At 62.7% G+C, this 54,523-nt stretch carries 57 protein-coding genes (1 of these 57 only partly in view); 29 read left to right on the top strand and 28 right to left on the bottom strand.

The genetic code is table 11. The annotated features are described in order from the left end of the window. The 3 genes in view from pspG to pspA are tightly spaced (at most 47 nt apart) and all read right to left on the bottom strand, a layout consistent with a single transcriptional unit that may run on beyond the window. Nucleotides 1–148, bottom strand: partial view of an envelope stress response protein PspG gene (pspG, locus tag ACPW74_RS22640; protein ID WP_010672797.1) — the 5' portion only. The gene continues 71 nt to the left of window position 1, outside the view; the window shows 148 of its 219 coding nt (coding positions 1–148); it begins with the start codon at nt 146–148; the stop codon falls past the left edge of the window. A gap of 47 nt (nt 149–195) precedes the next feature. Continuing rightward, nucleotides 196–402: a PspC domain-containing protein gene (locus ACPW74_RS22635; RefSeq protein ID WP_010672796.1), complete on the bottom strand. Its 207-nt coding sequence runs from the start codon at nt 400–402 to the stop codon at nt 196–198. 2 nt (nt 403–404) lie between these two features. After that, a complete protein-coding gene (gene pspA / locus ACPW74_RS22630) occupies nt 405–1,067 on the bottom strand; it encodes a phage shock protein PspA (RefSeq protein WP_010672795.1) in 663 nt (220 codons plus the stop codon). Between the two features lie 236 nt (nt 1,068–1,303). Between pspA and ACPW74_RS22625 the strand changes: the two genes are divergently transcribed. Beyond that, on the top strand, nt 1,304–2,266 hold the full coding sequence (locus ACPW74_RS22625; RefSeq protein ID WP_041215707.1) for an IS1595 family transposase: 963 nt from the start codon (nt 1,304–1,306) through the stop codon (nt 2,264–2,266). A gap of 48 nt (nt 2,267–2,314) precedes the next feature. Here ACPW74_RS22625 and ACPW74_RS22620 read toward each other — a convergent pair whose 3' ends face one another. Further along, on the bottom strand, nt 2,315–3,043 hold the full coding sequence (locus ACPW74_RS22620; protein ID WP_039039739.1) for a 1-acylglycerol-3-phosphate O-acyltransferase: 729 nt from the start codon (nt 3,041–3,043) through the stop codon (nt 2,315–2,317). 163 nt (nt 3,044–3,206) lie between these two features. Here ACPW74_RS22620 and ACPW74_RS22615 point away from each other — a divergent pair, with 163 nt between their 5' ends. Genes ACPW74_RS22615 through ACPW74_RS22595 form a run of 5 tightly spaced genes read left to right on the top strand, consistent with a single transcriptional unit; the run spans nt 3,207 to nt 7,127 of the window. Continuing rightward, a complete protein-coding gene (locus ACPW74_RS22615; protein ID WP_039039817.1) occupies nt 3,207–3,587 on the top strand; it encodes a hypothetical protein in 381 nt (126 codons plus the stop codon). Between the two features lie 54 nt (nt 3,588–3,641). Beyond that, nucleotides 3,642–5,684 (top strand): protein-disulfide reductase DsbD family protein, encoded by a 2,043-nt coding sequence (locus ACPW74_RS22610; protein WP_279981050.1) that lies wholly within the window; start codon nt 3,642–3,644, stop codon nt 5,682–5,684. Nucleotides 5,685–5,694: 10 nt separating this feature from the next. Further along, the gene (locus ACPW74_RS22605) at nt 5,695–6,435 is read left to right on the top strand and encodes a DsbA family protein (protein WP_266139958.1); all 741 of its coding nucleotides are present in this window, start codon (nt 5,695–5,697) and stop codon (nt 6,433–6,435) included. 11 nt (nt 6,436–6,446) lie between these two features. After that, a complete protein-coding gene (locus tag ACPW74_RS22600) occupies nt 6,447–6,599 on the top strand; it encodes a copper-sensitivity protein C (protein ID WP_045523120.1) in 153 nt (50 codons plus the stop codon). 3 nt (nt 6,600–6,602) lie between these two features. Further along, nucleotides 6,603–7,127 (top strand): protein disulfide oxidoreductase, encoded by a 525-nt coding sequence (locus ACPW74_RS22595; RefSeq protein ID WP_042014965.1) that lies wholly within the window; start codon nt 6,603–6,605, stop codon nt 7,125–7,127. Nucleotides 7,128–7,203: 76 nt separating this feature from the next. Here ACPW74_RS22595 and ACPW74_RS22590 read toward each other — a convergent pair whose 3' ends face one another. Beyond that, nucleotides 7,204–7,614 carry an EF-hand domain-containing protein gene (locus ACPW74_RS22590; protein WP_042014966.1) on the bottom strand — a complete coding sequence of 137 codons (411 nt, stop codon included), beginning with the start codon at nt 7,612–7,614 and terminating at the stop codon, nt 7,204–7,206. Between the two features lie 267 nt (nt 7,615–7,881). On the opposite strand from ACPW74_RS22590, the gene atcJ reads away from it, so the two are divergent. Genes atcJ through atcC form a run of 4 tightly spaced genes read left to right on the top strand, consistent with a single transcriptional unit; the run spans nt 7,882 to nt 10,426 of the window. After that, complete coding sequence (atcJ, locus tag ACPW74_RS22585) at nt 7,882–8,166, top strand: cold adaptation protein ActJcold adaptation protein ActJ (RefSeq protein WP_024943298.1); 285 nt, start codon at nt 7,882–7,884, stop codon at nt 8,164–8,166. 23 nt (nt 8,167–8,189) lie between these two features. Further along, a complete protein-coding gene (gene atcA / locus ACPW74_RS22580) occupies nt 8,190–8,732 on the top strand; it encodes a cold adaptation protein AtcA (protein ID WP_128272295.1) in 543 nt (180 codons plus the stop codon). A 12-nt stretch (nt 8,733–8,744) separates the two neighbouring features. Beyond that, a complete protein-coding gene (gene atcB, locus ACPW74_RS22575) occupies nt 8,745–9,512 on the top strand; it encodes a cold adaptation protein AtcB (protein WP_010672787.1) in 768 nt (255 codons plus the stop codon). Between the two features lie 11 nt (nt 9,513–9,523). Continuing rightward, nucleotides 9,524–10,426 carry a cold adaptation protein AtcC gene (gene atcC, locus ACPW74_RS22570; protein ID WP_201972133.1) on the top strand — a complete coding sequence of 301 codons (903 nt, stop codon included), beginning with the start codon at nt 9,524–9,526 and terminating at the stop codon, nt 10,424–10,426. Between the two features lie 101 nt (nt 10,427–10,527). Here atcC and ACPW74_RS22565 read toward each other — a convergent pair whose 3' ends face one another. Further along, nucleotides 10,528–10,851 (bottom strand): hypothetical protein, encoded by a 324-nt coding sequence (locus ACPW74_RS22565; RefSeq protein WP_045523112.1) that lies wholly within the window; start codon nt 10,849–10,851, stop codon nt 10,528–10,530. A gap of 247 nt (nt 10,852–11,098) precedes the next feature. On the opposite strand from ACPW74_RS22565, the gene ACPW74_RS22560 reads away from it, so the two are divergent. From ACPW74_RS22560 to ACPW74_RS22550, 3 genes are all read left to right on the top strand, one after another. Further along, complete coding sequence (locus tag ACPW74_RS22560; protein ID WP_039039818.1) at nt 11,099–11,350, top strand: hypothetical protein; 252 nt, start codon at nt 11,099–11,101, stop codon at nt 11,348–11,350. A gap of 148 nt (nt 11,351–11,498) precedes the next feature. Continuing rightward, complete coding sequence (locus ACPW74_RS22555; RefSeq protein ID WP_425858480.1) at nt 11,499–11,873, top strand: hypothetical protein; 375 nt, start codon at nt 11,499–11,501, stop codon at nt 11,871–11,873. Between the two features lie 63 nt (nt 11,874–11,936). Next, nucleotides 11,937–12,790, top strand: a protein-coding gene (locus ACPW74_RS22550; protein WP_425858479.1) for an IS5 family transposase whose coding sequence is annotated in 2 segments (ribosomal slippage) — nt 11,937–12,279 and nt 12,279–12,790 — 855 coding nt in all. Because the reading frame shifts where the segments join, the coding sequence is not laid out codon by codon here. Between the two features lie 131 nt (nt 12,791–12,921). Here ACPW74_RS22550 and ACPW74_RS22545 read toward each other — a convergent pair. The 13 genes from ACPW74_RS22545 to nudF all read right to left on the bottom strand — a co-directional run bounded on the left by ACPW74_RS22545 (nt 12,922) and on the right by nudF (nt 25,610). Then, nucleotides 12,922–13,134: a hypothetical protein gene (locus ACPW74_RS22545; protein WP_408823486.1), complete on the bottom strand. Its 213-nt coding sequence runs from the start codon at nt 13,132–13,134 to the stop codon at nt 12,922–12,924. Between the two features lie 230 nt (nt 13,135–13,364). Further along, nucleotides 13,365–14,003, bottom strand: coding sequence for a hypothetical protein (locus ACPW74_RS22540; protein ID WP_425858478.1), 639 nt, complete (start codon nt 14,001–14,003; stop codon nt 13,365–13,367). Nucleotides 14,004–14,065: 62 nt separating this feature from the next. Continuing rightward, complete coding sequence (parC, locus tag ACPW74_RS22535) at nt 14,066–16,360, bottom strand: DNA topoisomerase IV subunit A (protein WP_425858477.1); 2,295 nt, start codon at nt 16,358–16,360, stop codon at nt 14,066–14,068. Nucleotides 16,361–16,610: 250 nt separating this feature from the next. Further along, nucleotides 16,611–18,521 carry a DNA topoisomerase IV subunit B gene (gene parE / locus ACPW74_RS22530; protein ID WP_042877707.1) on the bottom strand — a complete coding sequence of 637 codons (1,911 nt, stop codon included), beginning with the start codon at nt 18,519–18,521 and terminating at the stop codon, nt 16,611–16,613. A 113-nt stretch (nt 18,522–18,634) separates the two neighbouring features. Further along, entirely contained in the window at nt 18,635–20,638 is a 2,004-nt protein-coding gene (locus tag ACPW74_RS22525) for an FUSC family protein (RefSeq protein WP_425858476.1), read from the bottom strand. A gap of 1 nt (nt 20,639) precedes the next feature. Continuing rightward, nucleotides 20,640–21,506, bottom strand: coding sequence for an efflux RND transporter periplasmic adaptor subunit (locus tag ACPW74_RS22520; RefSeq protein ID WP_010672778.1), 867 nt, complete (start codon nt 21,504–21,506; stop codon nt 20,640–20,642). Further along, the gene (locus ACPW74_RS22515; RefSeq protein ID WP_039039819.1) at nt 21,499–21,741 is read right to left on the bottom strand and encodes a DUF1656 domain-containing protein; all 243 of its coding nucleotides are present in this window, start codon (nt 21,739–21,741) and stop codon (nt 21,499–21,501) included. Before ACPW74_RS22515 ends, ACPW74_RS22520 begins: the two co-directional genes overlap by 8 nt. A 171-nt stretch (nt 21,742–21,912) precedes the next feature. Beyond that, nucleotides 21,913–22,317: a GFA family protein gene (locus ACPW74_RS22510; protein WP_039039754.1), complete on the bottom strand. Its 405-nt coding sequence runs from the start codon at nt 22,315–22,317 to the stop codon at nt 21,913–21,915. A gap of 36 nt (nt 22,318–22,353) precedes the next feature. After that, complete coding sequence (locus ACPW74_RS22505) at nt 22,354–22,977, bottom strand: NUDIX hydrolase (RefSeq protein WP_425858475.1); 624 nt, start codon at nt 22,975–22,977, stop codon at nt 22,354–22,356. Nucleotides 22,978–22,979: 2 nt separating this feature from the next. Beyond that, nucleotides 22,980–23,567, bottom strand: a complete 588-nt coding sequence (locus ACPW74_RS22500) for a YqiA/YcfP family alpha/beta fold hydrolase (RefSeq protein ID WP_425858474.1) — start codon at nt 23,565–23,567, stop codon at nt 22,980–22,982. Between the two features lie 9 nt (nt 23,568–23,576). Continuing rightward, nucleotides 23,577–24,395: a 3',5'-cyclic-AMP phosphodiesterase gene (gene cpdA, locus ACPW74_RS22495; RefSeq protein ID WP_041214382.1), complete on the bottom strand. Its 819-nt coding sequence runs from the start codon at nt 24,393–24,395 to the stop codon at nt 23,577–23,579. Nucleotides 24,396–24,422: 27 nt separating this feature from the next. Continuing rightward, nucleotides 24,423–24,869, bottom strand: coding sequence for a DUF1249 domain-containing protein (locus ACPW74_RS22490; RefSeq protein WP_039039758.1), 447 nt, complete (start codon nt 24,867–24,869; stop codon nt 24,423–24,425). 99 nt (nt 24,870–24,968) lie between these two features. Beyond that, nucleotides 24,969–25,610 (bottom strand): ADP-ribose diphosphatase, encoded by a 642-nt coding sequence (gene nudF, locus ACPW74_RS22485; RefSeq protein WP_010672772.1) that lies wholly within the window; start codon nt 25,608–25,610, stop codon nt 24,969–24,971. Nucleotides 25,611–25,916: 306 nt separating this feature from the next. On the opposite strand from nudF, the gene tolC reads away from it, so the two are divergent. Beyond that, on the top strand, nt 25,917–27,242 hold the full coding sequence (gene tolC, locus ACPW74_RS22480) for an outer membrane channel protein TolC (RefSeq protein ID WP_029313618.1): 1,326 nt from the start codon (nt 25,917–25,919) through the stop codon (nt 27,240–27,242). 154 nt (nt 27,243–27,396) lie between these two features. Here tolC and hldE read toward each other — a convergent pair whose 3' ends face one another. Continuing rightward, nucleotides 27,397–28,824, bottom strand: a complete 1,428-nt coding sequence (hldE, locus tag ACPW74_RS22475; RefSeq protein ID WP_039039759.1) for a bifunctional D-glycero-beta-D-manno-heptose-7-phosphate kinase/D-glycero-beta-D-manno-heptose 1-phosphate adenylyltransferase HldE — start codon at nt 28,822–28,824, stop codon at nt 27,397–27,399. Nucleotides 28,825–29,072: 248 nt separating this feature from the next. Between hldE and lpxL the strand changes: the two genes are divergently transcribed. Then, on the top strand, nt 29,073–29,996 hold the full coding sequence (lpxL, locus tag ACPW74_RS22470; protein ID WP_103243797.1) for an LpxL/LpxP family Kdo(2)-lipid IV(A) lauroyl/palmitoleoyl acyltransferase: 924 nt from the start codon (nt 29,073–29,075) through the stop codon (nt 29,994–29,996). A gap of 114 nt (nt 29,997–30,110) precedes the next feature. Here the strand turns inward: lpxL and ACPW74_RS22465 are convergent, their stop codons facing one another. The 3 genes from ACPW74_RS22465 to ACPW74_RS22455 form a co-directional block, all read right to left on the bottom strand. Next, nucleotides 30,111–32,090, bottom strand: coding sequence for a bifunctional 2',3'-cyclic-nucleotide 2'-phosphodiesterase/3'-nucleotidase (locus tag ACPW74_RS22465; RefSeq protein WP_041214379.1), 1,980 nt, complete (start codon nt 32,088–32,090; stop codon nt 30,111–30,113). A gap of 127 nt (nt 32,091–32,217) precedes the next feature. Continuing rightward, on the bottom strand, nt 32,218–32,838 hold the full coding sequence (lysE, locus tag ACPW74_RS22460) for an L-lysine exporter (protein ID WP_227263259.1): 621 nt from the start codon (nt 32,836–32,838) through the stop codon (nt 32,218–32,220). A gap of 262 nt (nt 32,839–33,100) precedes the next feature. Continuing rightward, complete coding sequence (locus tag ACPW74_RS22455; protein ID WP_010672766.1) at nt 33,101–33,883, bottom strand: LuxR family transcriptional regulator; 783 nt, start codon at nt 33,881–33,883, stop codon at nt 33,101–33,103. A gap of 64 nt (nt 33,884–33,947) precedes the next feature. Between ACPW74_RS22455 and ACPW74_RS22450 the strand changes: the two genes are divergently transcribed. The 8 genes from ACPW74_RS22450 to ACPW74_RS22415 all read left to right on the top strand — a co-directional run bounded on the left by ACPW74_RS22450 (nt 33,948) and on the right by ACPW74_RS22415 (nt 44,396). Then, nucleotides 33,948–34,577, top strand: a complete 630-nt coding sequence (locus tag ACPW74_RS22450) for an acyl-homoserine-lactone synthase (RefSeq protein ID WP_180898670.1) — start codon at nt 33,948–33,950, stop codon at nt 34,575–34,577. Between the two features lie 233 nt (nt 34,578–34,810). Beyond that, on the top strand, nt 34,811–35,710 hold the full coding sequence (locus ACPW74_RS22445; RefSeq protein WP_113069053.1) for a LysR family transcriptional regulator ArgP: 900 nt from the start codon (nt 34,811–34,813) through the stop codon (nt 35,708–35,710). An 86-nt stretch (nt 35,711–35,796) separates the two neighbouring features. Beyond that, complete coding sequence (locus ACPW74_RS22440) at nt 35,797–37,818, top strand: exoribonuclease II (protein WP_113069054.1); 2,022 nt, start codon at nt 35,797–35,799, stop codon at nt 37,816–37,818. A gap of 644 nt (nt 37,819–38,462) precedes the next feature. Continuing rightward, nucleotides 38,463–40,391, top strand: coding sequence for a PTS mannitol transporter subunit IICBA (locus ACPW74_RS22435; RefSeq protein ID WP_279981044.1), 1,929 nt, complete (start codon nt 38,463–38,465; stop codon nt 40,389–40,391). Nucleotides 40,392–40,428: 37 nt separating this feature from the next. Continuing rightward, nucleotides 40,429–41,574 (top strand): mannitol-1-phosphate 5-dehydrogenase, encoded by a 1,146-nt coding sequence (locus tag ACPW74_RS22430; protein WP_010672760.1) that lies wholly within the window; start codon nt 40,429–40,431, stop codon nt 41,572–41,574. A 97-nt stretch (nt 41,575–41,671) separates the two neighbouring features. After that, a complete protein-coding gene (locus tag ACPW74_RS22425; protein ID WP_010672759.1) occupies nt 41,672–42,193 on the top strand; it encodes an MltR family transcriptional regulator in 522 nt (173 codons plus the stop codon). A gap of 94 nt (nt 42,194–42,287) precedes the next feature. After that, nucleotides 42,288–44,078: a cation:proton antiporter gene (locus ACPW74_RS22420; RefSeq protein WP_042015426.1), complete on the top strand. Its 1,791-nt coding sequence runs from the start codon at nt 42,288–42,290 to the stop codon at nt 44,076–44,078. Between the two features lie 69 nt (nt 44,079–44,147). Then, the gene (locus tag ACPW74_RS22415; protein ID WP_010672757.1) at nt 44,148–44,396 is read left to right on the top strand and encodes a hypothetical protein; all 249 of its coding nucleotides are present in this window, start codon (nt 44,148–44,150) and stop codon (nt 44,394–44,396) included. Nucleotides 44,397–44,432: 36 nt separating this feature from the next. On the opposite strand, the gene ACPW74_RS22410 is transcribed toward ACPW74_RS22415, so the two are convergent. Together ACPW74_RS22410 and zntB are read right to left on the bottom strand one after the other, a co-directional pair. Next, nucleotides 44,433–44,951: a mechanosensitive ion channel domain-containing protein gene (locus tag ACPW74_RS22410; RefSeq protein WP_052815684.1), complete on the bottom strand. Its 519-nt coding sequence runs from the start codon at nt 44,949–44,951 to the stop codon at nt 44,433–44,435. 9 nt (nt 44,952–44,960) lie between these two features. Further along, the gene (gene zntB, locus ACPW74_RS22405) at nt 44,961–45,926 is read right to left on the bottom strand and encodes a zinc transporter ZntB (RefSeq protein ID WP_174213885.1); all 966 of its coding nucleotides are present in this window, start codon (nt 45,924–45,926) and stop codon (nt 44,961–44,963) included. A gap of 131 nt (nt 45,927–46,057) precedes the next feature. Between zntB and ACPW74_RS22400 the strand changes: the two genes are divergently transcribed. From ACPW74_RS22400 to ACPW74_RS22390, 3 genes are all read left to right on the top strand, one after another. Continuing rightward, on the top strand, nt 46,058–46,510 hold the full coding sequence (locus ACPW74_RS22400) for a YaiI/YqxD family protein (protein ID WP_039039769.1): 453 nt from the start codon (nt 46,058–46,060) through the stop codon (nt 46,508–46,510). A gap of 121 nt (nt 46,511–46,631) precedes the next feature. Then, nucleotides 46,632–46,901 carry a PepSY domain-containing protein gene (locus ACPW74_RS22395; protein ID WP_010672753.1) on the top strand — a complete coding sequence of 90 codons (270 nt, stop codon included), beginning with the start codon at nt 46,632–46,634 and terminating at the stop codon, nt 46,899–46,901. A 48-nt stretch (nt 46,902–46,949) separates the two neighbouring features. Continuing rightward, the gene (locus tag ACPW74_RS22390) at nt 46,950–47,507 is read left to right on the top strand and encodes a cytochrome b/b6 domain-containing protein (protein ID WP_041212284.1); all 558 of its coding nucleotides are present in this window, start codon (nt 46,950–46,952) and stop codon (nt 47,505–47,507) included. Nucleotides 47,508–47,612: 105 nt separating this feature from the next. Here the strand turns inward: ACPW74_RS22390 and ACPW74_RS22385 are convergent, their stop codons facing one another. Then, a complete protein-coding gene (locus tag ACPW74_RS22385) occupies nt 47,613–48,818 on the bottom strand; it encodes a NupC/NupG family nucleoside CNT transporter (RefSeq protein ID WP_279981043.1) in 1,206 nt (401 codons plus the stop codon). Nucleotides 48,819–48,847: 29 nt separating this feature from the next. After that, a complete protein-coding gene (locus ACPW74_RS22380; RefSeq protein ID WP_041205622.1) occupies nt 48,848–49,990 on the bottom strand; it encodes an IS4 family transposase in 1,143 nt (380 codons plus the stop codon). Nucleotides 49,991–50,615: 625 nt separating this feature from the next. On the opposite strand from ACPW74_RS22380, the gene dbpA reads away from it, so the two are divergent. After that, nucleotides 50,616–51,995, top strand: coding sequence for an ATP-dependent RNA helicase DbpA (gene dbpA, locus ACPW74_RS22375; protein ID WP_039039771.1), 1,380 nt, complete (start codon nt 50,616–50,618; stop codon nt 51,993–51,995). Nucleotides 51,996–52,080: 85 nt separating this feature from the next. Further along, complete coding sequence (locus ACPW74_RS22370) at nt 52,081–52,371, top strand: YkgJ family cysteine cluster protein (protein ID WP_039039772.1); 291 nt, start codon at nt 52,081–52,083, stop codon at nt 52,369–52,371. 9 nt (nt 52,372–52,380) lie between these two features. On the opposite strand, the gene ACPW74_RS22365 is transcribed toward ACPW74_RS22370, so the two are convergent. Then, the gene (locus ACPW74_RS22365; RefSeq protein WP_234921969.1) at nt 52,381–52,773 is read right to left on the bottom strand and encodes a hypothetical protein; all 393 of its coding nucleotides are present in this window, start codon (nt 52,771–52,773) and stop codon (nt 52,381–52,383) included. 285 nt (nt 52,774–53,058) lie between these two features. Here ACPW74_RS22365 and ACPW74_RS22360 point away from each other — a divergent pair, with 285 nt between their 5' ends. After that, entirely contained in the window at nt 53,059–54,453 is a 1,395-nt protein-coding gene (locus ACPW74_RS22360; protein ID WP_279981042.1) for a PepSY-associated TM helix domain-containing protein, read from the top strand. Nucleotides 54,454–54,523: the final 70 nt, after the last annotated feature.

Raw genomic sequence — 54,523 nt, 5'->3', positions numbered from 1 at the left:
AGGGCGCCAGCTTGATGATGAGGGCAAACATGCCGGCCAGGGCGCCAAACAGCACGAAGACCCCGCTCACCAGCAGCATGGCCAGCACGGTGAATCCGGTCAGCGCCATGCCGATCAGCACCAGGATCAAGACGATAAATTCCAGCATGTTGTGCTCCTCACGGGCTTGCACTTGCCGACGGGGCGATCCGGAGATCACCCCAGCCAGCGTTGAAGTTCACGGCGGGGAGGCATGACGAGCACCCCCACCAGATAGAGCGCCAGGGCCAGCGGTGGCATCAGGATCAGGGCGAGCAGGGCCACCACCCGCACCGTCACTCTGGACACCCCCAGCCCTCTGGCAAGACCGGCGCAGACGCCGGTCAGCTTGCGATGGGCGAGATCCTTGGGCCAGGGTGTCATGGTTATGCCTCCACCTTCTGACCTTTGAGCCGGGCCAGCTCCCGCTCAATCTCGTCGTTCAGCTCCAGCTCGCGGAACTGGGCCTCGAGGGACGGATTCTGCCCCAGGGTCGCCGCCTCCAGCTGGGCCTCCAGCTGATCGACCCGGTTCTGGAAGCCGTCGAAGCGGGCCACCAGCTCGTGCATGCGCTGGTTGTCCACCTGGGCACGGGCGCGGATGCGGCTGTGGGCGGTCTGCTCGCGCAGGGTCAGCATCTTCTGCTTCTCCCGCGCCTCGGTCAGCTTGGCCGCCAGTCGCTCGCTGTCGGCGGTGAGCTGGGCCAGCACCTCGGCCACCCGCGCCTTGTCCTCTTCCAGCCGCTCGCACTGCTTCATCTCCGCCAGCTTCTCGGTGAGGGCGGCACGGGCCAGATCTTCGCGGCCCTTCTGGATGGCGAGTTCGGCCTTGGCTGCCCACTCCTGGATCTGGTTGCGCAGCGCCTGCTGATGGCGCTCCAGCTGTTTCTGTTCGGCGATGACGCGGGCGGCCTGGGTTCTCATCTCGACCTGGACCTGCTCCATCTCCTCGATCATCAGGCGCAGCATCTTCTCCGGCTCTTCGCTCTTGTCGAGCAGGCTGTGCAGGTTGGCATTGATCACGTCGGTCAGGCGGCTGAATACGCTCATGGTCTGGCTCCTTGTTGATGGGGTGTCACTCTCTTCCCATGACATTACAAGAGCCGTGCCAGAATATTTTTTCCTTTATTTACAATAAGATGAAAGTTGACGATGGATGTTCATTGGATACGGTTTGGTGAAAAAAACCAACAAGATGGTGATTTTCACCAATAAAAAAGGCGCTGTCCCAATTATGTGTTGGAAGGCTAATCTGGAAGTAGGTCATCACCGCAAGGACCTTCATCATGGATACGCCAGCCTTCCAACACCTGTTGTCCCTCTTTCCATTACTTACTCTGCGTCAGCGCCGTGTCGCTCAGCATGAGCTCGCCGCTCCACACCCGATTACGTCCCTCCATGCCCAGTTACCCACATGCTGCGGCTGTCCCCACTGCCAGGCGGATGCCACCCAGCTGGCCCCCTGGGGCTGGAGCCGTGGGCTGCGTCGTTACCGTTGTAAGCAGTGTCGGCGAACCAGCTCCCTCCTCACCAAGACGCCTTTGGCCAGATTACGTAAGGCTGAGCATTGGGAGGACTACGCCCAGGCTCTCATCGACGGGCTTACTGTCCGCCAGGCCGCCGTCCGCTGCGGTGTTTGCAAGAACACCGCCTTCTTGTGGCGTCACCGCTTCCTGAAGGCGATGGCAAACCACCAGGCAACACGGGAAGAAGGCATTGTGGAAGTGGATGAAACCTTCTTCCTCGAATCGTTCAAGGGGCAGCGAGGGTTGCCTCGTCCGGCAAGACATCGTGGCGGGAAAGGGCGTACCCGGGGGACCGGGCGGGATTACATCCCGGTGATGGTGGTGCAGGACAGGGCGGGCCATCAAGCCGACTTTCAGCTGGAAAGACTGGATGCGCAGACGGTGAAAGCGGTGTTGCAGCCACTCATCGCGCCCGATGCAGTGCTCTGCAGTGATGGTGCAGGGGTGTATGCCAGTTTCAGCCAAGCGCGGGGCATAACACATCAGGTGGTGTACAACCGTCGAGGTGAGCGAGTCATTGGGGCATACCACATCCAGCATGTGAACGGATATCACCGGCGGTTGAAGGAGTGGATGGAACGATTCCATGGAGTCGCAACCCACTACCTGAGGAATTATCTGGGCTGGCGCAGGATGCTGGAACGTTACGGCAGGGAGGTAAATACCAAGATGTGTTTGCATGAGGCGCTAGGGCACCCGATGCAACACGTAATTGGGACATAGCCATAAAAAAAGGGAGCCAGCGGCTCCCTCTCTTCTCTGCAACCGGGCTCAGGCCGCCGGCCGATGGCCAAGCTTGCCATCCAGCTCCGCCAGCTTGGCTTCCATCTTCTCCCGGCAGGTGTCGGAGAGCTCGCGGATGCCGGCGGCGCCGTGCTCCTTGCTGCACACCGGGGCCATCACTTCCAGCAGCACCTCGCCGTTGTCCCAGCGGTTGAGATCGACCTGACCGAAGTAGCTGGAGCAGACGATGGGCACCACGGGCACCTCAGCCTGGACGGCTGTGTGGAAGGCCCCCGCCTTGAACGGCAGCAGACCACGCCCCTGGGAGCGGGTCCCCTCCGGGAACATCCAGATGGAGGTGCCGCGATGCTTGATGCGATCCACCACCTGGCCGATGGTGCCGATGGCGCGGGAGCGGTTGGAGCGGTCGATCAGCACGTTGCCGGAGAGCCAGAAGATGAGACCGAAGAAGGGGAGCCACAACAGGCTCTTCTTGCCCACCGCCACCACGCCGGGCTGCACGGCGCCGGTCACGGTGAAGATGTCGTAGTTGCTCTGGTGATTGCAGACGTAGACCGCAGGTCCCACCGATTTGACCTCGTCGGCCACCGTCACCCGGACCTTGAGGCCGATCAGCGGGCAGACCGCATGATACATGCGGGCGAAGACATAGACGTTGTTCGGGTGGCGCGGGCGCACCAGACAAAGCAACAGGCCGAACAGGAACCAGAAGACGAGCAGCAGTGCCAGCAGCAGCACACGGGCAAGTTTGAGCATCGAACACCTCGGAATTTGACTCGGCGCAGTATACTGGTCCCCCTTTTAGCGAACAAGCGTTCGCCAGACAGAACCGACCAGCCCCGGACGTCACCGGCCACCCCGGCTTGCCCCACCCGCCATTGCCCGCTAGGATGTGGCCATCTTGATGAACGGGGCGAGCATGATTTTGCAACAACGCGCGGCGACACGACTCCTGCTGCTGGTCTGCCTGCTGGTGCTTAATTGCGCGGCCCAGCCGCTGGCCCGCCTCGCCCTGCTCGATCACGCCGTGAGTTGCCAGACCCTGCCCCAGTTCGCCTCAGCCGACGACCAGGCCGACAAGGGCACGCCCGCCAGTGTGCAGCCCAACAGCTGCCAGCTCAACGGCAAGTGGCTGAGCGCCGCCAGTCTGCTGTGCGTGGAGCAACTCTTCTTCGCCATCGCCTTCGTGATTGCCCTGCTGGTGCCCCTGTCACGGCGCGCGCCGGCACTGCCTCCCCCCATCAATGTCTCGCCGCCGGAGCGGCGACTGCACCTTACCCTCTGCGTCTGGCGGGAATGAGTTCAGCCGCGCTTTTTCAGCCTGCTGTCACTCATTTTTTTGCGAGACCCACACATGTCGAATCTCTTCAAGGCGGCCCTGCTACTGGGCAGCCTGCTGTGGCAATCCAGCGGATTGGCCAGCGATACGGGGTGGCTCACCCGCCCCCAGAACAGTCACGCCAAGGTCAGGCTGCAAGCCGACCGCAGCGTCCCGGATCAGACCCGCATCCTGCTCGATGTCCAGCTGACGTCAGGCTGGAAGACCTACTGGCACAGCCCGGGTGAAGGGGGCATAGCGCCCCAGATTCTGTGGGATGAGCCGGTCGGCGACTTCCAGTGGCACTGGCCCACGCCGCGTCCCTTCGAGGTGGCCGGGCTCAGCACCCAGGGCTATCAGGAGCAGGTACGCTTCCCCCTGAGCCTGGGCTACCCGGCCGGGCAGCCGCTCAAGGGCACCTTGCGCCTCTCCACCTGCAGCAATGTCTGCATCCTGACCGACTACCCCTTCACCCTGGCGGTGGATGGGCAGGCGCCGGCCGGTTTCGACTTCGCCTGGGCCCGGGCCATGAGCACCCTGCCACAGACGCTGCCCGCCGACACCCGGGTCGAGCTCGGCTACCAGCACAACCAGCTGCAACTGCGGGCCGAGCGGGTCGAGGGCTGGCAGGCGCCTGCGCTCTTCATCGATGCGCTGGAGGGGGCCGAGTTCGGCAAGCCCACGCTCGAGGTAAGCGGCACCACCCTGATTGCCCGGGTGCCGGTCAGCGACGGCTGGCAGGGGGATGCCCCTGACTTGCGTGGCCAATCCCTCGGCCTGCTGCTCACCAGCGGCGAGCAGGCCTGGCAGACCCGCGCCACCATCGCCGATCCCCTCGCCCTGCCGGCCCCGGGGCAGCCACTCCTCTGGCTGCTGGGGGCAGCGCTGCTCGGCGGTCTCATCCTCAACCTGATGCCCTGCGTGCTGCCGGTGCTGGCCCTGAAACTCGGCACCGTGCTGCAGCAGCAGGAGCGCGAACAAGGAGGCGTGCGCAAGCAGTTCCTCGCCGCCAGCGCCGGGATCATTGCCTCATTCTGGGTGCTGGCGGCCATGAGCAGCCTGCTGCGCGCCACACAAGGGGCGGTCGGCTGGGGGATCCAGTTCCAGAGCGCCGGTTTCATCGGCTTCATGGTGCTGGTCACCCTGCTGTTTTGCGCCAACCTGCTGGGCTTGTTCGAGATAAGGTTGCCCAGCAATCTCAGCACTCGCCTCGCCACCCGCGGCGGCGAGGGGCTCGGCGGTCACTTCCTGCAGGGGAGTTTCGCCACCCTGCTCGCGACCCCCTGCTCAGCCCCCTTCCTCGGCACCGCAGTGGCCTTTGCCCTGGCGGCGCCGCTCGGCCAGCTCTGGCTCATCTTCACGGCCCTCGGCCTTGGCATGAGCCTGCCCTGGCTGCTGGTGGCGGCCCTGCCGCGCCTTGCCCTCTGGCTGCCCAAACCGGGGCGCTGGATGGGGCGACTGCGCATCCTGCTCGGGCTGATGATGCTGGGCTCCAGCCTCTGGCTGGCGAGCCTGCTTGGCAACCATCTGGGCACCACGGCCACCGGCTGGCTGATGGCCGCCATGGTGCTGGCGCTGCTGATGGGCATCCTCTGGCGTTATGGTCTGCGCGGTTTCACCCTGGCCCTCTCTCTCTCGGCACTCATCGGCGGCGCCCTGCTGCTGGGGGGCGCCCTCACGGTGAAAGGGAGTGGCAGCGTCGATCGCATCGCCTGGCAGCCGCTCTCCGAACAGGCCATCGCCGACGCCCTGGCCCAGAACAAGCGGGTCTTCGTGGATGTCACCGCCGACTGGTGCGTCACCTGCAAGGCCAACAAATACAACGTGCTGCTGCGTGACGAGGTGCAGCGCGCCCTGTCGGCCCCGGGCGTGGTGGCCCTTCGCGGCGATTGGAGCCGGCCGAGCGATGCTATCTCCGTCTTCCTGCGCCAGCGCGGCGCCGCCGCCGTTCCCTTCAACCAGATCTACGGGCCCGGCCTGCCGGAAGGGGAGATCCTCTCTCCCCTGCTGGACAAGGCCGACTTGCTCGACAGCTTGCACAAGGCCGGCCTCGTTCAGGCCGATGCCACCCATTTCTAAGGAGAATGCCATGAGACTGCGAACCCTGACCCTCTGCACCGCCCTGGTAGCCGCCACCCTGGGCACCCCCACGCTGCACGCCGCCCCCTTCACCCCGGAGCAGGAGGCCCGCATCAAGGAGCTCATTCGCGAGACCCTGATCGCCAACCCCGGGATCCTCGACGAGGCAGCCGAATCCTGGGAGAAGCAGAACGCCGCGACCCAGCAAGCCCAGATGGGTGACTTCATCAAGGGCAACCAGGATGTGCTGTTCAACAGCCCCACCAGCCCGCGCCTCGGTGCCAAGCATCCCAAGCTGACCCTGGTGCTGTTCACCGACTACAACTGCCCCTACTGCAAGCAGTTCGACCCGGCGGTCGCCAAGCTGCTCGCGGCCTATCCGGACGATCTGGGGCTGGTGATCAAGTTGCTGCCGTTCAAGGGGCAGACCTCCGCCAAGGCGGCCCAGTACAGCCTGACCCTGTGGCAACAGGATCCTGCCCGCTTCCTCTCCCTGCACGACAAGCTCATGAGCAAGCAGGGGATGCTGACCGAGACGGACATCAACAAGGCGCTGGCCGCCACCGACAACCTGACCCTCAAGCCCGCAGGCAAGGCCACCGAAGAGCTGCGCAACAGCCTTCGCATTGGCACCCTCCTTGGCGTGCAGGGCACCCCGGCGATGCTGATCGGCAACCAGCTGGTGCCGGGCGCCGTGCCCTATGACGAGCTGGAGCAGCTGGTCAAAGCCGAGCTGGCCAAGCGAGCATGAGGAGGCCATTGATGGAGCTGCGGCCACACCGACTGCGCATCGGCACCCTGCTCGGCGTGCAAGGCACCCCGGCGACCCTTATCGGCAACCAGCTGGTGCCGGGTGCCATTCCCTATGACGAGCTGGAGCAGCTGGTCAAAGCCGAGCTGGCCAAGCGGAGCTAAGCCATGGCCGAGGATGCAGGCATAAAGGCCCCCCGCTGGCGCCGCTGGGGCAAGGAGGCGCTCTGGCTGCTGCTGATGGCGCTCGTCATCACCACCCTGGTGGATCTGTGGCGCAGCCCCACCCTGCCGGCGGGTGCCATGGAGGCCCCCTTCACCCTGCAGGACGGCACCACCACCACTCTGGCCGAGCAGAGCCGCGGCAAGCCCCTGCTGGTCTACTACTGGGCCAGCTGGTGCGGGGTGTGCCGCTTCACCACTCCCACGGTGGAGCAGCTCTGGCAGGAGGGTGAAAATGTGCTGACGGTGGCCCTGCGCTCCGGCAGCGATGAGCCGTTGCGCGCCGGGATGGCGAAGAAGGGGCTGACCTTCCCCACCCACAACGACGAGTCCGGGGATCTGGCCGCCCGCTGGCAGGTGGGGGTGACGCCAACCTTCCTCGTCATCAAGGATGGGGCTCTGGTGAGCAGCACCACCGGCTGGAGCAGCGCCTGGGGGCTCAGGTTGCGGCTGCTCTGGGCAAGCTGGTAGCCCCCTTCATGCCAGAGATGCAAAGAGCCCGGTATCGCTACCGGGCTCTTTTTCATCAGAGGGCTGACAACCCGTCCTATTGGGCGGCCTCCATCGCCCGCTTCTCCAGATTGGCCTTGATGTCGAGACGCTCAGACTCCCCGATCACTCCGTCACCGTTCTTGTCCAGGCGAGTGAAGAGCGCCTCCTGCCGCGCCATGAACTGGGCCCTGGTGGTCTCCCGCGACGGCTTGAGCTGGCTCATCCGCTCCGGGACCGGCTTGCCAGCCTGTTGCATTACGCCAGCCAGCTTTGCCAGGTTGGCCTCTTTCTCGGCAACCGACAGCACGCCGTCACCGTTTTTGTCCTGCAGGGCGAAGCGCTGGGCGGCGCGCTCCATGAACTGGGCCCTGGTGACATCCCCCATCAGCGGCGAGGCGGGCAATATGTCGCTTGCAGAGGCGGCACTGCCTGCCAGCGCGAGCACGAAAAACGCGGACTTGACCATGGCGATGACTCCTTGTGACGGCAGAATCCGGATGGTTCGGACAAGAGGGGGCCGGGCAACGCCGGGGCCTGCCGCCCCCCTCTGCCAGTGTAGCCCCGCCGCCATCTCGCACCGCCCGCTCTTTTCGTACAGAAAGACCGCACTTTCATGGCAGAGGCGCCGGCTTTCCGTTAAAATCTCCGGTTTTTGCCGAGCCTGGTTTGCCGACGTTCCGCCACCAGGCCGACACAGGATGAATTCCACCATGCCAGTGAGGCAGGATCCGTCATGAACAACTACTTCCGGGTGCTGGGCGTCAAGTCCAACGCCAGTGAAAACGACATCAAGAAAGCCTATCGACGGCTGTCGAACCAGTACCACCCCGACAAGCTGCACGGGGCGAGCGAAGAAGAGAAAGAGCAGGCAGCCGCCCGGCTGCACCAGGTAAAGCAGGCTTATGAAGTGCTGTCCGATCCGAAACAGCGGGCCGCCTTTATCAAGGATTTCAACAACGTCATCGTGACCGATCCCGCTGCTGCCATGCAGGAGATGTGGGACCAGTTCTACCCCTGAGCCACCAGGCAAGAAGAGCGACTATGCAAAAAAAATGGGACCAGGCACGGCTCAAGGCCCTGCAAAGCGATGCCAGCGAGAACATCGAATCCTACCGGGATCAGGATGACCCCAAGGGGCTCGAGCAGTTCACCGACCAGATGAAGGCCCTGCTGCTGGCCGACATGAGCATGCTGGAGTTTATGCCCGAATACCTGCCGCTCGCCCTCTATGGCCGGGTGCAGTTCCCGCCCAAGGCCAAGTCGCAGTGGAACAAGTGGCTCGCCAGCGGCGAGCAGCCCTCCTGGGACGAGTTCAAGGTGAGCGTCGGCTTCAGCAACGCCGTCCTGCCGCTGGTCAAGGCGGTGCGGGCACAGAGCGAAGATCAGCTGATGGAAGCCTGCGCCGTGCTGTTCCTGCTGGACAACCCGCTGCCACGCGGCAGCCACCGCGCTGATGACGATTACGAGCTGCGGGACGAAGAAGAGGAAGACGGGGAAGATGCCGACGCCGACTACCACGGCGGCAGTGACCGCTATGGTGATGACGACGGCGATCAGGATATGTACGACGAAGTCCGTTTCTAATTGGGGCAAGGCATGAGCAACAGTCTGATAGAAATTACCGCCATCGAGATCAAAGAGCTGGCCGTCATCGAGCCGAAGCAGGCCAGCGAGAAGTTCGAGCTGATCGCCAAGACCATGTCTGACGACCAGCTGGCAGAAGTGATTGAAAACATTGATATCGTTACCCTGACCCAGATCAACGGCCAGCACGACATCTCCTTCCCCTCCATCATCTCCGAGCTGATGACCCCGGAGCGGATCCGCGACATCGTCTGCCAGCAGCCCCTCTACTGGGAAGAGGCGATCAAGAACAACGCCGACGAGCTGCAACAGCACACCTTCGACTTCCTCAACTACTTGATCCGCACCCAGGAGAGCGAAGCCAAGCAGCGGGAGATCCTCGAGTGCGTGGCCGAAGATCCGGCCGGTCTCTTCTACCTCGCCATCCCCTTTATCGAGTTCTATCGCGGCGATCGCTATGAAGAGGACGAGGGCTATCGCGACGTGCTGCACGCCGAAGAGGAAGATCTCGAAGAGTCCCTGCGCTACAGCGAGCGCCAGCAGGCCGAAGACAGCCACGACTACGCGCTGGACGACCCGCGCAGCCTCTTGATGCTCATTCGCGAGCTGGCCCCCGAGGTGGAAAAATCCATCAAGTCGCTGCTGCGCAACGAACACTCCACCTGGGACGGCATCATCAACAAGTTTGCCGCCGAGCTGGTGATGCAGGCCAAAGAGAAGAACAAGGTCGAGGAAGACGAGTACGGTGACGTCGACGACATGTTCAGCTTTCTGGATTAAGGAGCCCATTCATGCAGTTAGTCATTCGCGATGCCAACCAGGGCCCCTTTCTGACCCAGGTGCTGCGCTTTGGCCGCGACAACGAACTCTTGAGTCAGCAGCAGCTGGCCGCCATCAAAGGCAAGGCGGTGCTGATGAGCCTCAAATTCGCCGACAAGTACTACAACAAGTACAAGATGCACCTGCTGGAGCAGGCCGCCCACGACGTCATCGGCGTGGTGAGCCTCGGCCTGCAGGAGCTATCCCAACGGGACCCGGCCAAGGCCCTGGCCCTGTTGCAGGCGCCGGAAGGCCCCATCAAGCCGTTCCAGAAGGGCTGGTCCATGCTCATCACCGTCAGCCCCAAGCAGGCTGGCAACAGCCTCTACGGTGACGTGGATGCCCGCCTGCTGGACAAGATCTCCAGCCCCCCCGATGTGGAGGAGTGGCAAGGGTGGCAGGAGTACGAGAAGGCGCTGACCGAGCACAACAAGAGCCGCCTGATGGAGCTCATCGACCAGCACTTCTTCGCCTGCGAGAGCGACCACCCCACCATGGAGGACAAGCTGGCCGAAGCGCTGCTCTACCGCATCCTCTGCGGCAAGGGCAGTGGCGCCGCCCCGCTCAAGGTGAAGCAGGATCTCAAGCGCAAACTGGCGCGGGAGATTGAGCTCGACGAGGGCTGGTACGACACTGACTACCTCGCTGCCCAGCTTGCCCTGATGCTGAGCGCGCTGCCCGCCGACATGGCCGCCGCCCTGCGTCAGGAGCTGAGCCCGGGCTTTGTGCCGAACCTGCTGCATACCCTGGGGTTTGTGCGTCAGTACCAGCAGTTGCAAAAAGAGGACGCCTCGCCGGAGAAGCTCGACAACATGGAGATGCGCGCCGGGATCCGCCACCCCCTGCTCGGCTGGCCCCTCTACCACGACTTCTAAGGGGCCATGCACCCTTGCAGGACGGCACTTGCCTCTCCTCCCACAACGCCCGGCTTGCCGGGCGTTGTCATCTTTGCAGCTCGCAGATGGCGGCGCCGACCCTATCGGGCAATGGTCCACATGGCGCTCTGCATCCCGGTCTCCCGAAAATCGATCACCACGGGATAGTCGTTGCCACAGCCCGTCACCGTCCAGCGCTCCTGCCAGTGGCGACTGCCCGGCTCCCCCTCGGGAAGTTGCAACACCACGGGCACGAAGCGCTCCGGCGCGTCACACCCCTTGGTGGCCACCCAGGATGCGACCCCCACCATGGCATCCCGGATCAACTGCTGATTGGCCAGGGTACCTTCCTGCACGGGTTCACTCGGGCTGGCCTCGGCCTGGCACACCAGGGGAAAAAGCAACAGCAGGGCACAGGGTCTCATCACACCTCCAGAGGGGTCAGTCAAAAAGTGATTCGTTCGGAGCTTTCATCATGACCCGAAACGGCGCCAGACAGAAGAGGCTACCAGGGGGGAAGCAGGCGCAGGATCCGGGGTGCGGTGGCGTGCACGCAAGTCGGACTACCTCCTAAGCGTCATTGGCCCACATTTTGTCAGGGATATAATGACTCCCCCATACAAGCCGCCGGGGAGCCAGACCGTGAGCAGAAAGCCGGACCGCATGACCGCCATGCAGCAGATCATCGACGCCGTGAAGGCGGAATTTCCGCTCTATCAACCGGATACCTTCAAATGCGGGCCGGACAACACCTGCATCGGCTGCCCCAAGAAGCTGATGGAGCTGGTGGATACGGACCTCTGCTACTGGCAATATCAGATCGATCGCGGCATCCCGCCCAGCTTCGACGAGCTCAACCGCTTCGGCAAGATGTGCAAAAATATCCGCCGGGCCCTGGTGCGCAATGGCCGCATTCCCGCCTGACGAGAAGCAATATGCTGCCTTCATCGGTTTTTTATGATGGTTTTATCCACCAGAATGAATCACCACCTTATTTAATGGCTAGGCACACCTTGTTCACCGCCTATCGTGCTGATGGCCGACGCAGGTTCATTGCCCCAAGGAGCACAATATGACTCAGGAAAGCATCCAGACCCGCTACACGCTGGATCCCGCCCTTGCCAGCGCCACCGAGCTGGAGCAAGCCATCGCCCAGGCCATCGAGGCCAACAAGCAGGACTTCTTCCCCCTGCTGGAGCGGCTGGTGGATGTGGGTGACAGCCGGGTCAAGCTCAGCCAGAAGGATCCCCTGCGGGTGCTGGGGGTGGAACTCGACGAGGCTCGCACCGGCGGCACTGCTCGCCTCGGCTACGAATCCAACTTTTCCGAGAGCTGCCGCCTTATCGACGAATACGACCAGCACCAGACCAGCGTGGCCTTCACCCTCGACGGGGATGCGCTTGTCTTCGACTTTGAGCAGCCCATCGCCTGGAACTTCGACAACTAGGCTGTGTTCTTAAAGTGATGAAGATATAATCTCACATCTTCTCAACAGCTTAAGATCCATTCCGTGTCCCGCCGTTATCAGCTGACTGATGCACAATGGGGGCTTATCGAGCCCCAGTTTCCTTCTCGAAGCCTGATCGGGCGCCCTACCCGTGAACCGCGCCAAGTGCTCGATGGCATTCTCTGGATACTCCACACCGGAGCTCCTTGGCGAGACCTTCCAGAACGTTTCGGACCATGGAATTCGGTCTACAACACCTTCCGGCGTTGGCAGGATACAGGCCGGATTGATGCCATTCTGGAAGCGCTGCAACTCAAGCTCAATGAAGAAGGGCTCATCGATTTCGACCTGTGGTGCCTGGACGGCTCCAATGTCAGAGCATCCAAAGATGCTGCCGGAGCGCGTAAAAAAACACTCCGGTGAATCAAGCACTTGGTCGCTCTCGTGGTGGTTTTGGCAGCAAAATTCACTTGGTCACTGATGGTAATGGTTTACCGCTGGGGTTCTGCCTTTCGCCGGGGCAATCAGCGGAAATCAGATATGCGACAAGTGCGTTGGCCATGGCGAGGATACCAACGTCATCAGGTCGCTACCGAACACGGCCAGCGCATCTTGCCGCAGACAAGGCCTATAGCAGCAAAGCCTTTCGAGCCGAGCTACGGCGGAGAAGGATAAAAGCGGTCATTCCGCAACGCAGCGACCAGCAACGGCGCCATAAGGGGCGTCCATTGGTACTGGACAAGGTGCATTACCGCAGGCGCAATGTCGTGGAGCGGTGCTTCGGTTGGTTGAAGAAGTTTCGCCGGTTTTCAACGAGATATGAAAAGCTAGCCAAGAGTTTTGCAGCCTTTATCAAACTGGCTTTCTGCCTTCGCTACTTGCGCGAGTTATGTGTGGACAGAAAACCAGCATTTTGAGAACACAGCCTAGGGCCCTCGCCCAGCGCCCTGCCCATCACAAGAAAGGAGCCTTGCCGGCTCCTTTTTCACTGATTCACCGCATCGCGCGGCTCCTCCCGCCCTCTGCGTCACCTCTCAGGTGAAGTAGTTCAGGTGAGATAGTAACGCCACGACCGGACCGGCTCGGCGAAACCGATCCGGATGCAGAAGGGCGCCAGATCGTGATTGGCCTGCTCCAGGCTGAGGGGCTGGTGAGTATCTTCCTGGCACCACTGCACGAACTCGTCGCTGTTGAAGCTGTAGTGATCCCCGTGAAAGACTCCGTGGGCCTCGATCAGCCCGATGGCTTTGTCGATCTCCATGATTGGCCTCCTGGCTTTGTACACTCCCCTTCAAGCTTAGCGAGCGGGGACGAGTAGGGTCGATTAGCGAAGCGTAATCGTCCGTGCCATTGGCCCAGTGGCGTTTGGAAAACGGGAAGAGAGGAGGGGTTACAGCAGGACAGAGGCAACCGATTTTCGCTAATGTCTAATTCCTTTACGAGAATAAAACACAACTAAAATCAAACCAACAGACCCATTACCCATCAATGTTAACTCACCTTCAATACTTCCTTACCATATGCGGTTTCACACTGTACATATTCTAAAAGCTCATATAATCCCCTAGGCTCATTTCTTATTACCTTCAAGGCATTGTTCGTGGTTTCTCGTGGTGAAACATTCGTCTTAAATAGCTCGCCATAGATTTCATTCTGTAAACATGAAACTAGATCTCTAGAAAAACAGGCTATCTCCCTAGAAACCCACTCTAGTTTGCCAAGGTAATTACTTAGCTCAAGGTAAGGCTGCTCTCTTGATAATTCGTAAAGCCTTGCTTGTATCATGTAGCGAGTAGTACGAAATAACAATGGATTTAAAATTTCGTGACATTCCAATTCGTTACAAAATAATAAAGTTTCATGCTCCAGTTTCACTGCAACATCCATTCTCAGTGCAACATCAACTGTTTTTTCATCCACATCATTAATACGCCAGATGAGAGCCTTTAATGACAATTCATCACAAACAATATTTAATGTACTAGATACTGCAAGCAATTTTTCAAAGATTTTTATTTGATGTTCCTTTTTGAAGTTTTCCTTTCTCTCTCGTTGCGCTTGGTATATCGGCACAAACAAAGCAATTATAGCTACAATAATGGGGGAGAAATCCTTAATGAAATCGTACATATATCCACCAAAGTACATTTTGATTTAAATAGAAAGGGCGCTTTCGCGCCCTTCTATATTAATTACCCTTCCTGATTTTCCCCGGCTACCGGCTCGGCGCCGGCGACGGGTTCAATCTCGATGCGATCGACTCGCTGCAAGCCGCGGGGCAGCTTGGCGCCACGGCGGCCGCGCTCGCCGCGGTAGTAGTCAAGGTCAGATGGCTTGAGGGTGAGCTTGCGCTTGCCGGCAAACAGGGTCACCGACTGGCCCTGGGGGATGACGGCGGCCATCACCACAAACTCCTCCCGCGCCTTCACGCGCGCAGAGGGGATGCTGATGAGCTTGTTGCCCTTGCCCTTGCCGAGTACCGGCAGGGTATTGAGCGGGAACAGCAGCATGCGCCCTTCGTTGGAGATGGCCATGCAGAGATCGGTGTCCGGCGCGCCTATCTTCTGGGGCGCCATGACGATGCCCCCTTCCGGCACTGTGAGCAGCGCCTTGCCGTTCTTGTTCTTGCCAATCAGGTCGTCGTATTTGCAGACGAAGCCGTAGCCGGCGTCAGAACAGATGAGATACGGCTCGCCCTCGTTACCCATCACCAGATGGCGCACCTCTTCCCCGGCCCCCAGCGCGAAGCGGCCGGTGAGCGGCTCGCCCTGACTGCGGGCGGAGGGCAGAGTGTGGGCCTCCAGGGAGTAGGTTCTCCCCAGGGTGGAGAGGAACACCGCCTGCTGGTTGCTGCGGCCATGGGCGTGGGCCAGATAACCGTCCCCCGCCTTGTAGGAGAGGCCCTCCACATCCACGTCGTGGCCCTTGGCGGCGCGCACCCAGCCCTTGTCAGAGAGGATCACGGTGACCGGCTCGCTCGGGGTGAGCTCCTTCTCGGTCAGCGCCACGGCGGTGGCACGTTCCACCAGCGGGGTACGGCGATCGTCGCCGTACTTCTCGGCATCCGCCTGGATCTCTTTTTTCAGCAGGGTGCTGAGACGGCGCTCGGAACCCAGGATCAGTTCCAGCTTGTCGCGCTCTTCCGCCAATTCATTCTGCTCGGCGCGCAGCTTGAACTCTTCGAGCTTGGCCAAGTGGCGCAGTTTCAGCTCGAGGATCGCTTCGGCCTGGGTCTCGCTGATGTTGAAACGCTCCATCATCACCCGGCCCGGCTCCTCCTCGGTACGGATGATCTCGATCACCTCGTCGATATTGAGGTAGGCAATGAGCAAACCTTCGAGGATGTGCAGGCGAGCCAGCACCTTGTCGAGGCGATACTGCAGGCGGCGGCGCACCGTCTCGCGACGGAAGCTCAGCCACTCGGTGAGGATGGTCTTGAGGTCTTTCACCTGGGGCCGGTTGTCCAGACCCAGGATGTTGAGGTTGACCCGGTAGTTCTTCTCCAGATCCGTGGTGGCGAACAGGTGGGCCATCAGCCCCTCCACGTCCACCCGGTTGGAGCGCGGCACTATCACCAGACGGGTCGGGTTTTCGTGGTCCGACTCATCGCGCAGATCGGTGACCATGGGCAGCTTCTTGGCCACCATCTGGGCGGCAATCTGCTCCATGATCTTGGCGCCTGAGGCCTGATGGGGCAGCGCCGTGATGACGATGTCGCCATCTTCTTCGCTCCAGACCGCCCGCTGCTTGATGGAGCCCTTGCCGGTCTCGTAGATTTTGCGGATGTCGTCGCGGGGCGTGATGATCTCGGCGTTGGTCGGATAGTCCGGCCCCTGCACATGGGCCATCAGGGCATCCAGGCCGGCATTGGGGTTGTCCAAGAGCTCCACGCAGGCGTGGGCCACTTCCCGCGCGTTGTGGGGCGGGATATCGGTCGCCATCCCCACTGCGATGCCGGTCACCCCGTTGAGCAGGATGTGCGGCAGGCGGGCGGGCAGCACCACCGGCTCCTTCATGGTGCCGTCGAAGTTCGGCGTCCACTCCACCGTGCCCTGGCCGAGCTCGGAGAGCAGCAGTTCGGAGAAGCGCGACAGCCGCGCCTCGGTATATCGCATGGCGGCGAAGGATTTGGGATCGTCCGGCGCCCCCCAGTTGCCCTGACCATCCACCAGCGGGTAGCGGTAGGAGAAGGGCTGGGCCATCAGCACCATGGCTTCATAACAGGCGATGTCGCCATGGGGGTGGTACTTACCCAGCACGTCACCCACGGTACGGGCTGACTTCTTGTGCTTGGACAGCGCCGACAGACCCAGCTCGCTCATGGCGTAGATGATGCGCCGCTGCACGGGCTTGAGGCCGTCGCCGATATGCGGCAGGGCCCGATCCATGATGACGTACATGGAGTAGTTCAAGTAAGCCTGTTCGGTAAAGGTGCGCATTGGCTGGCGCTCTACCCCGTCCAGACTGAGCTCGATAGCATCACTCATGTGATTTTCTCTTTCGGTTCGGGAGCTGGTTGGCGCTCTACTTCATCCAACAGACTGAGCTCGATAGCATCACTCATAAGGTTGTTCTCTTGCTATGGCGCGCCCTCAGAGGGCACGCCGGAAATGCGGGTCGGCAGGGGGCCGACGGTGAATCACAAGACCCCCTCCCAACCTCCCCCTCCATGAGGGGGAGGAGAGGCTTGGCCCCCTCCCCTTGCGAAGGGGAGGGCCGGGGTACTTGCGACTCGCTTTAGATGATGGCGAGGTTGCCCTTCTCTTCCAGCCATTCGCGGCGATCACCGGCGCGCTTCTTGGCCAGCAGCATGTCCATCAGTTGCAGGGTCTCGTCCCCATCTTCCCCTTCTGCCCCTCCTTCCGCGCCCATGGTGAGCTGCACCAGGCGGCGGGTGTTGGGATCCATGGTGGTTTCCCGCAACTGCTTGGGGTTCATCTCACCCAGCCCCTTGAATCGGGTCACCATCACCTTGCCCTTCTTCTTCTCGGCCTCGACCCGTTGCAGCACGCCGTTCTTCTCGTCCTCGTCGAGGGCGTAGAAGACCTCCTTGCCGATGTCGATACGATAGAGGGGCGGCATGGCCACATAGACATGGCCCTTTTCCACCAGCGTGCGGAAGTGCTTCACAAAGAGGGCGCAGAGCAGGGTGGCGATGTGCAGACCGTCCGAGTCCGCATCCGCGAGGATGCACACCTTGCCGTAGCGCAGGCCACTGAGGTCGTCGGAATCCGGGTCGAGCCCGATCGCCACCGAGATGTCGTGTACTTCTTGCGAGGCGAGCACCTGACCGGCCTCCACCTCCCAGGTGTTCAGGATCTTGCCGCGCAGCGGCATGATGGCCTGAAACTCGCGATCCCGCGCCTGCTTGGCACTGCCGCCCGCGGAGTCACCCTCCACCAGGAAGAGCTCCCCCTGCATGGGATCGGCGCAGCCGCAGTCGGTGAGCTTGCCGGGCAGGGCCGGGCCCTGGGTTATCTTCTTGCGCACCACCGTCTTGGCGGCGCGCATCCGGCGCTGGGCGCTGGAGATGCAGAGCTCCGCCAGCTGTTCGGCCAGCTCGGTGTTGCTGTTCAAGTAAAGGCTGAAGGCATCCTTCACCACGCCCGACACGAAGGCCGAGCTCTGGCGGGACGACAGACGCTCCTTGGTCTGGCCGGCAAACTGCGGGTCCTGCATCTTGATGGAGAGGATGTAGGCGCAGCGATCCCAGATGTCTTCCGGGGTGAGCTTGACCCCGCGGGGCAAGAGGTTGCGGAACTCGCAGAACTCGCGCATGGCGTCGAGCAACCCCTGGCGCAGGCCGTTGACATGGGTGCCACCGAGCGCGGTGGGAATGAGGTTCACATAGGATTCGGCGAGGCATTCGCCCCCTTCCGGCAACCAGCACAGGGCCCAGTCCACCGCCGACTGCTCGGAGCTGAAAGAGCCGACGAAGGGCTGCTCCGGCAGGCAGGTGAACTGCTTGACCGCATCGATGAGGTAATCCTTGAGGCCGTCTTCGTAGCACCACTCCAACTTGATGCCGGTGTTCTTGTCGAGGAACTTGATGGTGAGGCCCGGGCAGAGCACGGCTTTCGCTTTGAGCAGGTGCTCGAGCTTGGAGACCGAGAAGCGCGGCGAATCGAAGTAGCGCGCCTCTGGCCAGAAGCGCACCCGGGTGCCGGTGTTGCGGCGTCCGCAGGTGCCGGTGATGGTCAGCTCCTGCACTTTCTCGCCACGCTCGAAGGCGATGTCATAGACCTGGCCGTCGCGGCGCACCGTCACCTCTACCCGATCGGAGAGGGCGTTCACCACGGAGATCCCCACCCCGTGCAAGCCGCCGGAGAACTGATAGTTCTTGTTGGAGAACTTGCCCCCCGCGTGCAGCTTGCAGAGGATCAGCTCCACGCCGGAGACCCCTTCCTCCGGGTGGATGTCCACCGGCATGCCGCGACCGTCGTCGATCACCTCGAGGGACTGATCCTCGTGCAGGATCACCTCCAGATTGCGGGCGTGACCCGCCAGCGCCTCGTCGACGCTGTTGTCGATGACCTCCTGGCCGAGGTGATTGGGCCGGGTGGTGTCGGTGTACATGCCGGGGCGGCGACGCACCGGTTCAAGGCCATTGAGGACCTCAATGGCATCCGCATTGTATTGAGTGGACATGGAGGGCCTTGCGAATTGACGTTTGGGGGGAATCTTACTCGCTGGGAGGGCCCGGGACAAATGGGGCGCTCGTAAAGGGTGATCCAGAGGGGCTCCGGCCTCCCCGCCCGGGATCAGGCGGGTTCCCCGGGCAGGGCCTGCACAAGCTGGGAGAGGGAGCAGTGGAGTCGCCACACCAGCCCCGCCAGTGCCCGGGCCGCCGGGTCTGCATGTTCTCCCAGCCCCAGGCTGATGCGGTCCAGCTCCGCCAGGGTGCGCCCCAGGGTCTCGTGCTGCACGCCCCCTTCGGTCAGAATGCCTTTCAGGCAGCGCAGACAGCCGTCCCGCACCAGATAGAGGGCCGGATCCCGGCTGCGCCAGAGCCTGAGCTGCCAGACGATGTGGCTGCAATTGAGCAGCACCACGCCCCAGCGCAGCACCCAGAGCCGGGCCCCCTGATCCTGACTCTGGCTGAGCTGGCTCACCGCGTGATAGACCCGGGATTCAAACTCCCCCTCGCTCTGATGCGGGGCCGGGGCCAGCTGGTCCACGAAATCCCGCCGCAGACGATGCATCAGGCGGCGGCTCTTGCGCCGATCCGAGCTGGGCCTCAGGAGCTGGAACGCCAGCCCTGCGCTCATCACCCCCAATGCCTGCGCGAGGCTGCTGTTGACGAAGGCGAGGTAGTCGTAGCTCGGCGGATTGGTGATGGCGAGGAAGGAGCCGAGCAGCACGATGAGCTGGCCCCAGAGCGCCGCCCCCTGGGGGCGCTGCAATTTCAGCAGTTGCAGGGTGATGAGGGCGGGGAACAGCAGGGCACAGAAGATCCAGAAGTCGTCGATGCGGATCATCAGCCCGAACTTGACCCCGAAGCAGATAAAGCTGAGCAGCACGATGGCCTTGAGCATGGTCTGGGCCCCCTTGGCCGGGGCCGGGGTGGCGGAATAGAGCACGCAGCAGATGGAGAGCAGGGTCAGGGCCGCGGCGCCCGCATCCCACTGGGTGTGGATCCAGAAGGTGCAACCCAGCATCACGCAGAGGAAGGTACGCCCCCCGTTGTAGGCCGCCTCCAGGCCGTCGGTGTGGCTGGTCAGAGAGCTGTGGCGCGGCGGCGCCGGCCACTCCTGGCCATCGTGGCGGGCCAGCCTTTCCAGCCAGCGCTGACACTCCAGGTAGCTCCAGCAGAAGTGGCGCAGCCGCAGCCAGAAGGCCTGACAGCGATAATCATCCCCCGAGCGGGCCACGAAGGGCGCCATCAGGCGGGCAATGCGCAGCTTGTCGCAGCCCCCCTGTCCCAGCTCCCGCAGCACGGCGGCCAGCATGGGGGCCGGGTCGACGGCGTCCTCTGGCCAGTGTTGCAGCATGCGGCGCAGCCCCGAGATGAGGCTGACCATCCTCAGCTGGCGATGGAGCAGATAGTTCAGCAACTGGTTGTGGCGAAGCAGGCGGTGGTGGCTCCAGACTGCCTGGATGCGCAGCACGTTCAGGGTGAGGATCTGACCGATCACCCCCTCGTGGGCGGTGCGCACATCGGCGCCCGTCTCCCCGAGCCAGAGCAGTTGGGCATGTTCCAGCAGCCGGGTCTGGCTCTTGCCAAGGGAGTCCAGCAGGGTCTCGCCATCGGAGAAACTCGGCAGGATCATCATCATCAGGCCGCCGCAGAGGATGCCGACGATCACCTCGCTCACCCGGGCCTGGGCGATGTCGAAGATATGTTGCGGGTCGGTCAGGTTGACGCAGGAGAAGGCGATGATGGCGGCGGTATAGCCCGCCAGGGCGAAACCGTAGGAGACGTTGTTCTGATGGTGGTTGGAGATGTAGGTGCAACCCCCCAGCCAGAGGGCGATAAGCAGGCTGAAGAGCCAGGGATCACCGATGCCAAGGCCGGTGATCATCACCGCCGCCATGGCGCCGATGAGGCTGCCCACCACCCGCCCCAGGCTCTTGCTGATGACGCCCCCCACGGTGGGAAAGCTCACCACGGCGGCGGAGGTCATGGCCCAGTAGGGAGAGTCGAGTTGCAGCACGAACGCCAACCAGAGCGACAGGCACATGGCCAGGGCATTGCGCAGGGCATAACGCCACTGGCCGCCGTTGGCCTTGCCCCAGGGGGTCTGGCGCCAGAGCGAGGGGATCACCCTAGTCCCCTATGGTGATGGTACAGGTCGTGCCCGCGATCAAGACCAGATCCGGGGGAATCGCCAGCAGCCTGATCCGCACCGGCACCCGCTGGGCCAGGCGCACCCAGGGCACGTTCGGCTTGACGTCGAGCAGCAGCCCCTCGCTGCCTTCCAGGCTCTGATCGTGAATGGCGCGCCCTATGCTTTCCACCTCCCCCCTGAGTACCCGATCCCCGCTGTAGAGCACCACCTCGGCCGGTTTGCCGGGGGCGATGTGCCTGAGCTTGGTCTCTTCGAAATAGCCCTGCACATAGAAGGAGTGGGTGTCTATCAGGGCCACCAGGGGCACCCCGGCGGTGGCGTAGTTGCCGACCCTGGCCTGCAGGTTGGTGATGTAGCCGTCGCTCGCGGCATGGACCTCGGTCCGGGCAAGGGACCATCTGGCCTGCTCCAGATTGGCCTGGGCCACCTCATAGGCCGCCTTCATCGCCTGGGCATTGAGCCTGGATTCATCCACCGCCTCGGCGGAGATAACGGTGCGGGAGAGGCTCTGGCGACGGTTCGCCTCGTGCTCCGCCTTGTCGAGATCCGACCTGGCCTTGGCCAGGGCCGCGCTGGCGTTGTCCAGCGCGATGCGATAGGGCTCGGGATCCAGGGTGAAGAGCAGCTCCCCCGCCTTCACCAGCTGGTTGTCCTTGACCCCTATCCTGACGATCTTGCCCGACACCTGGGGCGTGATGCTGACCAGCTCGGCCCGCACCTTGCCATCCCGGGTCCAGGGGCCCTGCATGTAGTCGTTCCACAGCCACCAGAGCGACACCAGCGCCAGGGCAAAGACCAGCAGGGTGGAGAAGTATTTGAGGGTCGCAAGGGGTGATTTAGCCATGTAGCAATATCCATAGGGCGCCGCTGACGGCGAGGATGAAGAGGGAGAGATCCATCAGCAGGGGGTGCCAGACCTCGCCGCCGTAGAGCCAGTCCCGCAGCAGATGGTGCAGCGGCAGCCAGCCCAGCAGGCCGAGCAGCACAGCCTTGAACAGGGGCGGAAAGTAGAGCGAGGCCCCGAGGATCAGATCCGGCAGCGCTGAAGCAGTCGTCACGGGTGTGCCCCCTGTTGGCAGAGATGGAATGAAGAGAGAGGCCGGGGTCCGCCGGGAGACGGACAGGGCAAGGTTAACACAGCCGTGGCGGGGGCTACACAAGCAGATGACCCCCTGAGGTGTCGTCACGGGAGTGGCACGACAACGCCTCGCCCGTCCTCCCCGCCACCCGTCGGTGCAGTCACCTCGCGTTCAATCGGCCACGGTATCTGCCGGGTGATGCACCCCGTCCCGGGTCGGCACCTCTCCCAGATCGAACGGGTTGACCCCCTCCAGACAGGCGAGGTTGTAGCCATATTCCGCCGGATTGGATCGGCGCTGGTGATGGGTGTAGATGCCGCAGACGCTGCAGAAGTAGTGTTTCGCGGTGCGGGTGTTGAACTGGTAGCAGCGAAGCGCCGCCTCCCCTTGCAGGATGCGGATGCCGGAGAGCGGCACCGAGGCGACGATGGCCCCACGCCGCCGACAGAAGGAGCAGTCGCAGCGGCGCGGATCCACCACGCCATCCGGCAGGGTCAGCTCCAGCACCACGGCGCCGCAGTGGCAGCTCGCCTTGTGTTTCTTCTGGATGGGGGTATTGCCGATGCGTGTGATCATGCTGCCTCCTTGCCGCAGTGTCAGGCTGCGAACCGGTTAATCGAACAGGGTATCCCGCCGCCCTTGTAAAAGATGGTCATGCAGGGTGCGTAGCTGGGACGCCACCACCCGGTGGCGGGAGAGTTCGGGCAAGGCGTCAATGGGGAAGTACCCCGCCCCTTTGGTTTCATCGGTGTCGGTAAGCAGAGCGCCCCCCGTCACCTCGCACAGGAAGAACGCCTTGTGGGCGTGGGGCAGCTGAGGTGGATGGGGATGCTTGAGCTTGTCGAACAGGGCCAGCAGTTGCACCGCCCGACAGGCGAGGCCGGTCTCCTCGCTCACTTCCCGCACCACGGCGTCCGCAGGCGAATCGCCGATGTCGCACCAGCCCCCCGGCAGAGTCCAGCAACCGTCACTGCGCTCCTGCACCAGCAGGACATGGCCCGCATCGTTCTGAATGAAGGCCCGCACATCGAGCTTGGGGGTGGGATAGCCGCTGTCGAGGGCAATCCAGTCGTCGATGGCGTCGGGGGCCAGCTCGCTCTGGCTGGCGATGAGCGTCACCGTGGCCGCTCGCAGCGCCTCGAAGCGGGCGATGTCGAAGGGATCGCGGGAATAGGTGAGCCCCGCCTGGGCCGTGGCCTGCACCTGTTCGAGGAAGGCGGCCAACGGCGGCTGCACGGCTAGAGCCCGAGGAAACGGACGATCTGGGCGGGGTAGCGCTCGAAGCCTGTGAAGGCGTGACCGCCGCCGCACTCCAGGGAGAGACGGGCAAAGCGGTATTCGTCCAGCGCCTTGCGATAGTCGAGCACCTCGTCCTCCTGCTGTTGCAGCACCCAGAGCCGCTCGGGAGCAGTCACCGGCACCGCCAGCGCTCTGAGCTCGTCCATGTGTCCGGGCAACAGTTCATAGCGTTCGCCGCTGTAGGGGTTGGTCTGGGGGCCGAGGTAGTCGCAGAGCAGCTCGTGGGGGCGCACCGCCGGGTTGATGAGGGCGGCGCGGCAACCGTACATCTCGCTCACTCGCGTGGCCATGAAGCCACCGAGGGAGCTGCCCACGGCGCCCAGTCGCAGGGCGCTGCCGTGGCGGACCTTCAGGTCGGCGATGGCCTGCTCGATGGCAGCCCAGGCGGCCGCAGGGGTGTTGGGCTGGGCCGGGATCACCACCTCGATATCGGGCCTGTTCTCTGCCACCCAGGCCGCCATCTGCTGCGCCTTGGCCGAGCCGGGGGATGAATTGAAACCGTGCAGATAGAGCAGGACGGGCTTCATGGCAACCCCTCAGTAACCGGTGGCATTGGGGTCGGGCACGAACTGCCCCAGCGGCAGGCGCCACACCTGGCTCGCAACCCGGCCATCCGGGTGCAGGGTGAGGTAGCGCCAGCCCGGGCCGGATTCGTCCAGTGCGAAACCGTCGGAGAGCGGCTTGAACTGGATGCAGGTAGAGGGGCTGGCGATGAGCCGCACTCCGTGGTGCACCTCGTCAAACTCCTGATGGACGTGGCCGAACAGTATGGTCTTCTGCTGCGGGTGGCGGGCCAGCACGGCGAACAGGTCGTCGGCATTCTTGAGGTTGTGCTGATCCAGCCAGGCGCAGCCCACCGGCACCGCCTGATGGTGCAGGGCGATGAGGGCGTGGCGCTCGGGATGCTGGCGCAGGGCCTGATCCAGGGCCGCCAGCTGGTGATCCCCCAGCACCCCGTGGGGTTTGCCGCGCACCTGGGTATCCAGCAGGATCACCTGCCAGTGCTCGCCTACCAGTTGCTTGGCCTCGCTGATGCCGGCCGCATGGAGGTATTCGGTCATCAGGGGGCCGTCGTCGTGGTTGCCGGGCAACCAGTAGATGGGGCGAGCCAGGGGCGCCATCATGGAGGCGAAGCGCTGGTACGACTCCGGGCTGTGATCCTGGGAGAGATCCCCGGTGGCGAGGATGAGATCGAACGGGTGCTCGTTGGCCTGCACCCGCTCCAGCACGGCGGCCAGACTCTGCGCCGTGGGCACGGCCAGCAGCCGCCCCTCGGCACTGGCGAAGAGATGGGTATCGGTAATCTGTAACAGGCGCACACTGCCGTCCGGCGCCTGAGGTAGCTCTGTTTCCAAAATCACGCTTCTTTTTTATGGGTTCGACTAGAGGATGTTAATCAGGCTGGTGCCGTGTTTGAGACAAAATCTCAACCAATCGGCCAAGAATAGATTTACCTGCTCCTTTTCATCCCTGTGATGCATTTTTTGATTGGGATAATCATAACGTGGTTGCAACATTGAAATCTGTTGCGCCGCACACACTTCCGCCATTCGCACATCATGATACAAACGAATCTCTATCCGGGCTTGCAAGTAGCTCGGCAATTCGGGGTTGTGCTGGGCCAGGATCACCTGGCTGGTGAAGCGGCTCTCCTCGGTCACCGTGAGCTGGAACTGCAGGCCGTTGCCGACCTGATAGCGGCGCTCGGCACCTACGCTGCCGCCGGGCGGCAACAGTTTCATCAGCGCCATGTAATTGACCTCGCAGGTACGCTGCAAGGACATCAAATCAGGCACATAGCGCTTCATCGGGCTCTGGACTAATGACATGTCGCGGCTCCCTCAATCAGGGTCCATGAAGGGTGGACCCACTGCACAGTGTTCCAGTCGGACACAGGGCACCTGACCCGGGTCTGAACGAGCGTCACCTCAGCGCCCCGCCAGCCAGCGTGCCCGCAGCTCGCCGTGATTCAGGGCCAGCCACTGCAGGGCGATGACGGAGGCGGCATTGTCGATGCGCCCCTCTTTGAGCCAGGCATAGGCCTGCTCGCGGCTCACCACGTGGACCCGGATGTCTTCCCCCTCTTCCGCCAGACCGTGGATCCCCTTGGCCTGACTGGCATCCACCTCGCCCACGAACACCTCGATGCGCTCGGTGCTGCCACCCGGGCTCACCAGATAGCTGATGGCGTGTTCGCAGCGTCCCACCTCGATCCCTGCCTCTTCCACCGCTTCGCGCCGCACCACAGCCTCGGCGGTCTCCCCTTCATCGATGATGCCGGCCACCAGCTCCAGCAGCCAGGGGGTGGCGCTGGTCTCCATGGCGCCGATGCGAAACTGCTCCACCAGCACGATCTCGTCCCGCACCGGATCATAAGGCAGCAGGGCGGCGGCATGGCCACGTTCGAACAGTTCCCGGACGATGGGGGCGTTCCAGCCACCGGCAAACAGCCTGTGTTGCAGGCGGTAGACATTCACCTTGAAGAAGCCATTATATCCAGCTGATTTTTCAATGATTTTCACATCATCGCTGGAGTAGTGGCAGGTTTGAGGCAAGGCTTGCTGTGACATTCGAGACTCCTGCCAGCTTGACTTGGCTTGGTTTGACCATAATATTCGGGGGCATGAATGAACATTCATTCACTCGCTCTCGCCGACGATGAGGGAAGGATTTTAGCAGCCACAGGGCATTTGGCTAGGCGCGTTGCCGAGAAAACTCGCCCCGGACCTTGACGTTTCCGCAGCTGGAAAAGAGACAGTTCGCAATGGAATCTGCTTATAGTAGAGTGGTTAAGCTGAAATCAAGCTTGGTCGGTGACAATCCCCCCTTCATCCAGCGGACAGCTTTGGGTTGATACAAAAGGTTAAAACTATCATATGAAAAGAACACTCTTGTCAGTCATGGTGATGCTGGGTGTGAGCGGCGCCGCTCATGCCGAAAACCTGCTCGATATTTACCAACAGGCCCAGATCAAGGACACCCAGCTGCTGGAATCCAAGGCCAAGCGGGACCAGGCCTTCGAGAAGATCAACGAATCCCGTGCAGCCCTGCTGCCCCAGATCAACCTGGGCGCCGGCCTGAACTACCTGCAAAACAAGAACGACACCATGACCAACACGGGCGCTACCGGCTCCGTGACCCTGGATCAATCCATCTACCGTCGCAGCAACTGGGTCAACCTGGATCTGACCGAGAAGAGCGCCACCCAGTCCGACGTGGCCTACAACCTCGAGTACCAGAACCTGATGCTGCGTACCGCCCAGGCCTACTTCGACGTGCTCAAGGCCATGGATACCCTGGAATTCGTGCGTGCCAACAAGACCGCGGTCGAGCGTCAGCTTGAACAGACCCAGCAGCGCTTTGAAGTGGGCCTGACCGCCATCACCGACGTGCATGAGGCCGAGGCCGAGCGCGATCAGGCGCTGGCGGACGAGATCAATGCCGAGAACACCCTGGACAACAGCTACGAGAGCCTGCGCGAGCTGACCGGTATCGACCACCGTCAACTGGACGTGCTCAACACCGATCGCTTCAGCCCGCAGAAGACCGCGTTCAACTCCGACAAGTGGCTGGAACTGGCCCTGGACAAGAACCTGGAGCTGCACAGCGCCCGCATCGGCAAGGACATCGCCAAGGAGCAGATCGATCTGGCCAAGACCGGTCATGAACCGACCCTGGATCTGGGCGCCGGCCTGAACGCCGGTTACAACGATTACAAGGACGAGATCCGCAACCCCGAGAGCAACAGCAATCAGGGCAACATCGGCCTGAACTTCAAGCTGCCCATCTACACCGGCGGGGCCACCACCTCCCAGGTCAAGCAGGCACAGTTCAACTACGTGGCCGCCAGCGAACAGCTCGAGCGCAGCTTCCGCTCGGTGCAGAGCACGGTCCGCTCCTCCTACAACAACGTGAACGCCAGCATCGGCTCAGTCCGCGCCTACAGCCAGTCCGTCATCTCCGCCGACAGCGCCCTGAAGGCGACCGAGGCCGGTTACGAGGTGGGCACCCGCACCATCGTCGACGTGCTGGACTCCACCCGCAAGCTGTATCAGGCCAAGCAGAAGCTCTCCGAGGCCCGCTACAACTACATCCTCAGCATCCTCTCCCTCAAGCAGGCCGCCGGCATCCTGGAGCAGAAGGATCTGGAAGAGGTGAACCAGGGTCTGATGCCCGCCGCCCAGGTCACCAAGAAGTCCTGAGCCAGGCGCACACCATGAGAAAAGGCGACCCCGGGGTCGCCTTTTTCATCTCAGTTCGCCGCTGGAAGTGCGTTGGTCGGGGCCTGCCAGGCAGCGGCCATGTCACCGACCCGGCAGCCCCATCAAAAAACCCGGCCTTGGCCGGGTTTTACGCTTATCCGCGTTCGCGGATGGTCTTGATGATGTCGGTGGTGGAGCAGCCGTCCTCGAAGTTCAGCACCCGCACCTCGCCGCCATTGGCGGTCACCTCGGCGTAACCGGCGATCTCTTCGGGCTTGTAGTCGCCCCCCTTGACCAGGAGGTCTGGCAGGATCTCGGCGATCAGACGCTGGGGAGTGTCTTCGCTGAAGGGGACCACCCAGTCCACGGCACCCAGGGCCGCCAGCACAGTCATACGGCGCTCGGTCGGGTTGACCGGGCGACCCGGCCCCTTGAGGCGACGCACGGACTCGTCGGTGTTCACCGCCACGATCAGGCGATCCCCCAGCTTGCCCGCATTGGCCAGATAGGAGACATGACCCGCGTGCAGAATGTCGAAGCAGCCGTTGGTCATCACCACCTTCTCGCCGCGCAGACGGGCGGCCTGGACGGCCACCTTGAGCTGGGCCTCGGACATGACGCCAAAGCCGGTCTCCTGCTCGGTGTAGAGGGCGTTGGCCAGTTCCACCGGGCTCACGGTGGAGGTCCCCAGCTTGCCGACCACGATGCCGGCGGCGGTGTTGGCCAGGGCGCAGGCCTCATCCAGACTCTTGCCTGCGGCAAGGGAAGTCGCCAGGGTGGAGATGACGGTGTCACCGGCACCGGTGACGTCATAGACCTCGTGGGCCTGGGCCGGCAGGTGCAGCTCGGGCTGCCCTTCGCGGATCAGGGTCATGCCGTTCTCGGAACGGGTGACCAGCAGGGCGTCCAGCTCGAAGCGCTTGACCAGCTCCAGCCCCCTGGCGACCAGGTCTTCCTCCCCCTTCACCTTACCCACCACGGCCTCGAACTCGGACATGTTGGGGGTCAGCAGGGTGGCACCACGGTACTTCTCGAAATCGGTCCCCTTGGGGTCGACCAGCACGGGGATGCCGGCGGCGCGGGCACGCCGGATCATGCCGGGCACATCGTTGAGGGCGCCCTTGCCGTAGTCGGAGAGGATCATCACGTCCGCCTGGGGCAGCGCCTGCTCCACCTTGCCCATCAGCAGGCTGGCATCCACGTCGTGGAAGGCCTCTTCGAAGTCGAGGCGCAGCAGTTGCTGGTTGCGGGACAGCACCCGCAGCTTGGTGATGGTCGGATAGTCGGTCAGGCGCACGAAATCACAGGCCACCTTGACACCGGCCATCTGGCTGGCGAGGGCATCGGCGGCTTCATCCTGACCGGTCAGGCCCAGCAGCACGGCCTGGGCGCCGAGGGCGGCGGAGTTGAGCGCCACGTTGGCGGCGCCACCCGGGCGCTCCTCGATGTGCTCGACCTTGACCACGGGGACCGGTGCCTCGGGGGAGATCCGGCCGGTAGGGCCATGCCAGTAGCGATCCAACATGACATCGCCAACGACCAGGATGCGGGCTTTTTCAAACTCGGGCAGGGTGATTTTCATCTGTATCGGCTCTCAAAACCTGAAAAATTCAGCGGCCGATTTTATCACACTCTTTTCCGGGGCGTGAAAAAAGCACGGCCCTGCCCCCTGACGCCCCCTCTGACCAGATGACGGCGATTCGCGCCCGCCCCCGCTTTTCGGATAGAATCCTCGACATGCGAGTGACCGCATCCGCGCCGGGCCACCCCACACAGGCCCCCCGGTTCGGTCGGACTCCCCCCTTTGCCTTTGCGAACAAGAGACTCTTCATGGCCCAAGAACACGCTCCCCGCCTCGAACCCCGTCTGTTCCATCCCCGTTACTGGGGGAGCTGGCTGGGCCTCTCCCTGCTCTGGCTGCTGGTGTTGCTGCCCTGGCGCAGCCAGATGTGGCTGGGCCGCCAGCTCGGCACCCTGGCCCGCAAGCTGCTGAAATCCCGCGTCAAGATTGCCCGCCGCAACCTGGAGCTGGCGATGCCCGAGCTCAGCCGGGATGAGCGCGAAGCCCTCCTGGTGCAGAACTTCGAGAGCGTGGGCTGCGCCATCTTCGAGGTAGGCATGGCCTGGTTCTGGCCAGACTGGCGGATGCGCCGCCTGATGAAGGTGGAAGGGGAAGAGCACGTCATCAACGCCATGGAGAAGGGCCAGGGGATGCTGCTGCTCTCCTGCCACTTCCTCACCCTTGAGCTCAATGCCCGCTGCTTCGGCCTGGTGCGCCCCGGGGTCGGCGTCTATCGCCCCAACACCAATCCGGTGCTGGAGTACGCCCAGTACCACGGTCGCTGCGCCTCCAACAAATACCTGGTGGACCGGATGGACGTGAAGGGGATGATCAAGGCGCTGCGCAACGGCGACGCCCTCTGGTATGCACCGGATCACGACTACGGCAGCCATGCCAGCGTCTTCGTGCCCTACTTCGCGGTGGAGCAGGCCGCCACCATCACGGGTACCGCCACCCTGGCCCGGGTGAAGAACACCGTCACCCTGCCCTGCTACAACATCCGCACCCGGGAGGGCTACACCCTGCATATCGGGGCCCCGCTCGCGGACTACCCGAGCGGTGACGACCTGGCGGATGCCAGCCGCGCCAACCGCGAGATTGAAGCCGCCGTGCGCAAGGCGCCGGAGCAGTACATGTGGCTGCACCGCCGCTTCAAGACCCGCCCCAATCCGGACGATCCCGGCTACTACTGATGCCCTCCCGCCCCGTCGACCGGGCAAGTCCAGACGACAGGACAGGATGGTACCGCGCCCCATGAAAAAGCCCTCGCACTGCGAGGGCTTTTTTGGTGGCTGCCAGCGTCTGCCTTACTGGCGGATCAGGCGGTAGATGGCGTAGCCGGGGTGCTTGGCATCATCCATCGGCAGGGTGGACTGGTACGACAGATCCGCCCCCGCCAGGGCCTTGGCCTCGTCGGTCGGCGAGGAGTAGAGGCGCACGTCCACGTTGGCGGGCAGGGCCTTCATGTGCCAGTTGTTGTTGGCCGCCGGGCTGAAGCCGGCCGGGTTGTCCGCAGACTGGGCCTTCAGGTACTGGGCGATGATCTCCCGCGTCTCGAAGGGATCTTCATGGACGATGTTGCTGCCGTCGATGCCGGGGAAGTGGCCGCCGCCGCTGGCGCGGTAGTTGTTGGTCACCACGTAGAACTTCTGGGCCGGGTCCACGGGCTGGCCGTTGAAGGTGAGGCCGCTGATGCGCTGGCCGTCGCTCACCTTGACCCCGTCCTTGCTGTAGCGGGCCGGCTGGGTGATGTCCACCTCGTAGTTGACCCCGTCAATCACATCGAAGTTGTAGGTGGGGAAGCTCTCGTTCACCAGCCACTGCACCTCTGTCTTGCCGGTGTCGATCTGGTTGAACTGGCCAGCGCTCATCTCCAGCCACTCCTTGACGGTGGCCCCGTTCACCTCGACCACCTGCAGGGTGTTCGGATAGATGTAAAGGTCGGAGACGTTGCGCAGGGAGATGTCACCCTGGGCCACGTAGGTGAAGTCGTTGATGCCGTTGCGACCGCCACGGAAGGGGGCCGCCACCGACAGGATGGGGTAGGACTCCTTGAGCAGGCCGTCTTGTTGCAACTGCTCCGCGTGGCGGCGCTGGGCATCGCTCACCAGCTGCACCGAGGGGTCGTCCTGCACCAGGGCGAAGAAGCTGTGGATGGGGGAGGTGATCTTGCCGAGCGGCTCGTCCAGCCACTGGTTGGTGGCGTCGTGATCCGCCTGCACCAGGTCCACCACCCGCTGATCCACCGCACTGCCCTCGCTGGCGTCTATCTTGCGCAGGCTGGCCTGGCTCTGCTTCACCTGCCACTTGCCGTCCACCTGCTCCAGCTTGAGGTCGATGATGCCGAGGTGGTTGCCCCAGTAACCGGGCATCACGGTGGGGATGCCGCTCAGGGTGCCAGCCTGGTTGTCCACCTCCGGCAGATCCGGGAAGTCCCCGGGGAAGTTCTTGTGGGCGTGGCCCAGCATCAGGGCGTCCACCCCCTTCACCTTGGCCAGATGCCAGGCGGAGTTCTCCATCATGGCCTCGTAGCTGCTGGCATTGATGCCGGTGTGGGCCACCACCACCACGATGTCGGCGCCCTTGGCGCGCAGCTCGGGCACATAGTGATTGGCGGTCTCGACCATGTCGGCCACCACCACCTTGCCCTCCAGATGGCGCTTGTCCCACTGCAACACCTGGGGTGGCGTCAGCCCCAGGATGCCCACCTTGACGCGCTGGCGCTGGCCCTTGTCATCGGTCACCTCGCGCTCCAGCAGCAGATAGGGGGTGAACTTGTTGCCGCTCCAGTCAATCTGTCCCTTGGCATCGCGCTTGAAGGCCCCCGCCTCGAACACGTTGGCGTTCACATAGGGGAAGTCGGCTCCCGCCAGCACCTTGCCAAGGTAGTCCAGGCCGTAGTTGAACTCGTGGTTGCCCAGGTTGCCCGCGTCGTAGCCCAGCTCGTTCATCGCCTTGAACACCGGGTGCGCCTGTTTCTCGAGGTAGCCGGCACCGGACTGCTCGAAGATGTAGTCCGCCAGCGGCGTGCCCTGAATGAGGTCACCGTTGTCGAGCAGCAGGTTGTTGGGGTTCTCGGCGCGGGCGGCGCGGATCAGCAGGGCGGTCCGGGAGAGGCCGAACTTGCGATCCTCCTTGTTCTGGTAGTAGTCGTACCCCAGCACGTTGGAGTGGATGTCGGAGGTCTGGATCAGGCGCAGGGAGACGGTCCCCGGCTGCGCCTTGCTGTCATTCTCGTTGCTGCAGGCAGACAGCAGCACGATGGCGGCAATAGCCCCCAGCTTCATGGTGTTATTCACTGTTTTTTCCCTTTTATTATGAGTAACGCTTTACCAGCGCCGGGAATTTAACAGACGAATATGTCAGCAGATGGCACCGGGACTCATTTTTATGAAGCCCGGCACAAAAATAGCCTCATGAGGCCTGTATGGCACCCAGTGCCAACTTGGCCGCCAGCACCAGCATGATGAGACCTACAACAAGATCAATGGCTTGCTGCACCCGGCCCCTGGCAAGCCAGGGGGAGAGTGCCGCCGCCCCGAACGCCAGTCCGTAGAACCAGACCAGAGAAGCCAGCATGGCCCCCGCCGCGAAGGCGGGTCTGAGCTCCTCGGCAAACTGGCTGCCGAAGGAACCAAGCAGCATCAGGGTATCCAGGTAGACGTGGGGATTGAGCAGGGTCACTCCGAGGGTCATGGCCAGCACGCTCTTCACCCCCATCAACCGGGGCGAGTCCGCCAGGGCCGCCTCCTGGCCGCGCCAGGCACTGCGCAGGGAACGGATACCGAACCAGCCGAGGAAGAGCACGCCGCCCCAGGTCAGCAGGGCCAGGCCGATCGGGCTGGCCGCCAGCAGGTTGGCCCCGCCGAACACCCCGATGCCGATCAGCACGAGGTCGCACAGGCAGCAGAGGGTCGCCGTCAGCAGGTGGTGATTGCGGTGAATGCCCCGGCTCAGCACGAAGGCATTCTGGGCCCCGATGGGGATGATCATGGCAAGGCCGAGGGTAAAGCCTTGCAGGGTGGTGGCGAACATGGGGATGCGTTCCTGTGAAAGAGAGAAACGCACTATAAGGGGGCGCGGGTAATCAGAGAAATTCATTCATTTTCTGATGCATTCATAAAACTGATGAAAACCGGGCCGAAACCACACAAAGAAGGTTGTCAATTGCAGGATCTGACAATTGTGGGGTCACAGCCCCGCCCCGAGAATCGGCGGCAGGATGGGACGGCGCAGGACAGCGGTGATGGCGACAGAGGGGATGCCAGGCGACGAGCCGGTGCCGCCGGGCCTGTATTCACTGCAGCAGGGAGGGGAAGTTGGTGACCACCACCTGCTCCAGGTTCGGCAGCAGGATGCCGCTGCTCACCCCCTTGGCGATGGCCTGGTAGCGGTTCATCGACCCCGTCTTGCGGGTGACCTGATTGAGGTGGTAGTTCACGGTGCGCTCCGTGATGCCGAGGATGCAGGCGATCTCCCCCGATGTCTTCCCTTCGCTGGCCCAGAACAGGCACTCGGTCTCCCGCTCCGTCAGGGGCTCCTGGGGATCGTCCTCCCTCATGCTCTGGCGCACGATCCGGATCGCCGCCTCGAAGATGTAGTTGGACATCCAGGAGAGGATGGGCGAGGACTCCAGCATCAGATCACTCGATGCCCGCTCCCGAGTGATGAAAGAGAGTATGCCGTTCTCCCCCGCCGCCCCGTGCAGCGGGAACGAGATGCCGTTGCGCAACCCGAATTCCGCCGCCAGCCCCATCACATCCATGCTCCCCTCTTGCAGGAAGCGCGCCTTCTCGTCCAGCCGGTTCCAGTAGATGGGCAGGGTCTGCCTGCGGGCGAGCTGGATGATGGGATCGCAGGCCAGCATGTTGTTCAGGGTGTAGGCCTGTACCCAGGAGTCGGGGCACTGGTTGAACAGCACCACCTTGGGCCTTTGCATCGACATGGGCAGGATGAGGGCGAAGCGGTAGTAGTCGTAACCCATTCCCAGGGTGAAGCGGCCGATGAGCTCGGACAGCCGGTTGCCATCGGTCACCAGCGTGAAATGTTCCAGGTACTCAAGCAGTTGGTCGCGTGTCATAGGCAAGCCTCCCCTGGCCAAGGCCTTGGATTATAGCGCCTAACCATGAAATGGAGAGACATGAATGCTTGTTTTCAAAGGAAAATTGAAAGAACACCCCAGATGGGAGGTCGAAAACGAGCTCTACCGATTTCGCAACCGCGTCTTCTCCGATCGACTCGGTTGGGACGTGGAATCCCGCCGTGGCCTGGAGCGGGACAACTTCGACAAGCCCGACACCCACTGGGTGCTGATTGAAGACAAGCAGGGGCTGTGCGGCTGCATCCGCCTGCTCAGTTGCGCCCAGGATTACATGCTGCCCAGCATCTTCCCCACCGCCCTCGCTGGCGAAGCCCCGCCGCGCGGCAACGACGTGTGGGAGCTGACCCGCCTCGCCATCGACGCCGACCGGGCCCCTCGCCTGGAGAACGGCATCAGCGAACTCACCTGCGTCATCTTCCGCGAGGTGCTGGCCTTCGCCAGGGAGCAGGGGATCCGCGAGCTGGTGGCCGTGGTCAGCCTGCCGGTGGAGCGCATCTTCCGCCGCCTCGGCCTGCCCATCGAGCGCCTCGGCTATCGCCAGGCGGTTGATCTGGGGGCCGTGCGCGGGGTCGGTATCCGCTTCCACCTGGACGAGCGTTTCGACCGCGCCGTCCATCGCCCCCTGCAGGGCCATTACCGGCCGGCGGGGGATGCTCTGCTCGCCGTCATCTGAGCAAAAAAAGTCCCGGGACCGGCCCGGGATTCAAGACGCTCGCTATGGTCCGTTTCCACCCCATGCAAAAACGGACCGGGTGAGTATCTTATGAATCTCATGTCAGGACTACTGTCACATCTCACAGGGGCAGCCCCGGGCACGGGCCCCCTCCATGGGGGCGGTCAGGTTGTCCTCTGGCGCTCCCTTGAGTAGCATTCTTGCTGAACTCCCTTTTTTCATAAGGAATGCTGATGAAAACGCTGGACTACAAGCTGCTGCTGGCCCTGGACGCGGTGATCCGGGAGCAAAACTTCGAGCGTGCCGCCCAGCGCTTGCACATCACCCAGTCCGCCATCTCCCAGCGCATCAAGCAGCTGGAGCAGCAGTTTGCGGAGCCGCTCATCATTCGCAGCCAGCCCCTGCAGGCCACGGAGCTCGGCCAGAAGCTGCTGGCCCACTATCGCCAGGTGCGCCAGCTGGAGCTGGAGCTGGCCGGCGAGCTCTCCCCCGACGAGCCCAGGGCCCCCATCCGGGTCAGCATCGCCGTCAATGCCGACAGCCTGGCTACCTGGTTCCTGCCCGCCCTGGCGCCACTGCTGGAGCAATACCCCATCGAGCTGAACCTGCTGGTGGATGACGAGAGCCGCACCCTGGACCGGGTGCGCGAGGGGCAGGCGTTCGGCGCCGTCAGCCTGCAACCCCAGCCGCTGGCGGGCTGCTGCGTCGACGAACTCGGCGAGATGCGCTATCTGCTCACCGCCAGCCCCGCCTTCGTCGCCCGCCACTTCCCGAACGGCCTCACGGCGGCGGCCCTGGCCAAGGCGCCGGCGGTGGCCTTCGATCAGCGCGACGACATGCACATCAGCTACATGGCCCGTCATTTCGCCCTCCCCCCCGGTGGCTACCCCTGCCACACGGTGCGATCCTCCGAGGCCTTCGTCGCCATGGCGGAGCAGGGGCTGGCCTGCTGCCTCATCCCGGAATTGCAGATCCGCCAGCAACTGGAAGAGGGGCGCCTGCTCGATCTCAACCCGGATCACCACCTGGTCGAGCAGCTCTACTGGCACCGCTGGGTGCTGGAGCGGGGGCTGCACAAGCAGATATCCCAGCGCCTGATCCAGCAGGGGCGACGGGCACTGCAACCCCGTTGAGGGGGCCATTCACCTTGGCTTTGGGGGGGTAAAAACGTATAGTGCTGGGCGATTAACCATCAGGTCTCCACTCAGGTTCCCCATTTATGTTCCAAGACAATCCGCTGCTGGCCCAGCTCAAGCAACAAATCCGCGAAAACATCCCCAAGAAAGAGGGTGTGATCCGCGCCTCCGATCGGGGCTTCGGCTTCCTGGAGGTCGATGAGAAGACCAGCTATTTCGTGCCGCCTCCCTATATGAAGAAGGTGATGCACGGTGACCGGGTGAGCGCCCTGATCCGTACCGAGAAAGAGAAGGAAGTGGCCGAGCCGGATGCCCTGCTGGAGCAGGCCGTCACCCGCTTCGTCGGCCGCGTCAAGATGTTCCGCGACCGCCTCAACGTGGTGCCGGACCATCCTCTCATCAAGGACGCCATCAAGGCCCGCGCCAAGAAGGGTCTGGACGAGAAATCCTTCAAGGAAGGGGACTGGGTGGTTGCCACCCTCAAGCGCCACGCCCTGGCGGACGGCAACTTCTCCGCCGAGATCACCCAGCTCATCGCCACCCAGGAAGACCACAACGTGCCCTGGTGGGTGGTGCTGGCACGCCACAACCTGGCCCAGATTGAACCGGCGGACCTGCCGGAGTGGAAGGTGATCGAAGAGGAAGAGCTGCCCCGCCGGGATCTGACCCAGGTTCCCTTCTTCACCATCGACGGTGCCAAGACCAAGGACATGGACGATGCCCTGGCCATCACCAAGCTGGAGAACGGCTGGGAGCTGCTGGTAGCCATCGCCGACCCGACCGCCTATGTGGCCGAGGGAAGCGAGCTGGACAAGGAGGCCGCCCAGCGCGCCTTCACCGTCTACATGCCGGGGCGCAACGTGCCCATGATCCCGCGCACCCTCTCCGACGAGCTCTGCTCCCTGAAAGAGGGCGAGGAGCGCAACACCCTGTGCGCCCGTCTGCTCATCGCCGAGGATGGCCTGCTGCTGGAGGAGACCGAGTTCTTCGCCGCCCGCATCAGCTCCCACGCCCGCCTCACCTATGACGACGTCTCCGACTGGGCCGAGCACGGCAAAGCGCTGGATATCGACGCCGGCGTCCTGGCCCAGCTGCCCCTGATGAAGGCGATGACGGAGGCCCGCATCAAGTGGCGCACCGAGCATGCCCTGGTGTTCCCGGACAGACCCGACTACGACTTCGAGCTGGGTGAAGACGGCGAAGTGCTGGCCATCCACGTGGAGCCGCGCCGCATCGCCAACCGCATGGTGGAAGAGTCGATGATCGCCGCCAACATCTGCGCCGGCCGCGTGCTGGGCAAGCAAGTCGGCTACGGCATCTTCAACGTCCACACCGGCTTTGACGAGGAGTCCCTGGACGGCGCCATCGAGCTGCTCAAGACCGCCGAGGCCCCGTTCGAGAAGGAAGAGATCGCCAGCCTCTCCGGCTTCTGCGCCCTGCGACGCTGGATAGACAACCTGGACACCCGCTGGCTGGACGGCAAGATCCGCCGCTTCCAGAGCTATGCCCTGATGTCCGCCGAACCGGGTGCCCACTACGGCCTGGGTCTGGATGCCTACGCCACCTGGACCTCCCCCATCCGCAAATACGGCGACATGGTCAACCATCGCCTGCTCAAGGCGGTCATCGCCGGCAAGACCCCGGGTGAGCGCCCCAGCCTGGAGCTGACCGAGCACCTGACTGCCTGCCGCCGCCTGCACCGCATGGTGGAGCGCGACATCGGCGACTGGCTCTATGTGCGCTACCTCAAGGCCGATGCGGGCACCGACAAGGTGTTCAACGCCGAGATCATCGACGTGATGCGCGCCGGCCTCAAGCTGCGCCTGCAGGAAAACGGCGCCGTGGTCTTCATGCCCGCCCGCCATATCCTGGACAACAAGGATCGGCTGGAGTGCAACTGGGACAACGGCCGCGTCTATCTGGACAAGACCGAGGTGGTCTACGAGCTCGGCCAGATCATCGAGGTGAAGCTGACCGAAGCAGTGGAAGAGACCCGCTCCCTCATCGCCAAGCCGGCGGTGGATCTGGTGCCGGGTCCGGCGCCGGTGGCACCGACCAGCGAGGCCGATGCCGCGCCTGCCGACGAGGCCCCCAAGGCGCAGTGATCCCCCTGCTTGTCTGCTCTGCAAAAGCCCGCATCCTGCGGGCTTTTTTTATGGCTGCGCTCCGCGGGCAGGCGGGATGGGAGACCCGCTCGCAGGCCCCTGCCTGCGTCGCTACCGGCAGGGAGGAGCGAGACGGGAGCGGATCAGGATCCGCCACCCGGGCGTCACAAGAGGCCTTTTCGGAACCGATCCTCTCGGGGGAAAAACTGAAAGTGGGTTACAAAATAAATGATTCATTGGTGATTAACGATGAACTACGGCATATCCATCGTCATTACTTGCGAATACGAGGCGACAAATCATGACTCATTTGAGTGCAAAATTTGGTTTTGTGACGACAGTCACGTTGACACCGTGTTTGCGCAAACCACAAAACGAGACATCAATCACAAAAAATTGACACCCAGAGGCGAGAAGATCGAAATGTAGCCGAAATACAGCGACTGACTGTGATCGTCATCACTATGTCGGGAGGGGGGAGGTCGGGGTATTTGAGATCCAGGTCACAAGACACCCCGTTTTCAGCCTAATTTGATCACAAGCTGGTAGATTGAAGTTGCTTAGACGACTGGGATGGGAGTTCGGCAAAACTCGTCATCCCGACTACCACTTTTAATCACACAGGCTTAAAACGGGGTCCCGACATGTTATCACCGGATACCAAAGTCAAGATACAGAATTTTGGACGCTTCCTGTCCAATATGGTCATGCCCAACATAGGCGCCTTCATCGCCTGGGGCTTCATCACCGCCCTCTTCATCCCCACTGGCTGGCTGCCCAATGAAACCTTGGCCAAGCTGGTCGGTCCCATGATCACCTACCTGCTGCCGCTGCTCATCGGCTATACCGGCGGCAAGCTGATCGGGGGGGACCGGGGTGCCGTGGTCGGTGCCATCACCACCATGGGCGTCATCGTGGGGACCGACATCCCCATGTTCATGGGCGCCATGATGGTCGGCCCGCTGGGTGGCTGGGCCATCAAGCGCTTCGACAAGGCGATGGAAGGTCGCGTCAAGAGCGGCTTCGAGATGCTGGTGAACAACTTCTCCGCTGGCATCATCGGCATGTTGCTCGCCATTCTCGCCTTCTTTGTCATCGGTCCCTTCGTCAAGGTGCTCTCCGGCGTGCTGGCGAGCGGTGTCGGCTTCCTGGTGGACAACCACATGCTGCCCCTCACCTCCATCTTCGTCGAGCCGGCCAAGATCCTGTTCCTGAACAACGCCATCAACCACGGCATCTTCTCGCCGCTCGGGATCCAGCAAGCCACCGAACAGGGCCGCTCCATTTTCTTCCTGATCGAAGCGAACCCGGGTCCGGGCATGGGCGTGCTGCTGGCCTACATGGTGTTCGGCCGTGGCGCCGCCAAGCAGTCCGCAGCCGGTGCGTCCATCATCCACTTCTTCGGCGGCATCCACGAAATCTACTTCCCGTACGTGCTGATGAACCCGCGCCTCATCCTGGCGGTGATCGCAGGCGGCATGACCGGGGTCTTCACCCTGACCCTGTTCAACGCCGGTCTGGTCTCCCCCGCCTCCCCGGGCTCCATCTTCGCCGTGCTGCTGATGACGCCGAAAGCCTCCCTCATCGGGGTGCTGCTCTCCATCATCGCCTCCGCCACCGTCTCCTTCCTGGTCGCCGCCGTGTTCGTCCGTGCCCAGCAGCCGGAAGCCGACGAGGCCGATGTCCTGGGTGAAGCCACCCGCAAGATGAAGGCCATGAAGGGTGCCAAGCCGGAGACCACCGCCGCCAAGAAGCCGGAAACCGAGCTGACCGCAGTGCGCAACATCGTCGTCGCCTGCGATGCGGGCATGGGCTCCAGCGCCATGGGCGCCGGCATGCTGCGCAAGCGGGTGCAGGCTGCCGGTCTCGACATCAGCGTCACCAACCGTGCCATCAACAACCTGGACGATCAGGTGGATCTGGTCATCACCCACAAGGATCTCACCGACCGTGCCCGTCGCCATGCGCCGCATGCACAGCACATTTCGCTGACCAACTTCCTCGACAACGCCCTCTATCAGGAGCTGGTGCAGAGCCTCAGCCTGGCCAACGCGGCCAACGATGACGTCGCCAACCCGCAACTGCTGGTGGCGGCCAACGACGACAGCTACGAGCCGCAGGAGCCGGAAGTCTTCACCCTGAGCCTGCAGGACGTGCACCTGGGCCTCAAGGCCGAGAGCAAGGAAGCGGCCATCGTGACCGCCGGCAAGCTGCTGGCCGAGCGAGGCTATGTGGCACCGGACTACGTCGACGCCATGCTGGAGCGCGAACAGCTGGTCTCCACCTACCTCGGCGAATCCATCGCCGTGCCCCACGGCACCATCGCCGCCAAGGAGCACGTGAAGCGTACCGGCATCGTCATCTGCCAGTACCCGGCCGGAGTCGCCTTCGGCGAGGGCGCCGATGAGGTAGCGCGCCTGGTCATCGGCATTGCCGCCCGCAACGATGAACACATACAGGTCATAACCCGCCTGACCAATGCACTGGATGAGCCCGGTCTCGTCGACCGTCTGGCCAGCACCCAGGATCCCCAGGAGTTCCTGGATCTGCTGGGGGCCGAGCAGGCCGCGTAATCATCCGTCATCGTCTTTGGTTGTAGAGGTTAATATCATGAAAACATTGCATTTTGGTGCCGGCAACATCGGTCGGGGCTTCATCGGCAAACTGCTGGCTGACGCCAGCCATCAGGTCACCTTCGCCGACGTCAACGAGACCCTGATCGACCAGCTCAACCACCGCCAGGAGTACAAGGTGCACGTGGTGGGCACGGATCAGAAGCTGGACGTGGTGCGCAACGTTGCCGCCGTCAGCTCGGCCGGACACGAGGTGATCGCCCGTATCATCACCGCCGATCTGGTCACCACGGCGGTCGGCCCCAACATCCTGGACAAGATTGCCAGCACCCTGGCCAAGGGGCTGCAGGCCCGCTTCGATGCCGGCAACCTGACTCCCCTCAACGTCATCGCCTGCGAGAACATGGTGCGCGGCACCAGCCACCTCAAGGAGGAGGTACTCAAGTACCTGCCGGTCGCGTATCATGCCACCCTCGAGCAGTGCGTCGGCTTCGTCGACTCGGCGGTGGATCGCATCGTTCCGCCCGCCGCGGCGAACGACGATCCCCTGGAGGTGACGGTGGAGAGCTTCAGCGAGTGGATCGTCGATCGGACCCAGTTCAAGGGGGAGATGCCCCAGGTCGCGGGCATGGAGCCCACCGACAACCTGATGGCCTTCGTCGAGCGCAAGCTGTTCACCCTCAACACCGGCCACATCGTCACCGCCTATCTCGGCAAGCTCAGGGGATATCGCACCGTGCGCGAGGCGATCGAGGATCCGCTGATCCGCAGCAAGGTGCGCCGCGCCATGGAGGAGAGCGGGGCCGTGCTGGTGAAACGTTACGGCTTCGACCCGCGCCTGCACGCCGCCTACATCGAGAAGATCCTCTCCCGCTTCGCCAACCCCTATCTGGTGGACGAGATTGACCGGGTCGGTCGCCAGCCGCTGCGCAAGCTGGCGGCGGGGGACAGGCTGGTGAAGCCGCTGCTCGGCACCCTGGAGTACGGCCTGCCGAGCGATCACCTGCAGGAGGGCATCGCCGCCGCACTGCATTACCGCAATGAGGACGATCCCCAGGCGGTGGAGCTGCAGGCCATGCTGGCGGAACTTGGTCCGGCACGGACACTGGCCCGCGTCACCGGCCTGGATGAGCACAGCGATGTGGTTCGCACCATCGTCGCCCGTTACAACAACTTGAAGTGACCTGATGGGGTGGCGTCACACCGCCCGTGACGGACCCCATACGATACAAACCGGGGGAGGGCCTGCCCTCCCCCTGTCAGCCGGACCCGAAGCACTTATGACCACACACCAGGAAGATGAAGTACTGGAGCGACTGAACGAGCAGGATGGCCCCCGCGGCTTCTTTCTCGAGGTCGTGACCATCCTGGAAGAGGCGGTCGACTCCTTGATGCGGCGAGCCTTTCGTCAGGAGGAGTATGCCGTCAAATACGCCATCGAACCCCTGCTCAACCAGAGCGGCCCCCTCGGCCAGCTGGAGGTGCGCCTCAAGCTCATCTTCGCCCTCGGCCTCATCTCCCTCGAGCGCTATCAGGATCTCGAGGCATACCTGAAGATCCGCGACTTTCTGGTACGCGACCCCAAGGATTACCGCTTCAGCGACAAGCCGGTCCGCGATCTGCTCGAGCGCCTGAATGCCATCCAGCAGGGCAGCATGATGCCGCAGGATCCCCCGGCCAACGAGGAGGACTGGCCCCTCTACCAGATGCAGCTCAACCGGCTCGATCAGATGGTGCGCTCCGCCCTGGTGCTGGCGGTGACCGATTGCGTCACCGAACTCCACAAAGAGAGCCCCATCTGATCTGAGCGGCTCTCCCCTGCACGCCTGGCGGGTGTCATCTTGCCCCCCTTCCCCGCTACACTAGGTCCAACCCCATCACCTGTACGAGGTTGGCATGATTGCTCTCTCCCTCGCCGGAATAGCCCTCATCTCCCTGCTCGCCCAATGGCTTGCCTGGTCCGTGCGCGTTCCCGCCATTTTGTTCCTGCTGCTGAGCGGCCTCTTGCTCGGCCCGGTGACCGGTCTGCTCGATCCCGATCAGTTGCTGGGGGATCTGCTGTTTCCCCTGGTCTCCCTCTCGGTCGCCATCATCCTGTTTGAAGGAGCGCTGACCCTGCACCTGACCGAACTCAAGGGGATCGGCAAGGTGGTACGCAACCTCTGCTCCACCGGCATGGTGACCAGCTTTGCCGTCATCGGCGCCGCCAGCTACTTCCTGCTTGGGCTGGACTGGCGGGTCGCCATGGTGCTCGGCGCCGTGCTGGTAGTGACCGGCCCCACGGTGATCGCCCCCATGCTCAACGTGATCCGCCCGGTCCGGGAGGTGGACAAGATCCTGCGCTGGGAGGGGATCGTCATCGACCCCATCGGCGCCCTGTTCGCGGTACTGGTGTTCGAGGCGGTGCGCCTCGGCAGCCAGGGAGATCTGGTCGGTCATACCCTGCTGGCCCTGGCCAAGACGGTGGGAGTGGGGTCGCTCATCGGGGTCGGTGCCGGCTGGCTCACCACCCTGCTCATCCGCAAGGACTGGCTGCCGGTCAGCCTGCACAAGTTCGGGGTACTGGCGCTGGTGCTGGTGACCTTCACCCTGTCTGACTGGCTCAGTCACGAATCCGGCCTGCTGGCGGTGACCGTGTTCGGCATCTGGCTCGCCAACCAGGAGGGGCTGGATCTGGAGGAGGTGCTGGCCTTCAAGGAGGATCTCGCCGTCATTCTCATCTCCTCCCTCTTCATCCTGCTGGCGGCCCGCCTCGATCTGGCACAGCTCTGGCAGCTCGGCCCCATGGTGCTGGCCCTGCTGTGCGTGGTGCAGTTCGTGGCCCGCCCGCTCTGCATCCTGGTCTCGACCCGGGGGTCGGACCTGCCCTGGCGCGCCCGCGCCCTGCTCGCCTGGATAGCCCCCCGGGGCATAGTGGCGGCGGCGGTCAGCGCCTCCTTCGCCATCAGCATGCACGAGGCCGGCATCGAGGATGCCGACAAGCTGGTGCCCCTGGTGTTTGCGGTCATCATCTTCACCGTGGTGCTGCAGAGCCTGACGGCCACGCCATTGGCCAGATTGCTCGACATGCGCCAGAGCGCCCCCAATGTCTGGCTACTCATCGGCGCCAACTCGGTGGCCCGGGCCATCGGCAAGGCGCTGGCGGACCAGGGGATCCCGGTGCAGCTCTCCGATCCTGCCTGGGAACACTGCAAGCTGGCCCGCATGAGCGGCCTGCCCTGCTACTTCGGCAACCCCCAGTCGGAGCACGCCGAGCGGCACCTGCCCCTCACCAGCATCAGCACCGTGCTGGCGCTCTCTCCCAGCCGCCACAACAACGCCCTCGGGGTACTGCACTTCGCCCACCTCTACGGGGAGGAGAAGGTCCACTCCCTGCGTTCCAGCGAACAGCACGGCAAGGCCAACCGGGAGAGCGCCACCTTCCGTGCCCGCCAGAACCTGTTCGGCGCCGACATCAACTTCGCCAGGCTGAGCGGCCTGCTGAGCCGGGGCGGGCAGATCAAGGCGACCCGCCTGAGCGACACCTTCGACTGGGACCAGTATCAGGAGGCTAATCCCGGCGCCATTCCTCTGTTCGTGCTGGATGCCAAGGCCAGACCCAGGGTGGTCACCGGCCCTGTCACGCCGCTGCCCGGGGAGCTGCTGATCGCCCTGCAACCACCCCGGGAGGGGGCGACGGCGCCCTGATCCGATGACGGCGCCACCGGGAAGGAGAACTAGACTTGAGGGTGGCGCCATGAGTCATAGGAGGATGTCATGACAGTCAGTGAATTGCGCGCGCTTCACCAGCAGCACAGGTTCAAGGAGGCGGAGATCATGCACGACATCGTCTCCCCCGGCTGGATCGTGGAGTTCAGGGGGCAGGACGGCCACCTCTACGTGATGACGGACACCCTGGGGTGCCCCATGAGTTTCTCGTCCACCGAGGAGGCACGGGACCACATCCACCTGGTGGCCGACTGCCCCGTCCAGGTCGAGCACCTCTACCGCTTCTTCGAACGCTGAACAGCCATCGAAAAAGGCTCCCGAGGGAGCCTTTTCTCATTCCGGCTGCGTAGGCTCAGCCTCCTTTCCCTCCAGCCGCCTCACCGGCTTTTGCAGAATAAGGTTGGCCGGATAGGTGACCAGATCGCCGTTGTCATCCCGCACCCGCACGTAGAAGAGGCCGATCTCGGTGATGATGCCGGTGACGGAGTCATCCTTGTCGAGGATGCGGATGCGATCGCCAATCTTGTAGGGGAAGGCGAAGAAGATGGTGATGCTGGCGGTGATGTTGGAGAGGATCGACCACTGGGCCACCATGGCGACCCCCAGTACCGCGAAGAAGGAGGAGGCAAGCACCACCAGCCGGGAGAAGTCGAGCCCCCAGACCCCGGCCAGGATCAGCAGGGTGGCGCAGCCCAGCAGGAAGTGGAATACGTGCTCCACGTAGAGTACCCGGTTCTCGCTCACCTGCCGGCTCTGGCCAAGGGCCATCAGGCTCTTGTGAATGAGGCCGCGCACCAGGGTGTGCCCCAGCAACAGCAGCAGGGTCACGCCAAAAGATTCCCATGTCGTCATGTTCACTCCTTACCACCAGCGCCTGTGCTTGAGCCAGACCGCCAGTCCGGTCGCCAGCACCAGCAGGAAGCCACAGAACACCCAGAAGGCGGTCGGACTCTCGGCCCCGGGGATCCCCCCCAGGTTGATGCCGAACAGGCCGGTCAGGAAGCTGGCGGGCAGGAACAGCAGCGCCATCACCGACATCTGGTAGGCACGGCGGTTGGTCGCCTCCGCCATCAGGTTGTTGATCTCGTCCGCCAGCACGGCGGTGCGCGCCACCCCGGCATCCAGATCGTCGAGCCAGCGCCGCAAGCGGTCGGCGATGTCGAGCAGGCGTCGCCTGTCATCTTCGTCCAGCCAGCTGATCTTCTCGTTGGCCAGGCGCGCCACCAGATCCCGCTGAGGGGAGAGGTAGCGACGGATCATGATGAGCTGCTTGCGGATGCGCGCAAGCCGACCGTTGGCGGGCAGGTCGCGCATCAGCACCATCTCCTCCAGATCCAGGATCTGGTCGTGCAGCTCCTCGACGAACTCCCCGGCCCGGTCGGTCAGGGCGTCGCATATCTCCACCAGCCAGTCGGCGGGTGTGTCGGCACCGCCCCCCAACGACAGCTGCTCGAACACATCTTTCTCGGAGAGCAGCGGACGACGTCGGCTACTGATGATGAGATCCGGCGTGATGAAGATCCGCAGGGCCACCATTTCTTCAGGCCTGTGATCCTTGTTGTGGTTGATGCCGCGCAGGATCAGCAGCACCGTCTCTCCCATCCGCACCAGCTTGGGACGATTGCTCTGGCCGAGCAGGGCCTCCCGGGCCGCCTCCCCCAGCAGCGGCGTCTGCAGCAGCCAGCGCGCCGACTCCGGGTTGCCGTAGTCCAGATGCAGCCAGCCGGGCTGGGCACAGGGGATCTCGCTACCTTCGGCCAGCGGGGTCATGCCCCCCTTGCCGTCCAGGGTCAGGCCATAAATCACGTCACCGGGCACCCGATCCATCTCGTCTCCTTCTCGTTTCATGTGCAGGCCCCAGCTTACACCAAAGGCGGGGACGACTCAGCCCCGGGGCAGCCGCCCCGCGCCAGCCATGCTAAGATGCGCCACCCGTTCCAGACACAGGAAGCCATGCCATGCCCATCTGGGTTGATGCCGATGCCTGCCCCATCCCGGTCAAGGAGATCCTCTACCGCGCCGCTCACCGCGCCCAGGTGGTGACCACGCTAGTGGCCAACCAGGGGCTCAGAGTCCCCCCCTCCCCCTTCATCAAGACCCAGCAGGTGGAGAAGGGCTTCGATGTGGCAGATCATGTCATCGCCCAGCAGGTCAAGCCCGGCGACCTGGTGATCACCGGCGACATTCCCCTCGCCTCCTGGGTCATCGACGCCGGGGGCGAGGCGCTCAATCCCCGGGGCGAGATCTACACCCGGGAGACCATCCAGGCACGGCTCGGGATGCGCAACTTCATGGAGGAGCTGCGCTCTGCCGGCGTCCAGACCGGTGGCCCTGCGCCCTTCAACGCCGCCGACAAGCAGCGCTTCGCCAATGCGCTGGACAAGTGGCTGGTCAGGGGCAAGCTGAGCTGATCACCCTCTCCCCGGCCCCCTGCCGGGGAGAGCCATTCATTTCCCTTTTCCCTTAATTCTTCCTTAATGCTCCTTGATTAGCCTTGCGACTGTTGACCCAACCACCCGCAAGGAGCAAGCAATGAAACTGACCCCCCTGTTGTTACTGATCCCCCTGTTGAGCGGCGCAGCCCTGGCCGACCCCCAATGCACCCAGGCCGACAAGAGCAAGTGGATGAGCGAAGCCGACGCCCAGCAGCAGATCAAGGCGATGGGCTACGACATCAAGAAGTTCAAGGCCACCAAGACCGGCTGCTACGAGATCTACGGCTGGGACAAGGAGAAGCGCAAGGTTGAGATCTACTTCGACCCGACTGACCTGAAAAAGGTGAAAGAAGAGATCGACGAGTAACGCCGCCCCGGGCCGGTCTTCCCCCGGCCCCCACCATGGAGCCTTGCCATGACACCTGCCTCTGAAGTGAAAGTCTGGGATCCCCTCATCCGGGTATTTCACTGGGCGACCGTCACCCTCTGCCTGCTCAACTTCTTCGTGCTGGAAGAGGGCAGCAAACCCCACAGATATGCTGGCTACGCGGTGGGCATCCTGCTCATCATCCGCCTGCTGTGGGGACTGGTCGGCCCCCATTACGCCCGCTTCGGCCAGTGGTGGCCAACCCCTGCCCGGGTCCGCTACTACCTGCGCCAGCTCGCCCAGGGGCGCCACCCCTACTACCTCGGCCACAATCCGGTCGGCTCCCTGATGATCTGGTTGCTGCTGTTGTCCCTGGTCGGGACCGTCGTCACCGGCTGGCTCACCACCTGGGATGCCTTCTGGGGCGAGGAGTGGCTGGAGGAGCTGCACGGCATCATCGCCAACACCCTGATGGCCGCCGTTAGCATCCATGCGGCCGTGGTACTCCTGACCGATCGCCTCACCCGCAGCGATTTGGTCCGCGCCATGGTGCTGGGCAAAAAGCGGGTCCCCGCCAACATCAAGGTGGAAGACCCCCGCGCTTGATGGCCGGGCTGCCGACCAGTCCCCTCCTCTGCTCACCCGCTCATCTGCCCAAAAAAGACCCCCTGCCAAGGCAGGGGGTCGTCATGAGCAGCGCGGGGGGAGGACCTAGATCATCACACCGGCGATAACGGCGGAGAGCAGGCTCACCAGGGTGGAGCCATAGACCAGCTTCAAACCGAAGCGGGAAACCATGTTGCCCTTCTCTTCGTTGAGCGCCTTCACCGCACCGGCAATGATGCCGATGGAGCTGAAGTTGGCGAACGACACCATGAAGATGGAGAGGATGCCGACGGTGCGCGGGGAGAGCTCGGCGGTAATCTTGCCCAGATCCATCATGGCCACAAACTCGTTGGTCACCAGCTTGGTCGCCATGATGGAGCCGGCCTGCAGCGCTTCACTGCCCGGGATGCCCAGGATCCAGGCAACGGGATAGAAGATGTAGCCCATGACGTGCTGGAAGTTGACGCCAAACGCCGCCTCGAACAGGTAGTTGATGAGGGCGATCAGGGCGATGAAGCCCACCAGCATGGCACCGACGATCACCGCCACGGTGAAACCGGCCATGATGTATTCCCCCAGCATCTCGAAGAAGTTCTCCTTCTTCGGGGTATGGTGCTCGTCACCCTCGGCCAGCGCCTTGGCATCGGTCACGGTGTTGTCGGGCTCGTAGGGGTTGATGAGGGAGAGCACCACGAAGGTGCTGAACATGTTGAGTACCAGCGCGGCCACCACGTAGCGCGGCTCGATCAGCTGCATGTAGGCACCGACGATGGACATGGAGACGGTGGACATGGCCGTCGCCGCCAGGGTGTACATCTGCTTCTCGTTCAGGTGCGGCAGTATGTTCTTGAGGGCGATGAAGTTCTCGGACTGACCGACGATCATGGAGCTGATGGCGTTGAAGGACTCCAGCTTGCCCATGCCGTTGATCCTGGCCAGCACGGTGCCGATGCCACGAATGACGATGGGCAGCAGACGGATGTACTGCAAAATGCCGATCAACACGGAGATGAAGACGATGGGCATCAGCACCATCAGGAAGAAGGAGAAGGCCCCTTCGTTGACCAGACCGCCGAACACGAAGTCGGTCCCCTGCTTGGCAAACTCCATCAGCTTGGTGAAGCCGGCGGCAAAGCCACCCACCACCGCCAGACCCACTTCGGAGTTGAGCATGAACCAGGCGAGCGCCACTTCCACCACCAGCAGCTGGCCGATGTAACGCAGCTTGATCTGTTTCCAGTTGCGGCGGTTTGCCAGCAACGCCAATGCCAGGACCATCACGAGTCCGAGCACGAAATGAACGTATTCCATACCTCAGAGATCCCCTCATTTTTAGAGACTCAAATAATTCCAAGTGTGCGGGTATATAAGCGGTGTTGCTTCAGGTAGTAGATAAATTTATCCATCAACAAGACCGCATTGGCTTCTTTCATTTTAGGCAGCAACTGGTAATAGATGACCCCTTGCCGAAAGAACGAATAGGTTCGGCTCTTGCTGGTATTGACCTTGATCGTTCTCTCTAGACCGACACTGTCTCCAGCCTTACCCAGCAGCGTCAGCAAGACGATGGCCAAGGCACTGAACAAAAACAGTCGGTCACGCCGGACCGGATTACTGATGTGCACATCTCCCATACCCATGCCGAATTTGTAATCTTTGATATCCCGAAAACTGGTCTCGATACCCCAGCGCTGGCCGTATAGTTGCAACGCCTTGGCGGCACTCAGATCGGTCCGGTTACTGGCCAGAAACCACGCGTCTTTCATGCCACTCTTGTGACAACAATAGACCCGCTCGACAGGCTGTCGTTGCCCAGTGAGCTCCACCTCCTTGAGGGTTCGGGTGCGCCCGGTCGGCGTTAGCCAGTCGCGGGCGGGAACCTGCTCTCCACCAGAGTAACCAACCAAAATATTTCCTTTAAATCTAATGATATAGGCAAAGCCTAGCTCTTGTTCCAGGCGCTCGAACAGCTCCATGTAACCAAACCCACGGTCAGCGACTACCGTCACGAAGATACCTTCTGGCAGGGTCTGCTTGAGTTTGGTGAGCAGCTCTTTCTCATGGGCATTGCGTTGCCCTTTGAGCAACGATTTTCGATGGGTTTTCCACAGCAGCGGAGTACTGCGGCCATGGTTGGTTTGCAGGCTGATAACCAAGGTGCTGTGATCATCGGCATCGAATTCGGTCCAGTCCATGGATACCACGATCTCGGTGCGTTCACCGACCACATAGGGAACCCAATCGTCAAAGAGGCTCCAGACGTTGAGCTTGGTGTTAGTGAGCAGGCGGTCCACCTGTTTCACCGCATGTTTGCGCTCGAGACCATTGGCCAAGGAGAGACCATTCCCGATGGCGTGGATGGCCAGCGAACCGGATTCGATAACCCCGAGGGTTGCATTGGCCAGGGAAAGAACACGCTTGGCATGCATGTCCTGTCCAAATATCTCGTTGATGTGGTTGAGGATTAGATCGTGGTTAAACATGGCGATTATCTGTCGGGTATTAGCTGGTCAAGGATGGCGATCATACCTCAGAAGCCGCGCCACGCCTCGCTCATACGAGGGGATGGTTAAGATTCCATACCAGTAGCACCCATTGAATTGTTATTTTTGACCGGCGCCATCATAAAGAACTGCATATTTAAAAATCAGAGAATCATCACAATCCGCGGTAAAAATATGCATGCGAAATAATACAAACGTTTTTAAATTAATTGCCATGGCACACGATTATTAATCGTTAATGGATGAGGTTAAAAATAAATCAAAAACAATAAGTTATGCTCATTTGTTAATTTCATTCCTCATTCGTATATAGATTGAATAACGGCCATACCCCATATGGCATCCTCCGATGACTCATCTTCACCAGGACATGTTTAATTAAAAACGTTTTCTCGCCATTCATCATGATCTGGCCATGACCACCCTGTTCCATTGTACTCTTTTTACATACCGCAAGCCCGCCAACGCAGACAGAAGCCTCCATCGGCAACCCATGACACCAACCGTTCAAATATTCACCGCATCCGGCGGCACATTCTGGTATGATGCGCCCCCTTGCGCACCGCGCCCCCCCATTTCTGGTTTTCCGACATAGAGTCCTTTTGTGAACAACAGCGAATTTAGCAGCCTGAACCTCTCCTCCGCCCTGCAGGACAACCTCGCCAGCCTGGGCTATCTGCAGATGACCCCGATCCAGGCCCAGAGCCTGCCCCTGGTGCTCGACGGCAAAGATTTGATCGCCAAGGCGAAAACCGGCAGCGGCAAGACCGCGGCCTTCGGCCTGGGTCTGCTGGCCAAGCTGGACGTCAACCGGCTGGCCGTGCAGGCGCTGGTGCTCTGTCCGACCCGCGAGCTGGCGGATCAGGTGGCCACCGAGATCCGCCGTCTTGCCCGTACCCTGCCCAACGTCAAGCTGGTGACCCTGTGCGGCGGCACCCCGACCGCACCGCAATCCGCCACCCTGGGCTTTGGCGCCCACATCGCCGTCGGCACCCCGGGCCGGATCCTCAAGCACCTGGAGCAGGGCACCCTTGAGCTCGACGACCTCAAGACGCTGGTACTGGACGAAGCGGATCGCATGCTGGACATGGGCTTTGGCGAAGACATCAACCGCGTCATCAGCCACGCCCCGCGGGACCGGCAAACCCTGCTGTTCTCCGCCACCTATCCGGAAGGGATCGCCCAGATGAGCCGCGGCGTGCAGCGCAACCCGGTGGAGGTGAGCGTGGAGTCCCTGCATGAAGAGAGCGCCATCGAACAGAAGCTGTATGAAGTGCCGGCCGGCCAGCGCCTCGATGCCCTCACCTGGCTGCTCAGCCACTACCAACCGGGCTCCTGCGTGGTGTTCTGCAACACCAAGCGCGCCTGCAACGACGTGGCCGATCACCTGGCTGCCAAGGGCTTCTCGGCGCTGGCGCTGAACGGCGACCTGGAGCAGCGTGAGCGGGATCAGGTGCTGGTGCGCTTCGCCAACGGCAGCGCCACCATACTGGTCGCCACCGACGTGGCGGCCCGCGGCCTCGACATCAAGGAGCTGGGGGCCGTCATCAACTACGAGCTGACCTACGACCCCGAGGTGCATGTGCACCGCATCGGCCGTACCGGCCGCGCCGGCCAGCAGGGCCTGGCCCTGAGCCTCTACCAGCCGAACGAGGCCCAGCGCGTCAACTTCATCGAGGAGTACCAGCAGGCCCCCATTCCCCAGGGCGACCTGGCCGGGATCGGCCGCGACATCAAGCCGATCGCGCCGCAGATGGTGACCCTCTCCATCGATGCGGGCCGCAAGAGCAAGGTGCGTGCCGGTGACATCCTCGGCGCCCTGACCGGCGAAGGCGGCATTGCCGGGGCCGATGTGGGCAAGATCCAGATTTCCGAGCAGTACTCCTACGTGGCGGTGAAGCGCCAGGTGGCGAGCGCCGCCCTCAAGCGGTTGCAGGAAGGCAAGATCAAGGGGCGCAGCTACCGTGCCCGCAAACTGGGCTAAGGTATTTCACACGCCCGGCCAGACCACAGGCGCCTGACAGGCGCCTGTTTCATATCATTCGCCGCCATGCGGCAAGACAGGTGACATGACCCAAGCAATCCAGAGCGATGTGAGCTGCCAGAACTGCGAAGCCTGCTGCTGCCGCCTCGAGGTGATGCTCTTCACCGACACCGGCGTGCCGGACCGCTATATCGAGGAGCGGGAAGGAGAAGTGCCCGTGATGCACAGACTGGAAGATGGCTGGTGCGCCGCCCTCGACCGCAACACCATGATGTGTCGCATCTACGAGGTGCGGCCGCTGATCTGCCGTGAATTCGAGATGGGGGAGCCCGACTGCCTCGACGAGCGGGACAAGTGGTTCATCAGGCTGGAGTAACCGGGGTGTTCAACCCGTGCTGACGTGGCTCTCCTTGCCTTGCAGCCCCTCGAGGCGCTGTGTCAGCCAGTGGATGGCCTGCGCTTCCTCCTCGAAATAGCGCACCTCCTGAAAGGGAAGCTCGCTGAAAACGTGATCCGCCAGATAACGTTTGAAATCCCCGATCATGACCACCGCCAGAAAGGCGCAGCCATGGGTGGCGCACCAGTTGAACTGGCGACGAAAACGGGCCAGCACCTCGGGGCCGGCGGCCTCGAACTCGGTCGCGACCTCGACGATGCCCCAGGGGGCTCCCTGCAAACGGCTTATCTGCTGGCTGAACTTGCCCTCATAGGCCATGGCGCCTGCCAGGTTGAAAGGGCCGCTCGGCCGACAGATCAGCAGTTGCCCTTGTCGCTGCATCTCAAAATGGCCGTGTGCTTGCACGTTCACCTCCTGCCTTGAGTCCTTCGCTGCGGCTGATATGCCCTGTGTTGCCACAAAGTAAGAATTTATCCCCGAAAAGTCCATGAAGCTCCCCGCATTGTGAACGGAAAGCGCCATTCAACCCCCGCTTTTACCCCGGTGGCGGAATGTACATTTCCTCGACATGTTCTGTTGCAGTTAACAAAACGTTGCTGCTATTATCCGCGCCATTCAAAACATTCCACCTACTGAAACCTTTTGGCGTTCACCCAGGGATCAACGATGAAGCAACAAGACGCAAGTTATTACCAACGGATCTGGCGCTGGCATTTCTATGCCGGTCTCTTCGTCGCCCCCTTCCTGATCCTGCTCTCCCTCACCGGCATCGTCTATCTGTTCAAACCGCAGCTGGACAACCTGCTCTACCCCGAGCTGATGAAGGTGACGCCCGCCACCCAGACCCTGAGTGCCGACCAGCTGCTGGCCAAGGCAACCATCGCCATGCCGGACGCCAGCCTGCGCAAATACCTGCCCCCGGTGGCAGCGGACGCGAGCGCCCAGATAGTCGTGATGCGTGAAGGGCAGGAGCTGACCCTCTTCATGGATCCCGCGAACGGCGCCCTGCTCGGCACCATGGACAACAAGTGGAACCTGCAGGCGGTGGCGCGTGCTCTCCATGCGGAGCTGATGCTTGGCACCACGGGAGATCGCCTGATCGAGCTGGCCGCAGGCTGGGGAATCGTGCTCCTCGTCAGCGGACTCTATCTCTGGTGGCCCCGCAAGGGACCGGGTGTGGGGGGCATCCTCTGGCCGAGAATGCACCAGCGCGGCCGTCTCTGGTGGCGTGATCTGCACGCCGTGGTCGGCTTCTGGGGCGCAGGTTTCCTGCTGCTGCTGCTGCTGACGGGCATGACCTGGACCGGTTTCTGGGGCGGCCAGTTCGCCGATGTCTGGAACCGCTTCCCTGCGGCCATGTGGAACGAGGTGCCCAAGTCGGCCCCCCTCACCCGCAGCCTCAACCAGGCTCACGAACAGACCGTCTCCTGGGGGGCCGAGACCCTGCCCATGCCGAGCTCCCAACCCACGGCAGAGAGCCATGATCACAGCGCCATGACCCATGGCGGCGGACACGAGGGCAGGGTCATGGCCAGCCATCGCATTCCGCTGCAACAGGTGGTCGACATCGCCAGCGAGCGGGGGGTCAACCCGGGTTACAGCATCACCCCCCCGGTCGGTGAAACCGGCGCCTATACCATCGCCATCTTTGCCGATGATCCCCGCAACGACGCCACCCTGCACATCGACCAATACAGCGGCAAGGTGCTGGTCGACGTGCGTTGGCAGGATTACGGCCCGGTCGCCAAGACGGTGGAAACCGGCGTCATGCTGCACATGGGCAAGCTCTACGGCTGGCCGCACCAGCTCGTCATGCTGCTCGTCTGCCTGATGATTCTGGCAAGCTCGGTGAGCGGGCTCTGGATCTGGTGGAGCCGCCGTCCCAGTGGTCGCCTCGCCGCCCCGCCCCTGCCCGCCAAGTTGCCTCCCATGGGCGGTGCCATCGCGGTGCTGGTCGTGCTCGGGATCTGCTTCCCGCTGGTGGGGGCCTCCATGGTTGCCATCTGGCTGCTGGACAGTCTCTTCTTCTCTCGCCGCACGGCCGTGGCCCAGGCAAGCTGACCCGTCAGGGGCAAGCCCGCCTCATGCACACGAGGGCACCCTGTCGGGGGCCCTCGTCGTCTGCATCACC

The organism is Aeromonas sp. INTO2 (assembly GCF_049860605.1).
GTDB classification, from domain to species: domain Bacteria; phylum Pseudomonadota; class Gammaproteobacteria; order Enterobacterales; family Aeromonadaceae; genus Aeromonas; species Aeromonas caviae.
This window is presented reverse-complemented; position numbering and strand designations above follow the sequence as displayed.

Excerpts from the sequence above, each read along its gene's own strand:
- ACPW74_RS22635 (WP_010672796.1), bottom strand. The coding sequence starts at position 402 with ATGACACCCTGGCCCAAGGATCTCGCCCATCGCAAGCTGACCGGCGTC.
- pspA (WP_010672795.1), bottom strand. The coding sequence starts at position 1,067 with ATGAGCGTATTCAGCCGCCTGACCGACGTGATCAATGCCAACCTGCAC.
- ACPW74_RS22625 (WP_041215707.1), top strand. The coding sequence starts at position 1,304 with ATGGATACGCCAGCCTTCCAACACCTGTTGTCCCTCTTTCCATTACTT.
- ACPW74_RS22620 (WP_039039739.1), bottom strand. The coding sequence starts at position 3,043 with ATGCTCAAACTTGCCCGTGTGCTGCTGCTGGCACTGCTGCTCGTCTTC.
- ACPW74_RS22615 (WP_039039817.1), top strand. The coding sequence starts at position 3,207 with ATGATTTTGCAACAACGCGCGGCGACACGACTCCTGCTGCTGGTCTGC.
- ACPW74_RS22610 (WP_279981050.1), top strand. The coding sequence starts at position 3,642 with ATGTCGAATCTCTTCAAGGCGGCCCTGCTACTGGGCAGCCTGCTGTGG.
- ACPW74_RS22605 (WP_266139958.1), top strand. The coding sequence starts at position 5,695 with ATGAGACTGCGAACCCTGACCCTCTGCACCGCCCTGGTAGCCGCCACC.
- ACPW74_RS22600 (WP_045523120.1), top strand. The coding sequence starts at position 6,447 with ATGGAGCTGCGGCCACACCGACTGCGCATCGGCACCCTGCTCGGCGTG.
- ACPW74_RS22595 (WP_042014965.1), top strand. The coding sequence starts at position 6,603 with ATGGCCGAGGATGCAGGCATAAAGGCCCCCCGCTGGCGCCGCTGGGGC.
- ACPW74_RS22590 (WP_042014966.1), bottom strand. The coding sequence starts at position 7,614 with ATGGTCAAGTCCGCGTTTTTCGTGCTCGCGCTGGCAGGCAGTGCCGCC.
- atcJ (WP_024943298.1), top strand. The coding sequence starts at position 7,882 with ATGAACAACTACTTCCGGGTGCTGGGCGTCAAGTCCAACGCCAGTGAA.
- atcA (WP_128272295.1), top strand. The coding sequence starts at position 8,190 with ATGCAAAAAAAATGGGACCAGGCACGGCTCAAGGCCCTGCAAAGCGAT.
- atcB (WP_010672787.1), top strand. The coding sequence starts at position 8,745 with ATGAGCAACAGTCTGATAGAAATTACCGCCATCGAGATCAAAGAGCTG.
- atcC (WP_201972133.1), top strand. The coding sequence starts at position 9,524 with ATGCAGTTAGTCATTCGCGATGCCAACCAGGGCCCCTTTCTGACCCAG.
- ACPW74_RS22565 (WP_045523112.1), bottom strand. The coding sequence starts at position 10,851 with ATGAGACCCTGTGCCCTGCTGTTGCTTTTTCCCCTGGTGTGCCAGGCC.
- ACPW74_RS22560 (WP_039039818.1), top strand. The coding sequence starts at position 11,099 with ATGCAGCAGATCATCGACGCCGTGAAGGCGGAATTTCCGCTCTATCAA.
- ACPW74_RS22555 (WP_425858480.1), top strand. The coding sequence starts at position 11,499 with ATGACTCAGGAAAGCATCCAGACCCGCTACACGCTGGATCCCGCCCTT.
- ACPW74_RS22545 (WP_408823486.1), bottom strand. The coding sequence starts at position 13,134 with ATGGAGATCGACAAAGCCATCGGGCTGATCGAGGCCCACGGAGTCTTT.
- ACPW74_RS22540 (WP_425858478.1), bottom strand. The coding sequence starts at position 14,003 with ATGTACGATTTCATTAAGGATTTCTCCCCCATTATTGTAGCTATAATT.
- parC (WP_425858477.1), bottom strand. The coding sequence starts at position 16,360 with ATGAGTGATGCTATCGAGCTCAGTCTGGACGGGGTAGAGCGCCAGCCA.
- parE (WP_042877707.1), bottom strand. The coding sequence starts at position 18,521 with ATGTCCACTCAATACAATGCGGATGCCATTGAGGTCCTCAATGGCCTT.
- ACPW74_RS22520 (WP_010672778.1), bottom strand. The coding sequence starts at position 21,506 with ATGGCTAAATCACCCCTTGCGACCCTCAAATACTTCTCCACCCTGCTG.
- ACPW74_RS22510 (WP_039039754.1), bottom strand. The coding sequence starts at position 22,317 with ATGATCACACGCATCGGCAATACCCCCATCCAGAAGAAACACAAGGCG.
- ACPW74_RS22500 (WP_425858474.1), bottom strand. The coding sequence starts at position 23,567 with ATGAAGCCCGTCCTGCTCTATCTGCACGGTTTCAATTCATCCCCCGGC.
- ACPW74_RS22490 (WP_039039758.1), bottom strand. The coding sequence starts at position 24,869 with ATGTCATTAGTCCAGAGCCCGATGAAGCGCTATGTGCCTGATTTGATG.
- nudF (WP_010672772.1), bottom strand. The coding sequence starts at position 25,610 with ATGTCACAGCAAGCCTTGCCTCAAACCTGCCACTACTCCAGCGATGAT.
- tolC (WP_029313618.1), top strand. The coding sequence starts at position 25,917 with ATGAAAAGAACACTCTTGTCAGTCATGGTGATGCTGGGTGTGAGCGGC.
- hldE (WP_039039759.1), bottom strand. The coding sequence starts at position 28,824 with ATGAAAATCACCCTGCCCGAGTTTGAAAAAGCCCGCATCCTGGTCGTT.
- lpxL (WP_103243797.1), top strand. The coding sequence starts at position 29,073 with ATGGCCCAAGAACACGCTCCCCGCCTCGAACCCCGTCTGTTCCATCCC.
- ACPW74_RS22465 (WP_041214379.1), bottom strand. The coding sequence starts at position 32,090 with ATGAAGCTGGGGGCTATTGCCGCCATCGTGCTGCTGTCTGCCTGCAGC.
- lysE (WP_227263259.1), bottom strand. The coding sequence starts at position 32,838 with ATGTTCGCCACCACCCTGCAAGGCTTTACCCTCGGCCTTGCCATGATC.
- ACPW74_RS22455 (WP_010672766.1), bottom strand. The coding sequence starts at position 33,883 with ATGACACGCGACCAACTGCTTGAGTACCTGGAACATTTCACGCTGGTG.
- ACPW74_RS22450 (WP_180898670.1), top strand. The coding sequence starts at position 33,948 with ATGCTTGTTTTCAAAGGAAAATTGAAAGAACACCCCAGATGGGAGGTC.
- ACPW74_RS22445 (WP_113069053.1), top strand. The coding sequence starts at position 34,811 with ATGAAAACGCTGGACTACAAGCTGCTGCTGGCCCTGGACGCGGTGATC.
- ACPW74_RS22440 (WP_113069054.1), top strand. The coding sequence starts at position 35,797 with ATGTTCCAAGACAATCCGCTGCTGGCCCAGCTCAAGCAACAAATCCGC.
- ACPW74_RS22435 (WP_279981044.1), top strand. The coding sequence starts at position 38,463 with ATGTTATCACCGGATACCAAAGTCAAGATACAGAATTTTGGACGCTTC.
- ACPW74_RS22430 (WP_010672760.1), top strand. The coding sequence starts at position 40,429 with ATGAAAACATTGCATTTTGGTGCCGGCAACATCGGTCGGGGCTTCATC.
- ACPW74_RS22425 (WP_010672759.1), top strand. The coding sequence starts at position 41,672 with ATGACCACACACCAGGAAGATGAAGTACTGGAGCGACTGAACGAGCAG.
- ACPW74_RS22420 (WP_042015426.1), top strand. The coding sequence starts at position 42,288 with ATGATTGCTCTCTCCCTCGCCGGAATAGCCCTCATCTCCCTGCTCGCC.
- ACPW74_RS22415 (WP_010672757.1), top strand. The coding sequence starts at position 44,148 with ATGACAGTCAGTGAATTGCGCGCGCTTCACCAGCAGCACAGGTTCAAG.
- ACPW74_RS22410 (WP_052815684.1), bottom strand. The coding sequence starts at position 44,951 with ATGACGACATGGGAATCTTTTGGCGTGACCCTGCTGCTGTTGCTGGGG.
- zntB (WP_174213885.1), bottom strand. The coding sequence starts at position 45,926 with ATGGATCGGGTGCCCGGTGACGTGATTTATGGCCTGACCCTGGACGGC.
- ACPW74_RS22400 (WP_039039769.1), top strand. The coding sequence starts at position 46,058 with ATGCCCATCTGGGTTGATGCCGATGCCTGCCCCATCCCGGTCAAGGAG.
- ACPW74_RS22395 (WP_010672753.1), top strand. The coding sequence starts at position 46,632 with ATGAAACTGACCCCCCTGTTGTTACTGATCCCCCTGTTGAGCGGCGCA.
- ACPW74_RS22390 (WP_041212284.1), top strand. The coding sequence starts at position 46,950 with ATGACACCTGCCTCTGAAGTGAAAGTCTGGGATCCCCTCATCCGGGTA.
- ACPW74_RS22385 (WP_279981043.1), bottom strand. The coding sequence starts at position 48,818 with ATGGAATACGTTCATTTCGTGCTCGGACTCGTGATGGTCCTGGCATTG.
- ACPW74_RS22380 (WP_041205622.1), bottom strand. The coding sequence starts at position 49,990 with ATGTTTAACCACGATCTAATCCTCAACCACATCAACGAGATATTTGGA.
- ACPW74_RS22370 (WP_039039772.1), top strand. The coding sequence starts at position 52,081 with ATGACCCAAGCAATCCAGAGCGATGTGAGCTGCCAGAACTGCGAAGCC.
- ACPW74_RS22365 (WP_234921969.1), bottom strand. The coding sequence starts at position 52,773 with ATGCAGCGACAAGGGCAACTGCTGATCTGTCGGCCGAGCGGCCCTTTC.
- ACPW74_RS22360 (WP_279981042.1), top strand. The coding sequence starts at position 53,059 with ATGAAGCAACAAGACGCAAGTTATTACCAACGGATCTGGCGCTGGCAT.